This is a genomic window from Sphingomonas folli, assembly GCF_019429525.1.
GTDB classification, from domain to species: Bacteria; Pseudomonadota; Alphaproteobacteria; order Sphingomonadales; family Sphingomonadaceae; genus Sphingomonas; species Sphingomonas folii.
Map to the genome: position 1 here is coordinate 397,690 of NZ_JAHXZL010000001.1, position 56,292 is coordinate 453,981.

Annotated in this window: 50 protein-coding genes and 1 other RNA gene (2 of these 51 cut by a window edge); 27 read left to right on the top strand and 24 right to left on the bottom strand. The window is 72.7% G+C overall.

Features of this window, described 5'->3' with window-relative positions; all coding sequences use genetic code 11:
- Positions 1-1,032, top strand: the 3' portion of a protein-coding gene (locus KZ813_RS01835) for a L,D-transpeptidase family protein (RefSeq protein ID WP_219753261.1). 297 nt of this gene lie to the left of the window's left edge; only the last 1,032 of its 1,329 coding nucleotides appear in the window; its start codon lies off the left edge, out of view; its stop codon occupies positions 1,030-1,032.
- Between the two features lie 23 nt (positions 1,033-1,055).
- Here the strand turns inward: KZ813_RS01835 and KZ813_RS01840 are convergent, their stop codons facing one another.
- From KZ813_RS01840 to gltX, 4 genes are all read right to left on the bottom strand, one after another.
- The gene (locus KZ813_RS01840) at positions 1,056-1,667 is read right to left on the bottom strand and encodes a glutathione S-transferase family protein (protein ID WP_219753262.1); all 612 of its coding nucleotides are present in this window, start codon (positions 1,665-1,667) and stop codon (positions 1,056-1,058) included.
- A gap of 119 nt (positions 1,668-1,786) precedes the next feature.
- Positions 1,787-1,984 (bottom strand): hypothetical protein, encoded by a 198-nt coding sequence (locus KZ813_RS01845; RefSeq protein ID WP_219753419.1) that lies wholly within the window; start codon positions 1,982-1,984, stop codon positions 1,787-1,789.
- 4 nt (positions 1,985-1,988) lie between these two features.
- Positions 1,989-3,272 carry a citrate synthase gene (gene gltA / locus KZ813_RS01850; protein WP_219753263.1) on the bottom strand — a complete coding sequence of 428 codons (1,284 nt, stop codon included), beginning with the start codon at positions 3,270-3,272 and terminating at the stop codon, positions 1,989-1,991.
- A 13-nt stretch (positions 3,273-3,285) separates the two neighbouring features.
- Complete coding sequence (gltX, locus tag KZ813_RS01855) at positions 3,286-4,725, bottom strand: glutamate--tRNA ligase (protein WP_219753264.1); 1,440 nt, start codon at positions 4,723-4,725, stop codon at positions 3,286-3,288.
- Between the two features lie 104 nt (positions 4,726-4,829).
- On the opposite strand from gltX, the gene KZ813_RS01860 reads away from it, so the two are divergent.
- A complete protein-coding gene (locus KZ813_RS01860; RefSeq protein WP_258046307.1) occupies positions 4,830-6,917 on the top strand; it encodes a ComEC/Rec2 family competence protein in 2,088 nt (695 codons plus the stop codon).
- Between the two features lie 93 nt (positions 6,918-7,010).
- Here KZ813_RS01860 and lexA read toward each other — a convergent pair whose 3' ends face one another.
- From lexA to KZ813_RS01890, 6 genes are read right to left on the bottom strand one after another with little or no spacing between them, the layout of a single operon-like run.
- Positions 7,011-7,676, bottom strand: a complete 666-nt coding sequence (lexA, locus tag KZ813_RS01865) for a transcriptional repressor LexA (RefSeq protein WP_219753266.1) — start codon at positions 7,674-7,676, stop codon at positions 7,011-7,013.
- A 56-nt stretch (positions 7,677-7,732) separates the two neighbouring features.
- Positions 7,733-8,917 (bottom strand): molybdopterin molybdotransferase MoeA, encoded by a 1,185-nt coding sequence (locus KZ813_RS01870; protein WP_219753406.1) that lies wholly within the window; start codon positions 8,915-8,917, stop codon positions 7,733-7,735.
- Positions 8,918-8,925: 8 nt separating this feature from the next.
- Positions 8,926-9,393: a cyclic pyranopterin monophosphate synthase MoaC gene (gene moaC / locus KZ813_RS01875; RefSeq protein WP_219753267.1), complete on the bottom strand. Its 468-nt coding sequence runs from the start codon at positions 9,391-9,393 to the stop codon at positions 8,926-8,928.
- Position 9,394: 1 nt separating this feature from the next.
- Entirely contained in the window at positions 9,395-10,180 is a 786-nt protein-coding gene (gene trpC, locus KZ813_RS01880) for an indole-3-glycerol phosphate synthase TrpC (protein WP_219753268.1), read from the bottom strand.
- On the bottom strand, positions 10,177-11,172 hold the full coding sequence (gene trpD, locus KZ813_RS01885) for an anthranilate phosphoribosyltransferase (RefSeq protein ID WP_219753269.1): 996 nt from the start codon (positions 11,170-11,172) through the stop codon (positions 10,177-10,179). Before trpD ends, trpC begins: the two co-directional genes overlap by 4 nt.
- On the bottom strand, positions 11,169-11,759 hold the full coding sequence (locus KZ813_RS01890) for an anthranilate synthase component II (RefSeq protein ID WP_219753270.1): 591 nt from the start codon (positions 11,757-11,759) through the stop codon (positions 11,169-11,171). The genes trpD and KZ813_RS01890 overlap by 4 nt, the downstream gene beginning before the upstream one ends.
- Positions 11,760-11,917: 158 nt before the next feature.
- Between KZ813_RS01890 and KZ813_RS01895 the strand changes: the two genes are divergently transcribed.
- Positions 11,918-12,349, top strand: a complete 432-nt coding sequence (locus KZ813_RS01895) for a hypothetical protein (protein ID WP_219753271.1) — start codon at positions 11,918-11,920, stop codon at positions 12,347-12,349.
- 88 nt (positions 12,350-12,437) lie between these two features.
- On the opposite strand, the gene KZ813_RS01900 is transcribed toward KZ813_RS01895, so the two are convergent.
- Positions 12,438-13,946, bottom strand: coding sequence for an anthranilate synthase component I family protein (locus KZ813_RS01900; protein WP_373369233.1), 1,509 nt, complete (start codon positions 13,944-13,946; stop codon positions 12,438-12,440).
- Positions 13,930-15,861 (bottom strand): peptidylprolyl isomerase, encoded by a 1,932-nt coding sequence (locus KZ813_RS01905; protein ID WP_219753273.1) that lies wholly within the window; start codon positions 15,859-15,861, stop codon positions 13,930-13,932. Before KZ813_RS01905 ends, KZ813_RS01900 begins: the two co-directional genes overlap by 17 nt.
- 109 nt (positions 15,862-15,970) lie before the next feature.
- On the opposite strand from KZ813_RS01905, the gene tpiA reads away from it, so the two are divergent.
- Positions 15,971-16,717 (top strand): triose-phosphate isomerase, encoded by a 747-nt coding sequence (gene tpiA / locus KZ813_RS01910; protein WP_219753274.1) that lies wholly within the window; start codon positions 15,971-15,973, stop codon positions 16,715-16,717.
- A gap of 151 nt (positions 16,718-16,868) precedes the next feature.
- Here tpiA and KZ813_RS01915 read toward each other — a convergent pair whose 3' ends face one another.
- Positions 16,869-18,254 (bottom strand): leucyl aminopeptidase family protein, encoded by a 1,386-nt coding sequence (locus tag KZ813_RS01915; protein ID WP_219753275.1) that lies wholly within the window; start codon positions 18,252-18,254, stop codon positions 16,869-16,871.
- A 77-nt stretch (positions 18,255-18,331) separates the two neighbouring features.
- Between KZ813_RS01915 and trxB the strand changes: the two genes are divergently transcribed.
- Positions 18,332-19,300 carry a thioredoxin-disulfide reductase gene (gene trxB, locus KZ813_RS01920; protein WP_219753276.1) on the top strand — a complete coding sequence of 323 codons (969 nt, stop codon included), beginning with the start codon at positions 18,332-18,334 and terminating at the stop codon, positions 19,298-19,300.
- A 4-nt stretch (positions 19,301-19,304) separates the two neighbouring features.
- Here trxB and KZ813_RS01925 read toward each other — a convergent pair whose 3' ends face one another.
- Complete coding sequence (locus tag KZ813_RS01925; protein WP_219753407.1) at positions 19,305-19,562, bottom strand: acyl carrier protein; 258 nt, start codon at positions 19,560-19,562, stop codon at positions 19,305-19,307.
- A gap of 338 nt (positions 19,563-19,900) precedes the next feature.
- Between KZ813_RS01925 and KZ813_RS01930 the strand changes: the two genes are divergently transcribed.
- Both KZ813_RS01930 and KZ813_RS01935 read left to right on the top strand, forming a co-directional pair.
- The gene (locus KZ813_RS01930) at positions 19,901-21,385 is read left to right on the top strand and encodes an AMP-binding protein (protein ID WP_219753277.1); all 1,485 of its coding nucleotides are present in this window, start codon (positions 19,901-19,903) and stop codon (positions 21,383-21,385) included.
- The gene (locus tag KZ813_RS01935) at positions 21,382-22,605 is read left to right on the top strand and encodes a pyridoxal-dependent decarboxylase, exosortase A system-associated (protein WP_219753278.1); all 1,224 of its coding nucleotides are present in this window, start codon (positions 21,382-21,384) and stop codon (positions 22,603-22,605) included. The genes KZ813_RS01930 and KZ813_RS01935 overlap by 4 nt, the downstream gene beginning before the upstream one ends.
- Before the next feature lie 4 nt (positions 22,606-22,609).
- On the opposite strand, the gene KZ813_RS01940 is transcribed toward KZ813_RS01935, so the two are convergent.
- The 3 genes from KZ813_RS01940 to KZ813_RS01950 all read right to left on the bottom strand — a co-directional run bounded on the left by KZ813_RS01940 (position 22,610) and on the right by KZ813_RS01950 (position 26,294).
- Positions 22,610-23,536 (bottom strand): alpha/beta hydrolase, encoded by a 927-nt coding sequence (locus KZ813_RS01940; RefSeq protein WP_258046308.1) that lies wholly within the window; start codon positions 23,534-23,536, stop codon positions 22,610-22,612.
- Between the two features lie 343 nt (positions 23,537-23,879).
- Complete coding sequence (locus KZ813_RS01945; RefSeq protein WP_219753280.1) at positions 23,880-24,956, bottom strand: 1,9-bis(guanidino)-5-aza-nonane synthase; 1,077 nt, start codon at positions 24,954-24,956, stop codon at positions 23,880-23,882.
- Between the two features lie 105 nt (positions 24,957-25,061).
- Entirely contained in the window at positions 25,062-26,294 is a 1,233-nt protein-coding gene (locus KZ813_RS01950) for a type III PLP-dependent enzyme (protein ID WP_219753281.1), read from the bottom strand.
- 173 nt (positions 26,295-26,467) lie between these two features.
- On the opposite strand from KZ813_RS01950, the gene KZ813_RS01955 reads away from it, so the two are divergent.
- Together KZ813_RS01955 and KZ813_RS01960 are read left to right on the top strand one after the other, a co-directional pair.
- Positions 26,468-27,442 (top strand): threonine ammonia-lyase, encoded by a 975-nt coding sequence (locus KZ813_RS01955; protein ID WP_308461761.1) that lies wholly within the window; start codon positions 26,468-26,470, stop codon positions 27,440-27,442.
- The gene (locus KZ813_RS01960; RefSeq protein WP_219753420.1) at positions 27,439-27,618 is read left to right on the top strand and encodes a hypothetical protein; all 180 of its coding nucleotides are present in this window, start codon (positions 27,439-27,441) and stop codon (positions 27,616-27,618) included. Before KZ813_RS01955 ends, KZ813_RS01960 begins: the two co-directional genes overlap by 4 nt.
- A gap of 306 nt (positions 27,619-27,924) precedes the next feature.
- Here KZ813_RS01960 and KZ813_RS01965 read toward each other — a convergent pair whose 3' ends face one another.
- Positions 27,925-28,581, bottom strand: coding sequence for an alpha/beta hydrolase (locus KZ813_RS01965; protein ID WP_219753283.1), 657 nt, complete (start codon positions 28,579-28,581; stop codon positions 27,925-27,927).
- Positions 28,582-28,662: 81 nt separating this feature from the next.
- Between KZ813_RS01965 and KZ813_RS01970 the strand changes: the two genes are divergently transcribed.
- The 7 genes from KZ813_RS01970 (at position 28,663) to KZ813_RS02000 (ending at position 34,281) form a co-directional block, all read left to right on the top strand.
- Complete coding sequence (locus tag KZ813_RS01970) at positions 28,663-29,748, top strand: cysteine desulfurase family protein (protein ID WP_258046310.1); 1,086 nt, start codon at positions 28,663-28,665, stop codon at positions 29,746-29,748.
- Entirely contained in the window at positions 29,745-30,821 is a 1,077-nt protein-coding gene (locus KZ813_RS01975) for a cysteine desulfurase family protein (RefSeq protein WP_219753284.1), read from the top strand. The genes KZ813_RS01970 and KZ813_RS01975 overlap by 4 nt, the downstream gene beginning before the upstream one ends.
- Positions 30,818-31,129 carry a 2Fe-2S iron-sulfur cluster-binding protein gene (locus tag KZ813_RS01980; RefSeq protein WP_219753285.1) on the top strand — a complete coding sequence of 104 codons (312 nt, stop codon included), beginning with the start codon at positions 30,818-30,820 and terminating at the stop codon, positions 31,127-31,129. The genes KZ813_RS01975 and KZ813_RS01980 overlap by 4 nt, the downstream gene beginning before the upstream one ends.
- Before the next feature lie 55 nt (positions 31,130-31,184).
- Positions 31,185-31,499 carry a hypothetical protein gene (locus KZ813_RS01985; RefSeq protein WP_219753286.1) on the top strand — a complete coding sequence of 105 codons (315 nt, stop codon included), beginning with the start codon at positions 31,185-31,187 and terminating at the stop codon, positions 31,497-31,499.
- Between the two features lie 39 nt (positions 31,500-31,538).
- Positions 31,539-31,636, top strand: an RNA gene (ffs, locus tag KZ813_RS01990) — signal recognition particle sRNA small type.
- Between the two features lie 690 nt (positions 31,637-32,326).
- Entirely contained in the window at positions 32,327-33,961 is a 1,635-nt protein-coding gene (locus tag KZ813_RS01995; RefSeq protein WP_219753287.1) for a DNA polymerase III subunit gamma/tau, read from the top strand.
- A complete protein-coding gene (locus KZ813_RS02000) occupies positions 33,958-34,281 on the top strand; it encodes a YbaB/EbfC family nucleoid-associated protein (protein ID WP_132907833.1) in 324 nt (107 codons plus the stop codon). Before KZ813_RS01995 ends, KZ813_RS02000 begins: the two co-directional genes overlap by 4 nt.
- A gap of 256 nt (positions 34,282-34,537) precedes the next feature.
- On the opposite strand, the gene mtgA is transcribed toward KZ813_RS02000, so the two are convergent.
- The 4 genes from mtgA to KZ813_RS02020 all read right to left on the bottom strand — a co-directional run bounded on the left by mtgA (position 34,538) and on the right by KZ813_RS02020 (position 38,655).
- Positions 34,538-35,212: a monofunctional biosynthetic peptidoglycan transglycosylase gene (gene mtgA, locus KZ813_RS02005; RefSeq protein ID WP_219753288.1), complete on the bottom strand. Its 675-nt coding sequence runs from the start codon at positions 35,210-35,212 to the stop codon at positions 34,538-34,540.
- Positions 35,213-35,512: 300 nt separating this feature from the next.
- Positions 35,513-36,730, bottom strand: a complete 1,218-nt coding sequence (locus KZ813_RS02010; RefSeq protein WP_219753289.1) for a flavin monoamine oxidase family protein — start codon at positions 36,728-36,730, stop codon at positions 35,513-35,515.
- Position 36,731: 1 nt separating this feature from the next.
- A complete protein-coding gene (gene rpoH / locus KZ813_RS02015) occupies positions 36,732-37,634 on the bottom strand; it encodes an RNA polymerase sigma factor RpoH (RefSeq protein ID WP_219753290.1) in 903 nt (300 codons plus the stop codon).
- Positions 37,635-37,707: 73 nt separating this feature from the next.
- Positions 37,708-38,655, bottom strand: coding sequence for an RluA family pseudouridine synthase (locus KZ813_RS02020; protein ID WP_219753291.1), 948 nt, complete (start codon positions 38,653-38,655; stop codon positions 37,708-37,710).
- Positions 38,656-38,677: 22 nt separating this feature from the next.
- On the opposite strand from KZ813_RS02020, the gene KZ813_RS02025 reads away from it, so the two are divergent.
- The 9 genes from KZ813_RS02025 to KZ813_RS02065 all read left to right on the top strand — a co-directional run bounded on the left by KZ813_RS02025 (position 38,678) and on the right by KZ813_RS02065 (position 49,351).
- Positions 38,678-39,127 (top strand): Mov34/MPN/PAD-1 family protein, encoded by a 450-nt coding sequence (locus KZ813_RS02025; protein ID WP_219753292.1) that lies wholly within the window; start codon positions 38,678-38,680, stop codon positions 39,125-39,127.
- Positions 39,128-39,136: 9 nt separating this feature from the next.
- Positions 39,137-39,781 (top strand): histidine phosphotransferase family protein, encoded by a 645-nt coding sequence (locus KZ813_RS02030; RefSeq protein ID WP_219753293.1) that lies wholly within the window; start codon positions 39,137-39,139, stop codon positions 39,779-39,781.
- 183 nt (positions 39,782-39,964) lie between these two features.
- A complete protein-coding gene (locus tag KZ813_RS02035; protein WP_219753294.1) occupies positions 39,965-40,828 on the top strand; it encodes a HupA family protein in 864 nt (287 codons plus the stop codon).
- Between the two features lie 108 nt (positions 40,829-40,936).
- Positions 40,937-43,234: a chemotaxis protein CheA gene (locus KZ813_RS02040; RefSeq protein WP_219753295.1), complete on the top strand. Its 2,298-nt coding sequence runs from the start codon at positions 40,937-40,939 to the stop codon at positions 43,232-43,234.
- Entirely contained in the window at positions 43,231-43,671 is a 441-nt protein-coding gene (locus KZ813_RS02045; protein WP_219753296.1) for a chemotaxis protein CheW, read from the top strand. Before KZ813_RS02040 ends, KZ813_RS02045 begins: the two co-directional genes overlap by 4 nt.
- A gap of 256 nt (positions 43,672-43,927) precedes the next feature.
- Positions 43,928-46,156, top strand: coding sequence for a beta propeller repeat protein (locus tag KZ813_RS02050; RefSeq protein WP_308461762.1), 2,229 nt, complete (start codon positions 43,928-43,930; stop codon positions 46,154-46,156).
- Entirely contained in the window at positions 46,153-47,781 is a 1,629-nt protein-coding gene (locus KZ813_RS02055; RefSeq protein WP_219753297.1) for a DUF5597 domain-containing protein, read from the top strand. Before KZ813_RS02050 ends, KZ813_RS02055 begins: the two co-directional genes overlap by 4 nt.
- Positions 47,782-48,023: 242 nt before the next feature.
- Entirely contained in the window at positions 48,024-48,641 is a 618-nt protein-coding gene (locus KZ813_RS02060; RefSeq protein WP_219753298.1) for a TetR/AcrR family transcriptional regulator, read from the top strand.
- Between the two features lie 284 nt (positions 48,642-48,925).
- Complete coding sequence (locus KZ813_RS02065) at positions 48,926-49,351, top strand: hypothetical protein (protein ID WP_219753299.1); 426 nt, start codon at positions 48,926-48,928, stop codon at positions 49,349-49,351.
- A gap of 198 nt (positions 49,352-49,549) precedes the next feature.
- On the opposite strand, the gene KZ813_RS02070 is transcribed toward KZ813_RS02065, so the two are convergent.
- Together KZ813_RS02070 and KZ813_RS02075 are read right to left on the bottom strand one after the other, a co-directional pair.
- Positions 49,550-51,910: a GH92 family glycosyl hydrolase gene (locus KZ813_RS02070; RefSeq protein WP_219753300.1), complete on the bottom strand. Its 2,361-nt coding sequence runs from the start codon at positions 51,908-51,910 to the stop codon at positions 49,550-49,552.
- Entirely contained in the window at positions 51,907-52,860 is a 954-nt protein-coding gene (locus tag KZ813_RS02075; protein WP_219753301.1) for an ROK family protein, read from the bottom strand. The genes KZ813_RS02070 and KZ813_RS02075 overlap by 4 nt, the downstream gene beginning before the upstream one ends.
- A gap of 168 nt (positions 52,861-53,028) precedes the next feature.
- Here KZ813_RS02075 and KZ813_RS02080 point away from each other — a divergent pair, with 168 nt between their 5' ends.
- The gene (locus KZ813_RS02080; RefSeq protein WP_219753302.1) at positions 53,029-54,249 is read left to right on the top strand and encodes an ROK family transcriptional regulator; all 1,221 of its coding nucleotides are present in this window, start codon (positions 53,029-53,031) and stop codon (positions 54,247-54,249) included.
- Between the two features lie 215 nt (positions 54,250-54,464).
- Positions 54,465-56,292, top strand: partial view of a TonB-dependent receptor gene (locus KZ813_RS02085; RefSeq protein ID WP_219753303.1) — the 5' portion only. Its footprint extends 1,292 nt past the window's final position; the window shows 1,828 of its 3,120 coding nt (coding positions 1-1,828); it begins with the start codon at positions 54,465-54,467; its stop codon lies beyond the right edge, outside the window.

Here is a 56,292-nt window from a genome sequence, read left to right on the forward strand (position 1 = left end):
CGCGAGCTGCGCGAGCAGCTCGGCCAGGCGCGCCAGCGGGGCGACGCGGACAGCGTCGCGCGCGCCGAGCTCGCGCTGTCCAAGGCCTTCACGCGCTACGTCCGCGACCAGCGCCGCCCGCGCGAGGTCGGGATGATCTGGGCCGATCCGGCGCTCAAGCCCAGACGTCCCAGGCCGGAGGCGGTGCTGCGCGCCGCCAGCTTCCCGCGCTCCTTCGAGGATTACGTCGCGGGCATGGAGTGGATGAGCCCGCATTACGTCCGCCTGCGCGGGCTGGTCGCGCGCGCGCGGCGCGACGGCCTCGCGGCCGGCGAGGAACTCAGGCTCCGGCGCAACCTCGAGCGCGCGCGGCTGCTGCCCGGGCCATGGACCCGCCACATCGTCGTCGACGCCTCGTCGGGGCGGCTGTGGTATTATGAGGCGGGTCGGCAGGCCGGCACGATGAAGGTGGTGGTGGGCGCGCGCGAGACGCAGACGCCTCTGCTCGCCGGCGTGGTGCAATGGGCCATCGTCAATCCCTATTGGAACGTGCCCACCTATCTGGCGCGCAAGAGCGTCGCGCCCAAGGTGCTGGCGGGCCGCTCGCTGACCGCGCTGCGGATGGAGGCGCTGAGCGACTGGAGCGCGACGGCGCGGCCGCTGCCCGCCGCCGCGATCGACTGGCATGCGGTCGCCGCGGGCACGCGCGAGATCCGGCTCCGCGAGCTACCCGGGCGCGGCAACTCGATGGGGCGGGTCAAATTCCTCTTCCCCAACGACGAGGGCATCTACCTCCACGACACGCCCGACCGCGAGCTGCTGGATCGCGACGACCGCCACCTCAGCAACGGCTGCATCCGGCTCGAGAAGGCACCGGTGCTCGCGCGCTGGCTGATCGGGCGACCGCTGCCCGCGTCGACGCGCGATCCGGAGCAGGCGGTCGCGCTGCAGGTGCCCGTGCCGGTGTATCTCACCTATCTCACCGCGACCGAGAGCAAGGCGCGCGTGGCGTTCCGCGACGACATCTATGGCCGCGATGCCGCCGGAGGCTGAGGCGCCTTCAGGCCCGGCGTCGCTCAGCCCGGGTAGGCGAGGAAGGCGGGCAGCGCCGCGGCGCGGAGCGACAGCGCCGCCAACGCGGGCGCGCGCTGCAGCGTCACGACGTCGGGCACGGTCGCGCGGGTGAACTGCCACGCGATCGCCGCGGTGATGTCCGCCTGCAGCGGTCGACCCTCGGCGTGCCACTCGTCGATGTCGGCGAAGCTGGCGTCGAGCATGGTATAGGCCGCGATCAGCTGCGCCTGGATCCGCTCGAGCCAGGGCTGGTGCTGCTTCTCGACCGGACGGAGGCGGCGCTCATAGGCGATCTGCATCGTCTTCTCGCACGCGGCCAGCGCCAGGCCGATGATGCGCTGCGCCGCGACATAGTCGCCCGTCGCCGCCGGCATGAGATGACGCGCGGCTGGCACGAGCCGCTCGGCGACCGCCAGGATCAGCGTGGAGTCGACCAGCTGCGTACCGTCGTCGAGCACCAGCGTCGGCGCCTTCACGAGCGGGTTGATCGCGGCGAAAGCGTCGAGGTCGCGGAACACCGACAGGGGTTCTAGCGCGAAGGGCACGTCCATCATCGCCAGCGACACCGCGACGCGGCGGACATAAGGCGAGTCGAGCATTCCGATCAGGCGCATCATCGTCTCCGCCGCGGCTCGCACGGGCGGGCGCGAGCGCGTCGACCCGCGCTAGGTCGGGCGCGATGGCCTGTCACCTCGGGGCTGACCCGTCATGGTCGAGGTCGCGCGCCGCCCGCTCAGCGTAGCCGCCGTGCGAGCAGGACTAGCAGCAGCCCGCCGACCGCGAGCGCGCTGCCGTAATCGGCCCATACCCGCTGGTCGAGCATGAAGCTCGACCGCGGCCAGTGGACATAGCCCAGCCCCTGGCCGATCCAGAGCAAGCCCATCAGCGCCATCGCGACGCCGAGCACGATCAGGACCGGCCGGAGGCGCATCGCGTCAGCGCTGCGCCAGGGGCACGTAGCCGCGCTGGGTCGGCCCGGTGTAGAGTTGGCGCGGGCGGCCGATCTTCTGGTCGGGATCGGTGATCATCTCGTTCCACTGCGCGACCCAGCCGACGGTGCGCGCCAGCGCGAACAGCACGGTGAACATGCTGGTCGGGAAGCCGATCGCCGAGAGGATCACGCCCGAGTAGAAGTCCACGTTGGGGAACAGCTTCTTCTCGACGAAGTAATCGTCGTTGAGCGCCAGTTCCTCGAGACGCAGCGCGGTCTCGAACAGCGGGTCCTGCACGTTGAGCGCCTCGAACACCTCGCGCACGGTCTTCTGCATCACCGTCGCGCGCGGGTCGTAGTTCTTGTAGACGCGGTGGCCGAAGCCCATCAGGCGGAACGGGTCGTTCTTGTCCTTGGCGCGCGCGATGAACTCGGGGATGCGCTCGGGCGTGCCGATCTCGTGCAGCATGTTGAGCGCGGCCTCGTTGGCGCCGCCGTGCGCCGGGCCCCACAGGCAGGCGATGCCCGCGGCGATGCAGGCGAACGGGTTGGCGCCCGACGAGCCGGCGAGCCGCACCGTCGAGGTCGAGGCGTTCTGCTCGTGGTCGGCGTGGAGGATGAAGATCCGGTCCATCGCGCGCTCGACCGCGGGGTTCACCTCATAGGGCTCGGCCGGGACGCCGAACGTCATCCGCAGGAAGTTGCCCGTGTAGCTCAGCGAGTTGTCGGGGTAGAGGAAGGGCTGGCCGACGCTGTACTTATACGCCATCGCCGCGATCGTCGGCATCTTCGCGATCAGCCGGTGCGACGCGATCATGCGCTGCTGCGGGTCGTGGATGTCGGTCGAATCATGGTAGAAGGCGCTGAGCGCGCCGACCACGCCGCACATGATCGCCATCGGGTGCGCGTCGCGGCGGAAACCGCGGAAGAACTGCGCCAGCTGCTCGTGCACCATGGTGTGGCGCGTGATCGTGTGCGTGAAATGGTCGAGCTCGCCCTGGTCGGGCAGCTCGCCGTTGAGCAGCAGGTAGCAGACCTCCATGAAGCTCGACTGCTCGGCCAGCTCGCCGATCGGGTAGCCGCGGTGGAGCAGCACGCCCTCGTCGCCGTCGATATAGGTCAGCTTCGACTGGCACGAGGCGGTCGAGGTGAAGCCCGGGTCGTAGGTGAAGGCGCCGGTCTGCGCGTAGAGCTTGCGGATGTCGACCACGTCGGGGCCGACCGACCCCGACAGCACCGGATACTCGAGCTCCTTGCCCGACAGGGCGAACTGGGCAGCTTCGGTCATGGATGATCTCCTGTCAGGCTTGGTGGTCCGCGATCCGAGCGAGGCTCTCGTCGCGTCCTAGAAGGACGAGTACGTCGAAGATGCCGGGCGAGGTCCTGCGCCCGGTGAGGGCGGCGCGGAGCGGCTGGGCGACCTGGCCCAGCTTGACCCCGGCCTCCTCGGCCACCTGCCGCACCGCGGCTTCGGTCGCCTCCGTATCCCAGTTGTGCACCGCGTCAAGCGCGGCGTGCAGCCGCGCCAGCAGCGCGGGCGCGTCGCCGGCCAGGAGCGGCGCGGCGTCCGGCTCGATCGCGAGCGGACGCGTTGCGAACAGAAACGCGGTACCCTCGGCGAGCTCGTTGATGTTGGCCGCGCGCGGCTTGAGCGCGGGCATCGCCGCGGCGAGCGCGCCGCGGCGCGTGTCGTCATGGTCGAAGCCCAGCTTCTCCGCGACCAGGTCGGCGAGCCGCGAGTCCGCGCTGGCGCGGATATAATGACCGTTGAGATGCTCGAGCTTCTTCAGATCGAACCGGCTCGGCGACTTGCCCACGGCGTCGAGGTCGAACCAGCGGATCGCGTCCTCGCGCGCGATGATCTCGTCGTCGCCGTGGCCCCAGCCGAGCCGCAGCAGGTAATTGTCGAGCGCCTCGGGCAGGATGCCCATCTCGTCGCGATAGGCCTCGATCCCGACCGCGCCGTGACGCTTGGAGAGCTTGGCGCCGTCGCTGCCGTGGATCAGCGGGATGTGCGCATAGACCGGCTCGGGCCAGCCGGCCTCGCCCGCCGCCTTGGCGATCGCGTCCATCGCGCGGTAGATCGGCAACTGGCGAAAGGCGTTGTTGAGATGGTCGTCGCCGCGGATCACGTGCGTGACGCCCATGTCATGGTCGTCGACCACCACCGCGAGCATATAGGTCGGCGTGCCGTCGGAGCGGAGCAGGACGAGGTCGTCGAGCTCCGCGTTCTGGACGGTCACCTCTCCCTGGACTCGGTCGTGGATCGTCGTCGCACCCTCCGTGGGCGCGCGCAGACGGACGACATAGTCCTGGCCGCTGGGCCAGTCGGTGCGGTCGCGCCACGGCGAGCGGATGCGCAGCGGCTGTTTCGCCGCCTGCGCGGCGGCGCGCATCGAGTCGAGCTCCGCGCCGGTGAGATAGCAGCGATAGGCGTGGCCCGCCTCGATCATGCGGTGCGCCACCTCGGCGTGGCGGTCGGCGCGGGCGAACTGATACACCTCCTCGCCGTCCCACTCGAGCCCGAGCCAGCGCATGCCGTTCAGGATGGCCTCGATCGCGGGCTGGGTGGAGCGCGCGCGGTCGGTGTCCTCGATCCGGAGCCGGAAGGTGCCGCCGTGATGGCGCGCGTAGAGGAGATTGAACAGCGCGGTGCGCGCGCCGCCCAGGTGAAGGAACCCGGTCGGTGACGGGGCGAAGCGCGTGACGACGGCGCGCTCGTTGATCTCGGTTGCGCTCAAGCGCGCGTGCTCCCAGGCTGGATGGTCGGATGGCTCGATCGGCCGCGCCCGCCCCTAGCAAAGCCTCTCTCCCGCATCAAATCGCGGCCCAGGTCGGCAACGCTTTGGAACGTTGGCTCGAGGCCGAGCGCGATCAGACATTCCTGTGGTTGCCGGTGGCGTTGGGTGCGGGGGCGGCGGCATGGTTCGTGCTGCCGGAGCGGCACGACTGGCTCGCCCTGATCCTGCTCGCGCTCGGCGTCGCGTCGGCCGCGGGGGCGAGCTGGCGCGGCGGGCGCGTGGCGCCGTTCGCGACGATGCTCGCGCTGGGCGTCGCGGCGGGGACCGGGCTGGCCTGGGCGCGCGCGGGACGGGTGGCCGCGCCCACGCTCGATCGCGCCGCGGTGGTGCGGCTCGCCGGCGCGGTGGAGAAGGTCGAACCGCTGCCCGCGCGCGGGCTGGTACGCGTGACGCTGGGGAGCCTGCGCTGGGAGCGGCCGCCGCGCCGCGCGCCGCTGCGCGTCCGCGTGAACCTGCCGCAGCATGCGGTGCCGGCGACGCTGGGCGGCGGGGCGGGGATGACGCTGCGCGCGCGGCTGATGCCGCCCGCGCCGCCGGCGGTGCCGGGGGCCTATGACGCCGCGCGCGCGGCCTGGTTCGACGGCGTGGGGGCGAGCGGGCGCGGCTTCACGCCCGTCGGCCTGCGCGGCGTGGGGGCGCCCGGCGTGCGTGACCGCCTCACCGCGCATATCATCGCCGCGCTGGCGGGCAGCGCCGGCGGGATCGCGGCGGCGCTGGTGACGGGCGACATGGGCGCGATCGACGACGCCGACTCGCTCGCGATGCGCCGCGCCGGGCTGGCGCATCTGCTCTCGGTCAGCGGGCTGCACATCACCGCGACGGTGGGGATCGTGATGGCGGCGGTGCTGCGGCTGCTGGCGCTGTCGCGACGGCTGGCGCTGACCGGGCTGCTCCCGCTGGTCGCCGCGGGTGCGGGGGCGGGGGCGGCGATCGGCTATACCTGGCTGACCGGCTCGCAGGTGCCGACGATCCGCAGCTGCGTCGCCGCGCTGATGGTGCTCGCCGCGCTCGCGCTCGGACGGGAGGCGCTGACGCTACGCCTGGTGGCGATGGGCGCCCTGGTCGTGCTGCTCGCCTGGCCCGAGGCGGTGGTGGGGCCGAGTTTCCAGCTCTCCTTCGCCGCGGTGGCCTCGATCGTCGCGCTGCACGAGCACCCGCGGGTCCGCGCGGCGCTGCTCGCGCGCGACGAGCCACGGCCGCGCAAGTGGCTGCGCGAGGCGGCGTCGCTGCTGGTGACGGGGGCGGTGGTCGAGCTCGCGCTGATGCCGATCGCGGTGTTCTACTTCCACCAGGCCGGCGCCTATGGGGCGATCGCCAACATCGCCGCGATCCCGCTGACCACCTTCGCGATCATGCCCGCGGTCGCGCTGGCGCTGCTGCTCGACGCGCTCGGCTGGGGCGCGCCGGCCTGGTGGGTGGCCGGACGTGCGATCGCGCTGCTGCTGTGGATCGCCCACACCGTCGCCGCGCTGCCCGGCGCGGTGCGTGCGATCCCGGCGATGCCGCTCGGCGCCTTCGCGACGATGGTGGCCGGCGGGATCTGGCTCACCTTGTGGCGGACCCGGTGGCGCTATCTCGGGGTGGCGCCGCTCCTGGTCGGTGCGGCATGGACGCTGGCGACGCCCGCGCCGGACCTGCTGGTCACGGGCGACGGCCGTCACCTCGCGGTGCGGCAGGCGGACGGTGGGCTGGCGCTGCTGCGCGATCGTGCCGGAGGCTACGTCCGTGACGTGCTCGCGCAGAACGGGGGGCTCGCCGGCGTGCCCGGGCTGCTCAGCGAGTCGCGCGAGGCGCGCTGCAACCGCGACCTGTGCTGGTGGCAGCGCCGTGTCGCCGGGCGCTGGCGCCGCGTCCTGGCGACGCGCAGCGGCTACAATGTGCCCATCGAGCGGCTGGCGGCGCTATGCGCGGCGGCGGACGTGGTGGTGAGCGAGCGACGGCTACCGCGCCGCTGCCGCGCGCGCTGGCTCACGCTCGACCGCGTCGCGCTGGCGCGCACGGGCGGCGTGGCCATCACCTTCGCGGACGAGCGCGTCGTGACGGTCCGGCTGGCGAGAGACGATCACCCCTGGATGGTGGTGCAGGAGATGCCGCAGCACGCTCCCGCGCGCGCAGGATCGCGGGCCCGTTGACACTGGGCGCCACGGCCCCGTCGGCGAAGCGCTCACCGACGCGCGCCGCGGGCGGCCTCTACCGTGCCCGCAGCCCGGGCGCGCCCCCCGGGCTCAATCGTAGCGGCGCAGGATCCCCGCCAGTTTGCCCTGCACGCGCACCTGCGTCGGCGCGTAGCGCTGCGGGTCGTAGGAGCGGTTCGCGGGGTCGAGCCGGATCATCGCGCCCTCGCGGCGAAAATATTTGAGCGTCGCCTCGCTCTCGTCGATCAGCGCCACCACGATCTCGCCGTCGCGTGCCACTTCCTGGCGGCGGATCAGCGCATAGTCGCCGTCGAGGATGGCGGCGTCGACCATCGAGTCCCCCGCCACCTCCAGCGCGAAATGCTCGCCGCTGCCGAGCAGGGCGGCGGGGACGGGCAGGGTGGTCGCGCCCTCGAACGCCTCGATCGGCACGCCGGCGGCGATGCGGCCGTGGAGCGGGATCTCGACGATGTCGTTGGCGGGCACCATCGGCTCGACCGGCGCGCGCTTGGCGGGAACGGCGGCGCGCTTGGGCTCGCCGCGCTCGGGTGCCTTGAGCACCTCCAGCGCGCGCGCGCGATTGGGCAGGCGACGGAGGTAGCCGCGCTCCTCGAGCGCGCTGATCAGCCGGTGGACGCCCGACTTGCTCTTCAGCTCGAGCGCGTCCTTCATCTCCTCGAACGAGGGCGACACGCCGCTCTCGGCGAGCCGGTCCTCGATGAAGCAGATCAGCTCGTGCTGTTTGCGCGTCAGCATGTCCACACTCCTATCGCGAACGGATGCGGAACCTTTATGGAACACCGACGGCCTCGTCAAGCGATAGCGAGGATATCCGCCGAGTCGCCCGCGCGCGCCGCCGCGGCATGCGGCGGGCGCACGATCAGGCAGGTCGAGCGCGCCAGCGTGCGCAGCATCGAACTGTCCTGGATCGTCGAGGCATAGGCGCGGCCCCCGCGCAGCTCGGCGCGCAGATAGTCGCTGCGCTCGCCGTTGGCGGGCAGGTCCTCACCGAGGAGGGCGCTGGTCGTCGTCGGGAAGGGATCCGCCGCGCCGGCGAGATGCGCCACCAGCGGGCGGACGAACAGCAGCGCGGTGACGAAGGCCGAGACGGGGTTGCCGGGCAGTCCGACCACCGCCAGCCCGCCGCGCCGCCCCGCCAGCATCGGCTTGCCCGGGCGCAGCGCGATCCGCCAGAAGTCGAGCGTCACGCCCGCCGCCTCCAGCGCGGGGCGCACTAGGTCGTGGTCGCCGACCGAGGCGCCGCCGGTGGTGACGAGCAGGTCGGCGTCCACCGCGGCGAAGGCCCGGGTGAGCGCGTCGAGCCGGTCGGGCAGGATGCCGAGGTCGACGATCTCGACGCCAGTGTCAGCGAGCAACGCGCGCAGCAGCAGCCGGTTGGACTCGGGCAGTGCCTCACCCTCGGTGCCGGGCTCGACCAGCTCGTCCCCGGTCGCGGCGAGCGCGACGCGCACCGGCCGCGCCACGTCGACCCGGCCGACCCCGCCGGTCGCCGCCACCGCGAGCCGCGCCGGGGTGAAACGCTCGCCGCGCGCCACCAGCACGTCGCCCGCGGTGAAGTCGAGCCCGCGGGGGCGCACGTTGCGCCCGCGTCGCGCCGGTCCCTCGCCGTCGAGCGCGACATGGTCGTCGTCGCGGCGCGCCTCCTCCTGGACCAGCACGGTGTCGCTGCCCGCCGGCATCACCGCGCCGGTGAAGATCCGTGCCGCCTCGCCCGAGGCGATCTCGCCGGCATAGGGCGATCCGGCGGCGCTCTCGCCGACGACGGTCAGCGGCCCGGGCAGGTCGGCGAAGCGTAGGGCATAGCCGTCCATCGCCGAGACGTCCCGCGCCGGCTGGGTGCGTCGCGCCACCACCGGCGCTGTCGCCCAGCGGCCGAGCGCCTCGGCCAGCCCGACCTCGACCGTCTCGACCGGCGTGCCCAGCGCGAGCACGCGTGCCTGTGCCTCCGCGACGGGCAGCAGCCCCGGCCCCGGCATCGGCGCCATCAGGCGCGCCAGTCGCCCGAGCGCCCACCGCTCTTGGCGAGCAGGCGCACCCCGCCGATCACCATGGCGCGGTCGAGCGCCTTGGCCATGTCGTAGACGGTGAGCAGGGCCACCGAGACCGCGGTGAGCGCCTCCATCTCCACGCCGGTCTTCCCGTCGGTCGCGACCGTCGCGGAGGCGGTGACGCCACCCGCGTCGACCGCGAGATCGAGCGCGACGCGGCTGATCGGCAGCGGGTGGCAGAGCGGGACGAGCTCGCTGGTGCGCTTGGCCGCCATGATCCCGGCGACGCGCGCCACCGCGAGCACGTCGCCCTTCGCGATCGCGCCGTCCCTGATCGCGGCGACCGCCTCCGCCGACATGTCGATCCGCCCGGTCGCGATCGCCTCGCGCCGGGTCACCTGCTTGCCGCCGACGTCGACCATGTGCGCCGCGCCGGCCGAGTCGAGATGGGTGAGCCCGGCCATCTCAGCCGACCAGCGCGCGCGTCGCGGCGGCGACGTCGGGCTGGCGCATCAGCGCCTCGCCGATCAGGAAGCAGTGGACACCGTGGTCCGCGAGCGAGTCGAGGTCGGCGCGCGTGCTCAGCCCGCTCTCGGCGACCAGCAGCGTCCCGGCAGGGGCGCGCTCGGCCAGCTCCCAGCTGCGCCCCACGTCGACCTCGAAGCTGCGCAGGTCGCGGTTGTTGACCCCGATCAGCCGCGAGCGCAGCCGCGCCGCGCGCTCCAGCTCGGCGGCGTCGTGCACCTCGACCAGCACGTCGAGCCCCTGCTCGATGGCGGCGGCCTCGCACTCGGCGAGCAGCGCGTCGTCGAGGGCGGCGACGATCAGCAGGATCGCGTCGGCGCCGATGCTGCGCGCCTCCAGCGCCTGCCACGGGTCGACGGTGAAGTCCTTGCGCAGCACGGGGAGGGCGGAGGCGGCGCGCGCGGCGACGAGATAGTCCTCATGTCCCTGGAAATAGGGCGCGTCGGTCAGCACGGAGAGGCAGGCGGCCCCCGCCGCCTCATAGGCGCGCGCGTGCGCCGGCGGATCGAAGTCCGGGCGGATCAGGCCCTTGGACGGGCTGGCTCTCTTGATCTCGGCGATCAGCGCGTGGCGTCCGGCGGCGACGCTGTGCTCCAACGCCGCCCGGAAACCGCGCGGCGCGCTCTGCGCCGCGGCGCGGGCGCGGAGCTCGGCCTCGCTGGTGGCGGCGCGGCGCGCGCGCACCTCGTCGCGCTTGGTGGCACAGATCTCGGCGAGGATGGTCATGCGTAGGCGATCCAGCGGTCGAGCAGCGCGCCCGCGTCGCCGCGGTCGAGCGCCTCGGCGGCGCGCGCGGCGCCATCGGTGAGGGAGGAGTCGCGCCCGGCGAGGACCAGTGCCGCGGCGGCGTTGACGAGCACCGCGTCGCGATAGGCGCCGCGCTCGCCGCCCAGCAGCCGGCGCAGCGCGAGCGCGTTATAGGCCGGGTCGCCACCGCGGATCGCGAGCGTCGGGTGGCGCGCGACGCCGGCGTCCTCCGGGGTGATCCGCGACGGCAGCGCCACCGCGCCGATCGAGACCACCTGGGTGGGCCCGGCGCCCGAGATCTCGTCGAGCCCCTCCTCGCCGGCGACGACCAGCGCCGCCTCGCTGCCGAGCTGCTCGAGCGCCTCGGCGTAGATCGGGGCATAGTCGGGCCGCGCGATGCCGATCAGCTGGCGCGTGACGTGCGCCGGGTTGGCGAGCGGCCCCATGAGGTTGAAGATCGTGCGCCGCCCGACCCGGCGGCGGATCGGCGTGATACGGCGCATCGCGGGGTGGTGGTTGCCCGCGAACAGGAAACAGATGCCGAGGTCGCGCAGCGTCGCCTCGGCCTGCGCGCCGGCGCGCTCCATGTCGAGCCCCAGCGCCTCGAGCGTGTCGGCCGCGCCCGCCTTGGACGAGGCGGCGCGGTTGCCGTGCTTGGCGACCGGCACGCCGCAGGCCGCTACCACGAGGCTCACCGCCGTGGAGACGTTGAGCGTGTGCTGCCCGTCGCCGCCGGTGCCGCACACGTCGATCGCGTCCGCCGGCGCGGCGATCGGGATCAGCCGCTCGCGCAGCGCGCGCGCGGCCTCGGCGATCTCGACGCTGGTCTCGCCGCGCAGCGCGAGGTGGAGCAGGAAGTCGGCGATCGCCTCCTCGCTCGCGCGCGCGTCGAGGATGTCGGCGAACGCCTGCGCCGCGCTCTCGCGCGACAGGGGGGATGTCGGGTCCGGCAGCAACGTGAGCGTCGTCACGCCGCCGCCCGGGCGCGGTGGTCGATGCCGGCGAGCCGGAGGAAATTGGCGATCAGCGCATGGCCGTGCTCGGTGGCGATGCTCTCGGGGTGGAACTGCACCCCGTGGATCGGCAGCTCGCGGTGGCGCAGCCCCATCACCGAGGCGTCCGCGGCGGTGGCGTTGACCGCGAGGCTGTCGGGCACGTCGGTGACGATCAGCGAGTGATAGCGCGTGGCGGTGAAGGGCGAGGGCAGGCCTTCGAACACGCCGCTGCCGTCATGCTCGACCGGGCAGGTCTTGCCGTGCATGAGCCCGCCCCGCACGACGCGCCCGCCGAAATGCTGGCCGATCGCCTGGTGGCCGAGGCACACGCCGAACAGCGGCCGGCGCGCCTCGGCGCAGGCCGAGACGAGCTCGAGGCTGATGCCCGCCTCGTTGGGCGTGCACGGCCCCGGCGAGATCAGGATCGCGCGCGCGCCGCTCGCCAGCGCCTCGGCCGCGGTCAGCTCATCGTTGCGCACCACGCGCACCTCGGCCCCCAGCTCCATCACGTAATGGACCAGGTTCCAGGTGAAGCTGTCGTAATTGTCGACCACCAGGATCATGACCCCGCCATAACCGATGCGGGGCGCATCGCAACACGTCGCCGCGCCGCGCCGGCGAAAGGAATCTTGCGCGTCGGCAAACAATCGACATAGCCGGGCCATCACCGGCGCGGAGCCAGTGCCTGTCGCACGCGTTGTGGTCAGCGAGGAGAAGGTCGATGCTGCGTAGCTTAGTCGTGATGGTCGCCGGTCTCACGCTGCCGCTCGTCGCCGCCGCGCAGACCGAGAGCGCGGGCGATACCGGGCGGACGCCGCAGCGCGTGCGCAGCGTGACGCTCTCTGGCAACGAGCAATGCCCCAAGTCGCAGGGCGACGAGGTGGTGGTGTGCAGCCGCATCAACCCCGAGGAACAGTTCCGCATTCCCAAGGAGCTGCGCAACACCGCCGAGCCGGCGGCGAAGAACCAGGCCTGGACCAACCGCGTCGCGGTCGCCGACCGTGCCAGCCGGGTCAACGGCGGGGTGCCGGACAGCTGCTCACCGGTCGGCGCGGCGGGTCAGTCGGGCTGCGCGCTCGCGATCAACAACGCCTTCGCCGCCGAGAAGCGCGCCGCCGAGAAGAACGACACGATGATCCCCGGCGGGCGGTGAGTCGCGCGGTGGCGGGACGGAGGGTAACGTCGTCCCGCCTTGCTGCGGGATGACGGCGGCCGCTGGAGCCGGGAGCGATCCCAACCCCTCACTGACCGAGGACTGGTCCGCTCGCCTGCCGGATCGCCTCGCGCGCGGCGGCGAGAAGTGCCCCCGACTTGGCCTCGCACTCGCGCTGCTCCGCCGCGGCGTCGCTGTCGGCGACGATGCCCGCGCCCGCCTGGACGTGGATCATGCCATCCTTGACCACCGCGGTGCGCAGCACGATGCACGAGTCCATCGAGCCGTCGGGCGAGAAATAGCCGACCCCGCCGGCATAGGCGCCGCGCTTCTCCGGCTCCAGCTCGGCGATGATCTGGCAGGCGCGCACCTTGGGCGCGCCGCTCACCGTGCCCGCCGGGAACCCCGCGAACAGCGCGTCGATGGCGTCGTGCTTCGGATCGAGCCGGCCCACCACGTTCGAGACGATGTGCATGACGTGGCTGTAGAACTCGATCCCGTAGCTGTCGGTCACCTGGACCGTGCCCGGCGCCGCGACGCGGCCGACGTCGTTGCGCCCGAGATCAAGCAGCATCAGATGCTCGGCGCGCTCCTTCGGGTCGGCGAGGAGGCGGTCGCGGTGGGCGGCGTCCTCCGCCGCGGTGCGGCCGCGCGGGCGCGTCCCCGCGATCGGGCGGATCGTCACCTCGCCGTCGCGCGCGCGCACCAGGATCTCCGGGCTGGAGCCGGTCAGCGCGAAGCCGGGCAGGTCGAGGTGGTAGAGGAACGGCGAGGGGTTGATCCGTCGCAGCGCGCGGTAGAGCTCGAACGCGGGGAGCGGGAAGGGCGCGGTGAAGCGCTGCGCCAGCACCACCTGGAAGATGTCGCCGGCGGCGATATAGTCCTTCGCCGCCGCCACCATCTCGCGGTAGCGCCCGGCCGGCAGCACCGGCGCGAGCGTCGGCTCGGTGGCGTCAGCCCGCGCGGGCGGGGGCAGCGCCGCGTGCGCCAGCCGCGCCTCGACCGAGTCGAGCCGCTCCTCGGCGCGCGCTACCACCGCGTCCGCGTCGTCGGGGCCGGGCCACACCGGGGCGACGAGGAACAAGGCGTCGGCGAGCCTGTCGAACACCAGCACGACGGTGGGGCGGACGAACATCAGGTCGGGAAGCCCGAGCGAGTCGGCCGGCGCGGCCGGCAGTTTCTCGACCAGCCCCACGGTCTCATAGCCGAAATAGCCGACCAGGCAGGCGAGCGTGCCGGGCAGCTCGGCGGGCACGTCCATCCGGATGCTCGCCACCAGCGCGCGCAGCGCCGCCAGCGTCGGCTCGGCGCAGGGCGCGAAGGCGGCGCGATCGTCGAGCCAGGCCCGGTTGATCTCGGCCCGCTCGCCCCGCGCGCGGAGCACCAGGTCGGGGGCGAGCCCGATCAGGCTGTAGCGCCCGCGCACCGCGCCGCCCTCGACCGACTCGAGCAGGAAGTCGCCGCGGCCCGGCTCGATCAGCTTGAGCGCGGCGGCGACCGGCGTCTCGGTGTCGGCGATGCGACGGCGCCACACCAGCGCGGGGCGGCCTCCCGCCAGCGCCGCGCGCGCCGCGTCGGCGCTACTGCGCCCCACCACCGACCAGATCCTGCTTGAGCTGCGCGATCGCGTCGTCGTAGCGCTTGGCACCCTGCAACTTGGCCACCGCGTTGGCGAACTGCTGCGCGTACTCGGGGCCGATGGCGCGGCCGAGATCGACGCGCGTGGCCTGGATCAGCGGCGGCTGCTTCGTCGCATCGCCCGGCACGACCTGGTCGAGCTTCAACACCAGCCACCCCTTGCCGTCGGGCGACGGCACCGCGCGCGCGCTGCCCGGCGCCATGCTGAACAAGGCGGCGAGCACCGGGTTGACCTGGCCGCGCGCGGTGATCTCGCCGCGCGACGCGCTGACCGGCTGCACCGGCGGCGCCTTCACCCCCGACGCCGAGAGCGCCGCGGGCAGTGCGGCGCCGCCGTTGACCTTCGCCACCAGCGCGCTCGCCGCCTGCTGCGCGGCCTTGGCGGCGCGATCGGCGGTGAGGTCGGCGACGACGCGCGCGCGCGCCGCGGCGAGCGGCACGGGGGTCGGCTGCACCACGCGGTCGAGCGCGACCACCGCGAAGCTACCGTCCTCGCCCAGGTTGACCGTGGTGGGCGTGTCGCCCTCCTCGGCGGCGAAGGCGGCGGCCACGATCGGCGCCATGCCGGGGTCGGCCGGGGTCTGCGGCTTGTCCGGGTCGGTGCCGTTCTGCAGCAGCGCCGGCGTGGTCTGCGCGGCGAGCTTCTGGTCGTTCACCACCTCGGTGATGTTGGCGTTATCGGCGAGCGAGTCGTCGACCTTGTCGCGGATCGCGCCGATCGCCGCCTTCGTCTTGCTGGCGCGCAGCTGGGTGACCAGCTCCTCGCGCGCCTGGGCCAGCGTCTTGCCGGGATCGTTCGTGACCTTGTCGACCCGCGCGACGACGAAGCCGATCGCGCCGCGGACCGGGCCGACCACCGCGCCGCTCGCCGCGGCCGCGATCGCCTGCGCCACCGCGGGCGAGGTCTGGGTCGCGAGCGCGCCCTGGTCGACGCCGGTGATCGTGCGCGGCTCCAGCCCGGCGGCGCGCGCCGCGGCGGCGAGCGGCGTCCCCGCCTTCACCCTGGCGGCGAGCGCGGCGGCGGCCTTCTCGTCGAGCACGGTCACCAGCGTGACGTCGCGCAGCGTCTTGGGCGCGTAGGTCGCCTTGGCGGCGTCATAGGCCTTCTGCACCTCGGCGTCGCTCGGCGTGACCTGGCCGGCGACCTGCTGCGGGCCGACCACGGCGTAGCGGATCACGCGCCGCTCGGCCGTGGTGTAGCGCGCGACGTTGCGTCGATACCATTGCTGCACCTCGGCGTCGCTCGGCGCGGCACCGCCCGGCGCGGCGGGCACGAAGGCGACCTGCCCGGTGCGGCGCTCGAGCAGCAGCGAGGCGTAGGTGAGCGCGAGCTGCTGCGGCACCTGGTGCGCGCCGATCGTCGGCTGGGTGAGGAACTGCACCATGATCTGGCGCGCGAACTGCGCCTGCACCTGCGCGTCGGTGAAGCCGCGCTGCGCGATCAGCCGCTCATAGGCCTGCTGGTCGAACTGGCCGGTCGCGCCGGCGAAGGCGGGGATCGCCTTCAGCTCGCTGCCGATCAGCGCGCGGCTGACGCGCATGCCCTGGTCGCGCCCGAACGTCTCCAGCGCGAGCGCGCTGACGTTGCGGTTGATCACCGCGTCGAGCCCGCCGAGCTGGACGAACTGCGCCATGTCGAGCGTCGGCTGCTCCTGCCGCACCTGGGTGAGCTCGTCGCGCGCCTGCTGGCGGATGTCCGCGGCGGTGACGTTCTCGCCGTCGACGCTGGCGATCGGGTGACCGACCAGCCCGGTGCTGCTCGCCAGCCCGGTCACGTCGCCGGCGGCGAAGGCCAGCGCGATGACGATCAGGACGCCGAAGGTGACGATCACGCCGACCTTGGAGTGGATGAGGCCGCGGAAGAAGGTGAGCATAAGCGAGCGGGAACCGGATCAAGGGGAACGCCGCGTCCTAGGGACAAGCCGAGGTGGCATCAAGCCGCGAGGCCGGTTATCGCGGGCCCGAAACGAGAGGGGGGACGGGATGACGCGTCGCAAGCTGGTCGCGGGCAACTGGAAGATGAACGGGAGCCGCGGCTCGCTCGGCGAGCTGGAGGCGATCGCCGCCGCGGCGCTCGCGACGCCGTCGGTGGACGTGATGATGGCGGTGCCCTTCACGCTGATCCAGCCGGCGTCGGAGCGCGTGCCCGCGCTGATGATCGGCGCGGAGGACGTGCACGAGGCCGACAGCGGCGCGCACACCGGCTGCGTCTCGGCGGCGATGGTGAGAGAGGCGGGCGCGCGCTTCAGCATCGTCGGCCATAGCGAGCGCCGCCACGACCAGCACGAGACCAGCCAGGACGCCTGGGCCAAGTCGGCCGCGGCGCACCGCCACGGCCTGCAGGTGATCCTGTGCTGCGGCGAGACGCTGGCGGAGCGCGACGCCGGCCGCGCCGAGCGCGTGGTACAGGCGCAGATCGAGAAGTCGCTGCCCGAGAATGCCGCGGGTGACTGGCTCACGCTCGCCTATGAGCCGCGCTGGGCGATCGGCACCGGTGCGACCCCGACGCTGGAGGACATCGCCGCGATCCACGCGATCGCGCGCGCCAAGATGCGCAAGCTGATCGGCGACGCGGCGAGCGGGGTGCGTATCCTCTACGGCGGCTCGGTGACGGGCGACAACGCGCGCGCGATCCTGGCGACGCCCGACGTCGACGGCGCGCTGGTCGGCGGCGCGAGCCTCACCGCGGCCAAGTTCGTGCCGATCATCGCCGCGGCAGATGGGGTGTAGCGGGGGGCTGGAACGGCGGGGCGGCGTTACCCGCGCGCTGCCCCGAGGGAGGCGCCGCGGTTCGGTCCAAGCGCTCTCTCTACTCCCGTCATCCCGAGCAGGATGAGGAGGGCGCGCGGCGACGGCGACCGTCACCCCCGACCCGCGCGCCTCAGCCGAACCGCGCCTTCAGCAGCGCATAGGCCGCGCGCAGGCCGTAGGCCTCGCCGCCGCGCGGGCGCGCCGGCTTGGCGGTCGGCCGCCAGGCGAAGGTATCGAGATGCGCCCAAGGCAGCGTCGCCGGCACGAAGCGGCGCAGGAACAGCGCCGCGGTGATCGCCCCCGCGAAGCCGCCGTCGGGGGCGTTGACCAGGTCGGCGACGTCGGACTTGAGCATCTCGTCGTAGCCGCCCCACAGCGGCAGCCGCCACAAGGGATCGCGCACCGTCTCCGCCGCGGCGAGCAGGTCGGCGGCGAGCGCCTCGTCCTGGACGAAGGTGGCGGGCAGGTCGGGGCCGAGCGCGACCCGCGCCGCGCCGGTCAGCGTCGCGAAGTCGATCAGCAGGTCGGGCGTGTCCTCGACCGCGCGCGCCAGCGCGTCGCCCAGGATCAGCCGGCCCTCGGCGTCGGTGTTGGTGTTCTCCACCGTCAGCCCGAGCCGGGTCGCCAGCACGTCGCCGGGGCGGAAGGCGCTCCCGGAGATCGCATTCTCCACCGCCGGGATCAGCACGTGGAGCCGCACCTTGAGCCGCGTCTGCATCACCAGCCCGGCCAGCGCGAGCGCGTGCGCGGCGCCGCCCATGTCCTTCTTCATCAGCCGCATGCCCGCGGCGGGCTTGATATCGAGCCCGCCCGAGTCGAAGCACACGCCCTTGCCGACCAGCGCCACGCGCGGGTGCGCCGGGTCGCCCCACAGCAGCTCGATCAGCCGCGGCGCGCGATCGCGGGTGGCCGCCTGGCCGACCGCGTGGATCATCGGATAGCCGGTCGCGAGCGCGTCGCCGCGCGTGACCGTGACGGTCGCGCCGTGCGCCCGCGCCAGCGAGTCCGCCTCGGCCTCCAGCTCGGCGGGGCCGAGATCGCTCGCCCCCGTGTCGACCAGGTCGCGCACGCGCGCGGTCGCGGCGGCGAGCCGCACCGTCTCGTCGATCGCGCCGACATCGTTGGTCAGCAGCACGCGCGGGCGCGCCGGCTCGAGCTTGCGGTAGCGCGCGAAGCGGTGCTGCGCGAGCAGCCAGCCGAGCCCCGCGGCGCCGAGCGTCGCGTCCCCGGCGAGCCGGTAGCTCCCCTCCGGCAGGGTCTCGCCGAGCGAGGCGATCCGCCACGGCGACACGGGCTGCTCGTCGCACACCAGCAGCGCGGCCCAGTCCTCCGCGCCCTCGCCGGGCAGGATCGCGCGGTCGCCGGCCTTGCCCGTCACGCGTGCCGCGGCCGCGGCGGCGCGCGCGCGCGGCGGCTGGACGGCGAGCCAGGCGTCATAGGCCTCGGGCGGGACGACGTGGAGCAGCCGCGCGGGCTGCCCGCGATCGGGCTGGAGGAGCGCGGAGAAGTCGATCATCGCGCGACCAAAGCAGGACTTGGCCGCGCGCGCAACGCGCGGTTCCCTTCGCCGGGCGGGCACCTTACATCGCCGCCATGACCACGCACACGACTCGCATGCTGATCCTCGGCTCGGGCCCGGCCGGGCTCTCGGCGGCCATCTACGGCGCGCGCGCCGGCATGGCGCCGATCGTCGTCCAGGGCATCCAGCCCGGCGGCCAGCTCACCACCACCACCGACGTCGAGAACTATCCCGGCTTCCGCGAGGTGATCCAGGGCCCCTGGCTGATGGAGCAGATGCAGGCGCAGGCCGAGCATGTCGGCACGCGGCTGATGTGGGACACGATCGTCGCGGTCGACCTGACGCGTCGCCCGTTCCGGCTGATCGGCGACGGCGGCGACGTCTACGAGGGCGAGGTGCTGGTGATCGCCACCGGCGCGCAGGCCAAGTGGCTCGGCCTCGACAGCGAGGACGCGATGAAGGGCAAGGGCGTCAGCGCCTGCGCCACCTGCGACGGCTTCTTCTACCGCGGCAAGAAGGTGGCGGTGATCGGCGGCGGCAACACCGCGGTCGAGGAGGCGCTGTACCTCACCAACCATTCCGACGACGTCACGCTGATCCACCGCCGCGACTCGCTACGCGCGGAGCGCATCCTGCAGCAGCGGCTGTTCGCACATCCGAACGTGACGGTGCTGTGGAACAAGGAAGTCCGGCAGTTCGTCGACGGTGGCGGCAACGCCGGCCTCGTCGCGCTGGAGCTCGAGGACACCCGCACCGGCGAGCATTCGCGGCTCGACGTGGACGGCGGCTTCGTCGCGATCGGCCATCATCCCGCGACCGAGCTGTTCCGCGGCCATCTCGCGCTCGACGAGGACGGCTATATCGCGGTGGAGACCGGCTCGACCCGCACCAGCGTGCCCGGCGTGTTCGCGTGCGGGGACGTGATGGACAAGGTGTATCGCCAGGCGGTGACCGCGGCGGGGACCGGCTGCATGGCCGCGCTCGACGCCGAGCGCTACCTCGCCGCCGCCGAGTTCGCCGAGGTCAGCGAGGCGGCGGAGTAGGGGTTCAGACCAGCGCCTTGCCCGCGACGAAGCGGGTCAAGGCGCCGAACGTCTCGAGCATCTCGCCGTCGACCTCATCGTCCTCGATGACGATCCCGAGCCGATCCTCCAGCTCGGTGAGCACGCCCGCGACCGCCATCGAGTCGAGCTCGGGCAGTGCGCCGAACAGCGGCGTGTCGGCGCGGAAGGCCTCGACTCGCTCGGGCGCCAGCGCGAGCACGTCGGCGAGCACCGCGCGCACCGTGGTCTCGACCTCATTCATGCCTTCCGGGACCACGCTGCCTCCTCGCTCGCGCCGCGGCGCGCGGCGATGCGCGCGGCGTTAGGCGGCGGCGCGGCGGAGCGCAACCGGGGGGTCGGCGGGAAGGGTTCGGCGCGAGGCTCCGGGTCCCTACCAGCGCGGCGGCACCGTGACGGCGCCAGGCTCGTCGGGTGCCGCCGCGCTATGAGACGGTCGCGAATGCCCCTCATACCCACCGTCATCCCGGACCTGCCCCGGCATGACGGGGAAGGTCGCGGTGACCCACGCCACCCTGGCCGCGGCGAGGCAGCACCGCGGACGCTACTGTCCGCGCGCGATCCGCTCTAAGGGCTGGCGTCATGGTCCCGCTCGATCCCGTCCCGCTGCCGATCGACCACGTCCTGCGCGGCGCACCCGACGCCGCCGCGCTGGTCGATCGCGCCGGCGTCCTGACCTTCGCCGCGGCGGAGGAGACGGTGGCGCGGCTCGCCGGCTGGCTCGCGGCGCGGCGACTCGACCCGGGGGCGCGCGTCGCCACCTGGCTGCCCAAGACGCGTGCGGCGTGCTGGATGCCGCTCGCCGCGGCGCGCGCCGGCCTGGTCCACGTGCCGATCAACCCTTCGCTCAAGCGCGCCCAGGTCGCGCACATCCTCGCCGACAGCGGCGCCGCGCTGCTGCTCACCCACGCGCCGCGCGCCGCCACGCTGGAGGGTGACGTGCCCGCCGGCTGTGCGCTCCACCTCGACGTAGGGGAAGGCGACGCCCTGCCGCGCTCCGCCGCCGATCCCGACGCGCTCGCCGCCTTGCTCTACACCTCGGGCTCGACCGGGCGCCCCAAGGGCGTGATGCTGAGCCATGCCAACCTCTGGCTCGGCGCGATCAGCGTGGCGGCCTATCTCGCGCTCACCCCCGCGGACCGCGTGCTCGGCGTGCTGCCGCTCAGTTTCGACTATGGCCAGAACCAGTTGCTCTCGACCTGGGCGGCGGGGGCGAGCGTGGCGCCGCTCGACTATCTGACGCCGCGCGACGTGGTGAAGGCGGTCGAGCGCGTCGGCGCCACCACGCTCGCGGGCGTGCCGCCGCTGTGGGTACAGCTGCTCGAGGCCGACTGGCCCGAGGCGACCGCCGCGCGGCTGACTCGGCTGACCAACTCGGGCGGCGCGCTCACCCCGGCGCTGGTGCGGGGGCTGCGCGCGCGCTTCCCCGCGGCGCGGCTCCACGCGATGTACGGGCTGACCGAGGCGTTCCGCTCGACCCAGCTCGACCCGGCGCTGATCGACGACCATCCCGAGTCGATCGGCCGCGCCATCCCGTTCGCCGAGGTGCTGGTGGTCCGCCCCGACGGCACCCGCGCCGCCGCGGACGAGCCGGGCGAGCTGGTCCACGCCGGGCCGCTGGTGGCGCAGGGCTATTGGCGCGATCCCGAGCGCACCGCGGCGCGCTTCCGCCCGGCGCCGGCGTTCGCGCGATCGGGGGGCACCGCGGTCTGGTCGGGCGACACGGTGGTGGAGGGCGCGGACGGGCTGCTCCGCTTCGTCGCGCGCGCCGACGAGATGATCAAGACCGCGGGCAACCGCGTCAGCCCGCAGGAGATGGAGGAAGCGGTGACCGCTGGCGGCGAGACGAGCGAGGCCGTCGCGCTCGGGGTGGCGGACGCGCGGCTGGGGCAGGCGATCCTGGTGGTCGCGCGCGGGGACGGGAGCGTCGAGGCGGCGCTGCGCGAGCGGCTGAAGCGCGAACTGCCCGGCTTCATGCAACCCGCGCGCATCGTCTGGCGGGCCGAGCTGCCGCGCACCGCCAACGGCAAGCTCGATCGCGCCGCGCTGCGGGAGGAACTCGCGTGAAGCCGACCGGCCCGCTGCCGCCCGCCTTCGCGCACCAGCGGGGCGCGCTGACGATCGCGGGCGAGGACGCCGCCGCGCTGGTGGCGGCGCATGGATCGCCGCTGTTCGTCTATGACATGAGGGCGGTCGCCGCGCAGGTGGCGCGCTTCCGCGCGGCGATGCCGGCAGCGGTCGGGCTGCACTATGCGATCAAGGCCAATCCGTTCGCGCCGCTGCTGGCGGTGATCGCACCGCTGGTCGACGGGCTCGACGTCGCCTCCGCCGGCGAGCTCGCCCGCGCGCTCGCGGTGAAGCCCGCCGCCGCGGTCAGCTTCGCCGGGCCGGGCAAGCGCGACGACGAGCTGGCGGCGGCGATCGCCGCGGGGGCGACCCTCAACGTCGAGTCGTTGGGCGAGGCGCGGCGCGCGCTGGCGATCGGGGAGCGGCTCGGCGTGGCACCGCGCGCGGCGGTGCGGGTCAACCCCGACGTCGAGCTGCGCGGCTCGGGGATGAAGATGGGCGGGCGCGCCTCCCCCTTCGGCATCGACGCCGACCACGCCGCCGCGGCGGTCAGGCTGCTGGTCGAGGGCGGCGCGACGTGGCGCGGTCTCCATATCTTCGCGGGCAGCCAGGCGCTCGACGCGGGCGCGGTGATCGAGACCCAGGGGGCGACCCTGGCGCTCGCGGCGCGGCTGGCGGACGAGGTCGGCGCGGCGCCGCCGCTCGTCAATCTCGGCGGCGGCTTCGGCGTGCCCTATTTCGCCGGCGACGCGGCGCTCGACGTCGAGCGGGTGGGCGCGGCGCTGGGCGAGGCGCTCGAGCGGCGCGCGGACGTGCTCGCGGGGAGCGACTTCGCGCTCGAGCTCGGGCGCTGGCTGGTGGCGGAGGCGGGGGTGTATCTCACCCGCGTCGTCGACCGGAAGGTGAGCCGCGGCGAGACCTTCCTCGTGGTCGACGGGGGGCTCCACCACCAGCTCGCCGCCTCGGGCAATTTCGGCACGGTGGTGCGGCGCAACTACCCGATCGCGGTGGCGGGGCGGATGGGCGCGGCGGGCGAGGAAGAGGTGAGCGTGGTCGGCTGCCTCTGCACCCCGCTCGACCGGCTCGGCGACCGCGTGCTGCTGCCGTGCGTCGCGGAGGGCGAGGTCGTGGCGCTGTTCCTCGCGGGGGCCTACGGCCTCACCGCCAGCCCGAGCGCCTTCCTCGGTCACCCCTCGCCGGGGGAGGTGGTGGTCGGCTGAGCCATCACGCCGCGGTCAGCACCCGCCTGGTCCAGGCGTCGAACAGCTGGGGCCAGTGCGATCCCGGCAGCTCGGGCGGGAGATAGGCCGGCCCGAAGCCGTGCCCGCCCTGCTGGAAGAAGTGCGCCTCCACCGGTACCTGCGCCGCCTGGCAGGCGGCGAGCATCGCCATCGGCTCGCTCACCGGCACGGTGGTGTCGTCGAGCGCGTGCGCGATGAAGATCGGCGGCGTGTCGCGGCGCACGCGCCGATCGGTGTCGAACCGCGCCGCCGCGCGCGCGCCGATGCGCATCCGGTCCCCCGTGATCACGGGATAGACCAGCCCGGCGAAAGCGGGGCGCGCCTCGCCCGAGTCGGCGTCGTCGACCGGTTGGTACACCGGGTCCATCGAGGCGGTGGCGAGGCTGGCGGCGAGCAACCCGCCCGCCGAGAAGCCGATCGTCCCCAGCTTGGCGGGATCGATGCCGTAGCGTGTCGCGCCGGCGCGGATCAGCCGCATCGCGCGCTGCGCGTCCTGGAGCGGCACGTCCTCGCTCTCCAGCCAGCCCTCGCCCGGCAGCCGATAGGCCAGCACGAAGACGGTGACGCCGAGCGGGTTGAAGGTGCGCGCGACGTTGATCCCCTCGTTCTCGACCGAGAGGAAACGATAGCCACCGCCGGGCATCGACAGCAGCGCGCGGCCGTCGGGCCGGCGCGCGCGATAGACGCCGACGACCGGCTCGGCCACGCCGCGCAGGTGCAGCTCGCGGCGCGGCGCGGTGCCCTCCATGCGGTTGTCGGGCGTGGGCAGGCGGCGCGGCGCGTTGGGCGGCTGCCGGGGCCACAGGCGGAAGCTCTCGGCGGGCGGCCAGGCGGTGGCCGGCGTCGTGCCCTGCGCGAGCGCGCGCGGCGCCGCGGCGAGCGTCGCCAGCCCCGCGGATGCGCCCATCATCGTGCGCCGATCGATCCGCATCTGCCCGCTCCCATCGCCATCGCGTGTGCGCGCGAGTCTATGGGAGGGCGGAGTGCGTAGGCAAGCGGCCGTCGCGCGCGGGATCGTCGCGCCGGATGGTTCACGCGGAGGCGCGGAGGCGCGGGGGCGCAGAGACGTCATGTTCGAGGGAGGCGACCGGGAGATCTCGACCCGTTCGATGTGGATGGGCGCGTTCGCCGGGAGTCTCCTCTCGGCGTCTCCGCGCCTCCGCGTGAACCATCCGTTCCAAGCGACTCCGACACGAGAAGGCCCCCGCCGGATCGCTCCGACGAGGGCCTTCTCGCGTCAGCCGCTTACCGCCTCAGGCGAACAGCTTCGCCCAGGCGCGCGTCGGGCGGTCCTTCCACAGCCCGCGGTGGTAGGCGTCGGACGCGAGCAGCGGCATCACCGAGCCGGCCTCGGCGAACACCATCTGCTCGATGCCGGTGTTGACCTTGCCCCAGCTCGCCGCCTCCTGCAGCGTCGACGACGAGCAGGCGCCGTCGCGCACGTCCGCGACGGTGATCTGCACCGCATATTTGTGCACCGCGACGTCCTCGTGGCCGAGGATCTCGGCGCACACCACGGTGTCCTGGATGAAGTTCTTCGGCACGCCGCCGCCGATCATCAGCAGGCCGGTGGTGCCCGCCTTGATCTTGATCTCGGTGAGCTCGCGGAAATCCGCCACCGCGTCGATCATCAGATAGGGCTTGCCCGCCTTGGCCGAGTCGACCTGGTGCTTGACCAGCCCGAAGCCCGCCGAGGAGTCGACGAACGCCGGGCAGAAGATCGGCACGTCATGCTCATAGGCGAGCTTGACCAGGCTGTTCTCCTTCTTGCCGTGCTCGACGAGATACTTGCCCATCTCGCGGATGAAGGCGCGACTGGAATAGGCCTTGGGCTCCAGCGACTCCGCGATCTCGAAGATCGTGTGGTCGACGTTCTGGAGCGCCTCCTCGTCGATGTACGTGTCGTAGATCCGGTCGATATAGAGCGATCGCAGCGTGTCGTCGTCGGGGATCTCGAGCGCCTGATAGTGTTTGTGGCCGAGGCCCTCGAAGAAATCCATGTCGACGATGGTCGCGCCGGTGGCGACGATCACGTCGACCATGTTGTTGCGCACCAGCTCGGCGTACAGGTCCATGCAGCCGCCGGCCGAGGTCGAGCCGGCGATCACCAGGCACACCGTGCAGTCCTTATCGGCCAGCATCTGGTTGTAGATCTTGGTGGCGCGGCCGAGATCGCGGCTGGTGAAGCTCATGTCGCTCATCGCGTCGACGATCGGGCGCGCGTCGAAGCTCTTGATGTCGACGTGCTTGACCTGCTTCGACAGCAGCTCCGCCTTGCGCGTGTCGTTGATCTTCGCCTGGTCGTCCGAGGTGGCGAGGGTGTCGGTCATGGGGTGCTCCCACTGTGGTATTGCACGTCGTTCACGGGGACGCGGAAACCCATCTGGCGGCGGCGCGCCGCTGCGCACCGCCGCCAAGGTCCTGAAGTCGTAAGGTTACAGCTTAACGACGTTGCTCGCGACCGCGGGTTCCACCACGGTGTAGAGCGACTCCATCGGCTCGTCGGTCGCGATCACCGTCTCGTCCGAGCCGAAGCCGTTGAACGCGGTGCGCATCGCCGCGCCATAGGCGCCCAGCATGCCGACCTCGACATAGTCGCCGACCGCGATGTCCGCCGGGAGCGGGAAGGGGCCGGGCATATGGTCGAGGTCGTCGCAGGTCGGACCCCAGAAGCTGAACGGATGATCGCGGACGGTCGACTCCGGCTCGCGCAGCAGCGCGACCGGGTAGCGCCAGCCGATGTGCGCCGCGTCGAACAAAGCGCCATAGGCGCCGTCGTTGATGTACAGCTCCTCGCCGCGGCGCCGCTCCACCCGCACCACCACCGAGCTGTACTCGGCGCAGAGCGCGCGACCCGGCTCGGCCCAGAGCTCGGCCGAATAGCTGATCGGCAGGCTCTCGAACGCGCGGTGGATCGTCTCGAAATAGCGCTCCAGCGGCGGCGGGGTCATGCCCGGATAGGCCGAGGGAAAGCCGCCGCCGACGTCGATGACGTCGACCGTCACCGCCGCGCCGACGATCGCCTGGCGCACGCGCTCCATCGCGTTGGCATAGGCGTCGGGCGTCATCGCCTGCGAGCCGACGTGGAAGCAGATGCCGAGCGCGTCCGCCACCTGGCGGGTCGCCAGCAGCAGCTCGCGCGACTCATCCGGCGCCACGCCGAACTTCGACGCGAGGCTGAGCTTGGAATGCTCCGACGAGACGCGCAGCCGCACGCACAGCGTGAGGTCCGCCGCGCCGCGGGTGGCGCGCACGATCTTCGCCAGCTCTTCCATGCTGTCGAGCGAGAAGGTGCGGACGCCGTGCGTGAAATACGCCTCGGCGATGGCCTCCTCGGCCTTCACCGGGTGCATGAAGCACAGCGTCGCCTGCGGCAGCGTGCGCGCGACCAGCCGCACCTCGGCGATCGAGGCGACGTCGTACGTTGTCACGCCGTTGTCATACAGCGTGCGTAGCAGCTCCGGGCTCGGGTTCGCCTTGACCGCATACATGGTCCGGCCCGGGAACTTCTCCGTGAAGAAGCGGGCGGCCCGCGCCGCGGCGTGCGGACGAACGATCGTCACCGGTTGGACCGGGTGACGGGCGGCGATGTCGATGGCCCCGGCGACGGAATCGGCGGGGACGGTCGAGAGGGGCGCTAGCCCCAGCGCGCGATGATGCTGGTGCAACTCAAGGGACCTCCAATTGCCTTGCGGCATACGGTGACAAAAAGCTGCCTTGCGGTTGGAAGTCCCATGGGGCAGCGGAGGCGCGAATTAGGATCGCCGTGTCGCCTTGTAAAGTGGTTCGGTGGACGAAAGGTTCAAATGTGACTCTTTTGCGACAGCCGACCCGGGCGGGGGTGCGAGACGCCGCCGCCAAGATCGCCGCCATCCTCCCGCCCACCCCTATTTTCGTGCGTGAAATCAACGGGATAGATGTGGCGCTGAAGGCGGAGTCACTGCAGCCGATCGGCGCCTTCAAGGTGCGCGGCGCGTGGCATCGACTGACCGCTTTTGACGACGAAGCGAGACGCAGGGGCGTCGTGGCGTTCTCCTCGGGCAATCACGCGCAGGGTATCGCCTGGGCGGCGCGCCGGCTCGGCATCGCCGCGACGATCGTGATGCCCGCGGACGCGCCCCGCGCCAAACGCGAGTCGACGCTCGCGCTCGGCGCCGAGGTGGTCGACTATGACCGCGCCACGCAGAGCCGCGAGGTGATCGCGGCTCGGCTCGCCGAGGCGCGCGGCGCCACCCTGGTGCCCAGCTTCGACGATCCCTGGGTGATCGAGGGGCAGGGCAGCGCGGGGGTCGAGGCGGCGCGTCAGCTCGAGTCGCTCGGCCTGCCCGCGCCGCGGCGCGTGGTGGTGCCGTGCGGCGGCGGCGGGCTGGCGGCGGGGCTCGCGCTGGCGCTGCCCGACGCGGCGATCACCGTGGTCGAGCCCGAGGGATGGGACGACATGCGCCGCAGCCTCGAGGCGAGCTGGATCGAGCCGGTCGGTGCCAACCCGCCGCCCACCGCCTGCGACTCGCTCCAGACCCGGCAGGTGTCGCCGCTGACCTTCGACGTGCTGTCGCGGCGCGACGCCAGCGGGGTGGCGGTGAGCGAGCGCGAGGTGCGCGACGCGCAGCGCTGGGCGGCGGCGCAGCTGCGGCTGGTGATCGAGCCCGGCGGCGCGGTGGCGCTGGCGGCGCTGCTCGCCGGCCGGGTCGCGGCCGAGCCGGGGACGCTCGCGATCCTGTCGGGCGGCAACGTCGACGCCGAGGCCTATGCCGCGGTGCTCGCCGGCGAGCGGGTCGAGGTAGCGGCGCCGCGTGAGTCGGTCGAGCCGGCATGACCCCCGCGTTCGGCAGCATCGCCGCGGCCGCGCCGGCGCTGGCGATGCTGGGTGCGCTCGCGTGCCTGGTCGGCGGGGGCTATCTGATCGCGAGCCGGCGCGACCGCATCAAGGGCGCGCTGATGCTGGTGATGGCCGCGGTGCTGGTCGGCAACGTGCTGATCTGGGTGGCGTGAGCGCGGCGGTGCGGCGCGAACGTCGCGAAGGTTGAGTCGCCGCGCGTCGGAGCGCTGGCCGACGGTTGGCTCGGTCAGGGGTGAGCTGAGACCGGGCCGCATCGGCGCCGCTCACCGCCACCGCGGTGGCGTAGGACAGCGCTGACGCACACCCCAGATCCTCCCCGCTCGCGGGGAGGGGGACCGCCGGCCGCAGGCCGGTGGTGGAGGGGGCTCTCCACGAGCGCAGCACCTGCGGAAGCTCCCCTCCACCATGCCGCGCATGGTCCCCCTACCCGCCAGGCGGGGAGGAGCTTGGCGGCACCCTCACTTGATCGGCGAGTTCGGGTCCAGCCGCATGTCGAGGTAATTGTCGACCGAGCGCATCAGGTCGTCCATCTCGTGCTCGAAGAAATGGTTGGCGCGCGGGATCACGTCGTGGTGGATCGTGATGTGCTTCTGCGTGCGCAGCTTGTCGACCAGCTTCTGCGAGGCGAGCGGCGTCACCACCTCGTCCTCGGCGCCCTGGATGATGATGCCCGACGAGGGGCAGGGCGCCAGGAAGCTGAAGTCGAACATGTTGGCCGGCGGCGCGATCGAGATGAAGCCGCGGATCTCGGGCCGGCGCATCAGCAGCTGCATGCCGATCCACGCGCCGAACCCGAAGCCCGCCACCCAGGTGGTCTGCGCCTCGGCGTGGAAGCTCTGCACCCAGTCGAGCGCGGCGGCCGCGTCGGACAGCTCGCCGACGCCGTTGTCGAACACGCCCTGGCTCTTGCCGACGCCGCGGAAGTTGAAGCGCAGCGTGGCGAAGCCGCGGCGCTGGAAGGTCTTGTAGAGCTCCTGCACGATGCGGTTGTTCATCGTGCCGCCCGCGTTGGGGTGCGGGTGGAGGATCATCGCGACGGGGGCGCGCGGGCGGGGCGCAGGGGCGAAACGGCCCTCGATGCGGCCTTCGGGTCCGGGAAAGATGACTTCGGGCATGGTCACTCGTCTGGAGGCCGGGCGTTGGGCCCGGCGAGAAGCGCGCTATATAGGCCGCGCGCCCGATAATGGAACGATTGGTTGACCGACCCCCTGTCCCCGCCCGACGCGTCTCCCCCGGATGAGCCGGTGTACCTCGATCACGCCGCGACCGCGCCGCTGACCCCCGGCGCACGCGCGGCGACGGTCGAGGGGCTGGCGCGCTGGGCCAACCCGTCCTCGCCGCACGCCGCCGGCCGCGCCGCGCGCGCCGCGCTGGAGCGCGCGCGCGGCGCGGTGGCCGCCGCTCACGGCTGGCGGCACGAGACGTTGTTCACCAGCGGCGCCAGCGAGTCGCTCGCGATCGCGCTGGGCCGCGCGGTGGCGTCGCGACGGGTGGTGAGCGCGGTCGAGCATGACGCGGCGCTGCGCGCGGCGGGCGCGGCCGAGGTGCTGCCGGTCGACTCGCTCGGCCGAGTCGACCCGTCGCGCATCGGCGACGTCGCGGACGCGGTGGTCGCGGTGCAATGGTGCAACAGCGAGACCGGGGTGCGCCAGCCGATCGCCGCGATCGCCGAGGCGGTGCACGCGCGCGGCGGCATCCTGCTGGTCGACGCGGCGCAGATGCCCGCCTCGGACTCGCTCGCGGCGCACGCCGATTTGGTCGCGCTGTCGGCGCACAAGCGCGGCGGCCCGCCGGGGATCGGGGCGCTGCTGGTGCGCGACCTCGCGCTGCTCCACCCGAGCGGCGGGCAGGAGCGCGGCTATCGTCCCGGCACCGAGAATCTGCCTGGCGCGCTCGGCTATGCCGCCGCGCTGGATGAGGTCGAGCCTGACCACGCCGAGCTGCGCGCGCACCTCGACGACCTGATCCGCCGCTCGGGCGGCGAGATCGTCGGCGAGCGCGCCGAGCGGCATCCCGCGATCGGCGCCTATCGCATGCCCGGCGTCGCCGCGGCGGCGCAGCTGATCCGCTTCGACCTCGACCGGATCGCGGTCTCCGCCGGCAGCGCCTGCGCCAGCGGCAGCCTCAAGCCCAGTCACGTGCTGCGCGCCATGGGCTGGGGCGAGGAGGCCGCGCGGGAGGTGGTGCGCGTGAGCTTCGGCCGCACGACGACGGTGGCCGAGGTCGAGCGCTTCGCCGCCGCCTGGCGCGCGGTGGCGCGGACGCGGCGGTTCGCGGCATGATCTATCTCGACTATCAGGCGACCACCCCGCTCGCGCCGGAGGCGCTCGACGCGATGCTGCCGTGGCTGCGCGACCAGCACGCCAACCCGCACTCGCCGCACCGGCCCGGCCGCGCCGCGCGCGCCGCGGTGGAGCTGGCGCGCGACCGCGTCGCGGCGCTGCTGCCCCGGGGCGGGCGGGTCGCCTTCACGGGCGGCGCGACCGAGGCGCTCAACTGGGGGATCAAGGGCGCGCCGCCGGGCCGCGTGGTGACGGTCGCGACCGAGCACGCCGCGGTGCTCGACAGCGTCGCGGCGCGGGGCGACTCGATCGTGCTGCCGGTCGGGCGCGACGGGCTGGTCGACCTCGCCGCGGCCGAGCGCGCGATCGTGCCCGGCGTCGCGCTGGTGGCCGCCATGGTGGTGAACAACGAGATCGGCGTGATCCAGCCGCTGGGCGCCCTGGCGACGTTGGCGAAGCGCGCGGGCGCGCTGCTGCTGTGCGACGCGGTGCAGGGCTATGGCCGAGTCGCGATCCCCGACGCCGCCGATCTGGTCGCGGTCTCGGCGCATAAGGTCCACGGGCCGAAAGGCATCGGCGCTCTGTGGATCCGCGACGGCGTGACGCCCGCGCCGCTGCTCCACGGCGGCGATCAGGAAGGGGGCCGCTCGGGCACGCTCTCGCCCGCCCTGTGCGCCGGCTTCGGCGCCGCGGCGCTGCTGCTCGCCGAGCGGCGCGACGCCGACGCCGCGCATGTCGAGCGGCTGTGGCAGGTGGCACGCGAGCGGCTCTCCGGCTGGACGGTCAACGGCCGCACCGACGCGCGCTACCGCGGCAACCTCAGCGTGCGCCGCGACGGCGTGGACGTGGCGCGGCTGATGAGCGACGTGCGCGACGTCGCTTTCTCGGCGGGCTCGGCCTGCGCGAGCGGGTCGGGTCGGAGCAGCCACGTCCTGCGCGCGCTGGGGCTGAGCGAGGGGGAAGCGCGGGCCACCATCCGGCTCGGCTTCGGCCGCTACACGCGCGCGGAGGAGCTCGTCGACGCGCTCGACCGGCTCGACGCCGCGGCGCGCGCGCAGCGGATCGCCGCGTGAGGGTGCGGTTCGGCGAGGGCGCCGCGCTGCGCGAGGTCGAGGCGCTGCCGGGCGAGCGGCTGCTCGACGTGGCGCGGCGCGATGGCCAGCCGCTGGAGGGGACGTGCAACGGCGAGCTGGCCTGCGCGACCTGCCATGTCATCGTCGCGGCGGAGGATTTCGACCGGCTGCCCCCCGCGAGCGAGGAGGAGGAGGACATGCTCGACCTCGCGCCCGGCGCGCGGCGGACCAGCCGGCTCGCCTGCCAGATCGTGCTGACGCCGGCGCTCGACAAGCTTTCCGTATGCTTACCAGGGGGTTCAGGATAGATGCAGCGCCGCTCCGCGATAGTCCTCGGACAGGGACATGTGAGGAGTGTTGCACATGAAGTGGATGACTCTGGGACTCGCCGGCGTGCTCGCGGCGAGCTCTCTGGCGCCGGCCGCGGCGGAGGCGCAGCGCTGGCGCGACGATCGCGGCTGGCACGATGACGGGCGCCATCGCGGCTGGGATCGCCACGACCGCCGCTGGGACCGCGACCGTCGCTGGCGCGACGACCGCCACTGGCGCGGCGACGGCCGGCGCTACGGCTGGAACGGCTATGGCCGCGACCGCGGCTGGGACCGCGGCCGCACCGTCTGCCGCTGGCAGGACGGCCGCTACGGCCCGGTGAAGCGCTGTTTCCGCGTGCGCGGCTGACCCGGGCTTGATCGCGCCGCCCGGCTCCGCCATATGGCGCGCGGGAGTCGGGCGGACGTGGTCGTCGCCAACCTGGTCAGGTCCTGACGGAAGCAGCCACAACGATTTCGCCGCGGGTCGTTCCGGCTCCCACCGCGCTGCCGCCGAGAGGGTCGCCGCTGGCTGACGGGCGGCGGGCGCGTCCGGCGGCGCCGTGGCGCTTGTTCCCGCGATCACCCCGTCTCCAGCGTCATCCTGAGCTTGTCTCAGGATCCACCGTGCCGCGACAGCTATGGTGCCGTAGAGGCTGATCCATCTGATGTGAACCAGCGGGTGCTCCTGCGGATGCAGGAACCTAGTGTCATGAGACTCTTGCCTGTGGCCCTGGGCTCTGGCGTTCGCCGGAGCACGGATCAATGGAGGTGGATCAGGCACTAGACCGCCGGAGAAGCGGCGTCTTCGAAGACATTGCAGACTTCGTCATCCCGGCCTCGAGCCGGGGTTCAGGCGCCCTAGGAGCCGCGCGCGGCACCATGGATCCCGGGTCAAGCTCGGATGACAAAAACGTGTGAAAGGTCCCGGACGAAGGCGGCGTGGGAAGCGTGTAAAATCGACGGCAGGGCAGGCGCCGCAGTCGTAGGGGCCGCGGTGCCGTGGATCCTGAGACGAGCTCAGGATGACGCCGGCCGGTGAGGGCGACACGCCGGCGGGTGAGGGCGACACCTCGGCCGGTGGCGGGCGACACGCCGTCGGTTGGGGGCGATACCTCGGCGGGCGGGGGCGACGAGTCGCCGCGCCGCACCCGCATCCTTCGACAAGCGCGCGCCCGCGCCCTATATCCTGCGGCGATGGCCGAATCCCTCGATCTCGAGACCCCGCCGCCGCCAGCGGGCGCGCAGCCCTATCGCGTGCTCGCGCGCAAGTACCGGCCGCAGTCGTTCACCGCGCTGATCGGCCAGGACGCGATGGTGCAGACCCTCGCCAACGCGATCAGGCGCGACCGGATCGCGCACGCCTTCCTGCTCACCGGGGTGCGCGGCGTCGGCAAGACCTCGACCGCGCGGCTGATCGCCAAGGCGCTCAACTGCGTCGGCCCGGACGGGCAGGGCGGGCCGACGATCGACCCGTGCGGCGTATGCGAGCCGTGCCGGGCGATCGCCGAGGGCCGCCACATCGACGTGATCGAGATGGACGCCGCCAGTCATACCGGCATCGACGACGTGCGCGAGATCATCGAGGCGTCGCGCTACGCCGCCGTGTCGGCGCGCTACAAGATCTACATCGTCGACGAGGTCCATATGCTGTCGAAGGCGGCCTTCAACGGGCTGCTGAAGACGCTCGAGGAGCCGCCCGCGCACGTGAAGTTCCTGTTCGCCACCACCGAGGTGAACAAGGTGCCGGTAACGGTGCTGTCGCGCTGCCAGCGCTTCGACCTGCGCCGCATCCCCGCCGGTCTGCTCGCCGAGCATTTCGCGCGCGTCGTCGAGGCCGAGGGCGCGCGGGCGGAACCCGAGGCGCTGGCGCTGATCGCGCGTGCCGCGGAGGGCTCGGCGCGCGACGGCCTGTCGATCCTCGACCAAGCGATCGCGCACGCCGATCTCGCCGGCGGCGGGGTGAGCGCCGACGCGGTGCGCGAGATGCTCGGCCTGTCCGACCGCGGCGCGGTGCGCGACCTGCTGGGGATGGTGCTGGCGGGGGACTCGCCAGGGGCGCTCGCCGCGCTGCGTCGCCAATATGATCTCGGGGTCGACCCGCTCGGCGTGATCCGCGCGCTGCTCGAGGCGGTGCACGGCGTCACCCAGGTGAAGGTCGGCGCGCCCGACGACCCGGCGCAGCCCGCCGAGGAGCGCGCCGCCTATCGCGATTGGGCGGACAAGCTCTCCTTCCCGCTGCTCCACCGACTGTGGCAGCTGTTCCTCAAGGGGCACGAGGAGGTGCAGCGCGCCGCGCTGCCGATCGAGACCGCCGAGATGGCGCTGCTGCGCGCGATCCACGCCTCGACGCTGCCCGATCCCGGTGAGCTGGCGCGGCGGCTGGCGGCCGGGACGATGCCGGCGCCCGCCGCCGCGGCCCCGCCTCCGCCGCCCGCGCCGCCGTCCCCGGCGGATCGCGTGCCGAGCGAGTTCGCGGGCGTGCTCGCGCTGCTCGACGAGCTCAACAAGCTCGAGCTGCTCGTCCGGCTGAAGCGCGGTGCCAGTCTGGTCCGCTACGCCCCGCCCGAGATCGTGCTGAGCGGCGCGCGCCCGCTCTCCACCGACACGCTGACCGAGCTCGGCGCGGTGCTGCGCGAGGCGACCGGCATGCCGTGGAAGATCGCGGTCGCCGACGCGCCGGGCGCACCCACGATGTTCGAGGCGGAGCAGGACGCGGTGCAGGCGCGCCACGACGCCGCGCGCGCGCACCCGATCGTCGCGGCCGCGTTCGCCGCCTTCCCCGACGCCGAACTGATCGACCCCAAACCAGCCAAGCGGAGTATCACGTGAAGGATCTCAACGACATCCTGGCGATGGCCCAGAACGTCCAGAACGAGCTGCAGAAGGCGCAGGAGAGCCTCGACACGATCGAGGTGGAGGGAGTCGCCGGCGGCGGTCTGGTCAAGGTCCGCGCCTCGGCCAAGGGGCGGATCATCGGCGTCGCGATTGACGACTCGCTGATCGTGCCGTCGGAGAAGCAGATGCTCGAGGACCTCGTCGCCGCCGCGTTCAACGACGCGCGTACCAAGGCGGACGCGGTCTCCTCGACCGAGATGTCCAAGATGACCAGCGGCCTGCCGCTGCCGCCGGGGTTCAAGCTGCCGTTCTGAGACCCGACAGGAGGCCGTGCCGCCGGCGGTGATCGTCGGCGCAGGCCTCGGCGACACCGCGGGCGAGGCCGGTGAGGCGAGCGGCTCCGCGGCGCTGAGGGACCTCCTCTCGCCGACGTCATCCTGACCTTGTTTCAGGATCCACGGTGCCGCGCACCTAGGTGCGGAGGCACTCGCGCGACGATGAGTGTCGGACCTTGACCGGGGTGACGCCAGTGACGTGGGAGAGGTCGCGCCCGGGCCGCCGCGCGTCGACTCACCGTAGGCAGGCGTCCAGTCCGTCGCGCCGCACCACACCGACGTAGCGCGCCAGCCGGTCGCCGTGGCGGCGGACGAAGCCGCTCGGGTCGATCGCCGCGCGCTTCTTGGGCAGCGGCAGCACCGCGGCGATCCGCCCCGCCTCGACCGGGGTGAGCCGCTCGGCCGAGTGGCGGAAGTAGCGGATCGACCCGGCCTCGACGCCATAGGTGCCGATGCCCGTCTCCGCGACGTTGAGATAGACTTCCATGATCCGGCGCTTGCCCCAGATCGTCTCGATCAGCAGCGTGAACCAGGCCTCCAGCGCCTTGCGGACATAGCCGCCGCCCTGGAACAGGAAGACGTTCTTGGCGGTCTGCTGGCTGATCGTCGAGCCCCCGCGGATGCGCTTGCCCTCGGCATTGTGCATGGCCGCGCCAGCGATGGCGCGCCAGTCGAAGCCGTGATGGGTGCAGAACCGGCTGTCCTCGCCCGCGATCGCGGCACGCGGCATGTCGGGGTCGATCGCGGCGAGCGGGCGCCACGCCTTGGTGACCCCGCGGCCGGCGACGAGGTCACCCGCCATGGTGAGCGTGAAGGGCACCGGCACGGCCGCGTAGAGCAGCACCCAGGCGACCGACACCAGGACGAAGCCGAGGAGGAGCTTGAGCAGGAGCCGAAAGAGGCGGAACATGCGTCGCTTGGTAGCGGGCGCGGGTGGCGGTGAGAAGGCATGGCGGAGGGCGGTGCCCGCCGGTGGCCCGGCGGCCGATGGTCCGGCCGTCATCGGCTTCCGCGTCTCCGGGACGGCGGATGACGCGCCAGGTCAGCGGTGGGGGGAGCTCGTGGCGCTCAGGTCGTCGCACGGCGCGCGTCCGTGCGCCGGCGGACGCCGGAGCCCAGGGCCGCGAGGGTGACGAGCGGGGACCCGGGCTCCTGCTCGCGCGGGAGCGCGGCCTCTTCGGCGCCCGCCGTCATCGCCGACCGCCGAGCCTCACTCCTCCCCCAGGATCGCCTTCGCCGCCGCCAGGCCCGTCGCATAGGCGCCGTGCGCGGTGGAAAAATCGTGCGGCGAGCAGGCCTCGCCGGCGAAGAAGAGCCGCGAATCCACGGGCGCCGCCAGCACCGCGCGCGCGCCGGCCTGGCCGATCGCGGCGTGCGAGTAGCTGCCGCCGATCCACGGCTCGTGGCGCCAGCGCGTCGCGACGACCGGGTGGAGCCGCGCGCGCCACCCGCTCCCGAGCAGCGCGACCAGCTCGTCGACCACGAAGGCGGCGGCGTCCGATTCCTCGAGCGTGTCGGCGGTCGGGCCGCCGAGGAAGCTCTCGATCAGCGGGTAGCCGAAGGGAGAGAGGCGGTGGCTCGCGGTATCGGCCGAAAAAGGGTTGCCCATCAGGTGCGAGTCCGCGGGCCAGTCGGGCCGGTCGACGCGGAGCATCACCTTGTCCGCGACGCCGAGCGGCAGCCCGGCCGCGGCGTCGAGCTTGTCGGGCAGCGGCGGGTCGAAGACGATCGCGCCGCGCGCCAGCACCGGCGTGGGGACGGCGATCACGACCGCCGCGGTCTCGATCGTCCCGCCCGCGCACGCGACTCGGACGCGTGCGCCGCGATGGTCGACCCGGGTCACCGCGCTGCCGAGGCGCACCGGCAGGTCGCGCGCGTGGTCGGCGATCAGCGTGCCATAGCCCTCGCGCACCGCCCAATTATCGTCGGTCGCGGCATCCTCATAGGCGAGCCAGTCGTGGAGCGACACGTCGTCGATCGCGGCACCGTTGGCGAAGCGCGAGATCGCGTCGAGCAGCGGGCGCCAGCGGTCGTCGCGCGGGACCACCGCGCCGAGCGCGCGGTCGGGCGCGTCGGCGAGCGCGCGCGCGGCGTCGGTCATCCGCTCGCGCGCGGCGTTGGCGGCGCGGTGATCGGCGCGCGCGAAGCCGAGGTCGCGCCACTGCTCGCCCCAGCGCGCGGTGTCGGTGGCGACGGAGAAGCCGCGCGCGCGGGCGATCGCCGCCCAGGGATTGCGCCCGGCGGAGTGGAGCCAGCCGCAGCCGAGATCGACGGTGGCGGCATCGATGGTGAGGCTGCGCGCGCGCCCGCCGAGCCGGTCGCCGGCCTCGAGCAGCAGGACGTCGCGCCCGGCGTCGTGCAGGTGGCGTGCCGCGGCGATGCCGGCGGCCCCGCCGCCGACGATCACCGCGTCCGCGCCCGATCCCACGTCAGGCGGTCAGCAGTCGCTTCTCGCCCGCCAGCCGCATCATCGCGCGCTGCAGCTTCTCGAACGCGCGCACCTCGATCTGGCGGACGCGCTCGCGGCTGACGCCATAGACCTGGCTCAGCTCCTCCAGCGTCTTGGGATCGTCGGTCAGGCGCCGCTCGGTGAGGATGTGCTTCTCGCGGTCGTTGAGGTCGGCCATCGCGTTCACCAGCATGTCGTGGCGGACGTCGGCCTCCTGCTGGTCGGCGACGATCTTGTCCTGCAGCGGCGCGTCGTCCTGCAGCCAGTCCTGCCACTGGCCCTCGCCGTCCTCGCGCATCGAGACGTTGAGCGAGGTGTCGCCGCCCATCGCCATGCGCCGGTTCATGCTGACCACGTCGGCCTCGGTCACCCCCAGGTCGGTGGCGATCTTCTGCACGTCCTCGGGGCGCAGGTCGCCGTCCTCGAAGGCGTCGAGCCGCGCCTTCATGCGGCGCAGGTTGAAGAACAATTTCTTCTGCGCCGCGGTGGTGCCCATCTTCACCAGGCTCCACGACCGCAGGATGAATTCCTGGATCGAGGCGCGGATCCACCACATCGCATAGGTGGCGAGGCGGAAGCCGCGGTCGGGCTCGAACTTCTTCACGCCCTGCATCAGGCCGATATTGCCCTCGGAGATCAGCTCGCTGACGGGTAGGCCGTAGCCGCGATAGCCCATCGCGATCTTGGCGACGAGGCGCAGGTGGCTGGTGACCAGCTGCGCCGCCGCCTCGGTGTCGCCGTGCTCCTGGAAGCGCTTGGCGAGCATATATTCCTGCTCGGGCGCCAGGATCGGGAATTTCTTGATCTCGGCGAGATAGCGGTTGAGGCTCTGCTCCCCGCCGAGCGCAGGGATCGTCGCCGGGACGTTGCTGCGTGCTGCCATGATCCTTGATCTCCCTTCCTGGCGGGAAGCGCGGCGGTGACCGGACGAGTGCCGGGCGGTGCGCGCTTCGAGCCTATACGACGAGGTGACTGAACAGTTCCTGCATGTCCCGCGGCATCGCACTGTCGAACGACAGCGTGGCACCGGTGATCGGGTGGATGAACCCGAGGCGGGCGGCGTGCAAGGCCTGGCGACGGAAACCGAGCGTTTCGATCACGCCGCGATGTGCCTGTTTCGTTCTACCATAGACCGGGTCGCCCAGCAAGGCGTGGCCGAGCGACGCCATGTGCACGCGGACCTGATGGGTCCGCCCGGTCTCGAGCCGGCACTCGACCAGCGCGGCCTCGCGCAGCGGCTGGAGCAACGCGTAGTGGGTGACCGCGCGCTTGCCGCCCGCGACGACCGCCACCTTCTTGCGGTTGGCGGCGGAGCGCGCCAGCGGCGCGTCGACGCTGCCCGCCGCCGGCACGGGCCGCCCGTTGACGATCGCGCGGTAGCGCCGGTCGATCGTGTGCGCGGCGAACTGCTTGGCGAGCCCCTCGTGCGCGCGGTCGGTCTTGGCCGCGACCATCAGGCCCGACGTGTCCTTGTCGATGCGATGGACGATCCCCGGCCGCGCCACGCCGCCGATCCCCGACAGCGAGCCGCCGCAATGGTGCAGCAGCGCGTTGACCAGCGTGCCGTCGAGATTGCCCGCGGCGGGGTGGACCACCAGCCCGGCGGGCTTGTCGACGACGATGAGGTGCTCGTCCTCATAGGCGACGACGAGAGGGATGTCCTGCGCCTCGTTGTGCGCCGGGGCGGGCGCGGGGACCGCGACCGCATAGGCCTCACCCGCGCGCGACTTGCGCGACGGGTCGCGCACCGCCGCGCCGTCCTGCGTCACCTGGCCCGCGTTGATCAGCACCTTGAGCCGCTCGCGCGACAGCGTCGGCACCGCCTCGGCGAGCGCGCGATCGAGCCGCCAGCCGTCGGCCGTGGGCGCGATCGTCGCGGTGATAGTGGAAACCCCCCGATCCATCGGTCCATGCTATGTGGCGACGATGATCGAGATTTCAATCCGGCTGCGTGACGAACTCGTGGCCGCCGCGGCCGCCAGCGCGGACGAGGTGTGCGGCCTGCTGCTCGGTCGCGGCGCGCGAGTGGAGCGCGCGCTGCCGTGCCGCAACGTCGCGGCGACGCCGGCGACCCGCTTCGAGCTCGACCCCGCCGCGCTGCTCGCCGCGCACCGCGCGGCGAGGGCGGGCGGGGCGGCGGTGCTCGGTCACTATCACTCGCACCCCAGCGGCGACGCGCGGCCCTCGCCGCGCGACGCCGCCGACGCCGCGCCCGACGACAGCCTGTGGCTGATCGTGGCGGGCGGGGCGGTGACGGCGTGGCGCGCGGTGGCCGACGGCGCGCTCCACGGCCGCTTCGACGCGGTGGCGATGCGCGACGGCGGTTGCGAAGCCGGCGGCGACCCGCCACAAGGCGGCGCCACCCGCGCGGAGTAATCCCCCGACATGACGATCAGCCCGGTCGACTTCGCCTCTCTGCTGTGCTCGCGCCTGTGCCACGACCTGTTGTCGCCGGTCGGGGCGCTCAACAACGGGCTGGAGTTGCTCAACGACGAGACCGATCCCGAGATGCGCGCGCGCTGCCTCGAGCTGCTCAACGAGAGCGCGCGGGTCTCCGCGAACAAGCTCAAGTTCTTCCGGCTGGCGTTCGGCGCCGCGGGCGGGTTCGGCGAGCGCGTCGACGTGCGCGAGGCGCGCCAGGCGGTGGAGGGGCTGCTCGGCGACAACAAGCGGCTCCAGCTGCAGTGGCTGATCGCCGAGCCCGAGCTGCCCAAGGCGGCGGTGAAGGTGCTGCTCAACCTCGCGCTGATCGCGGGCGACACGCTGGTGCGCGGCGGCACGGTGACGATCGGGGTGGAGGAGAGCGCCGAGACCACCGAGATCGTGCTGCGCGCCGAGGGGCCGCGGCTGGTGCTCGACCCCGAGTTGCGCGCGACGCTGACCGACGGCGCGAACGGCGCGGCGATCACCCCGCGCGCCGCGGCGGCGTTCCTGGTCAACACGATCGCGGCCGAGGCCGGCGGCTCGGTGATGGTGAGCGACGCGGTCGACGGGACGTTGCTGTTCGGCGCGGCGCTGCCGAATAGGTAGACGGCGGCCCTGCTGCTCAGACCGGTGAGTTCTGCCACCAAGTCGTTGTGCCGACGAGTGGATCAACTGGCCCGCGACGGCGCTGCCAGAACAACGCGCGAACATTCGTCGCCCTAGAATGATCCTGCATCCGATCGTGCGGATGTGAGATTAATCTGGGGCAAGATCATGGTACGACCGACAATGACGGGCGCCGCGCTGGCGCTGGCGCTAATGCTCAGCGCCTGCGGCGACGACGGCAAGAATGCCAAGGCGTCCTCCGCGGCCAGCAGCAGTAAGTCTGGAACGACGAGCCCGACACCGACGCCGTCGCCCACGCCGCGGACCTACTCGTACGACAAGGCTGCCAACCTCACGATCGATCGGACCTTCACGGGATATGATCGCTTCTCGTCCGCGGCCGTCGATGGCAAGTTCAAGACCGTAGACTTCTCGTCGTCCGACAGCGCCGTCACTTCGTTCGTGAGAAGTGACAGTAAGATCACCTTCGCTGACAGCTCGGATCTTCCCAACGGCGGAGTATTCTCTTTCCCCGGCATCAGTGGCGGTTCAGGGATCCACATCCAGAGCGGCGGGCGGTTGGTGGCGCTCGAACTGCCGGGCGAACTGTCATCGTACCAATATTTTCTGTTCGCCGAGTATGCTGACGCCGGGACCTATCGTCATTTCGTCATCGGCGCGCCGACCAACCCGGCCGAGATCAATGGGACGGGGACGCTTACCTATTCCGCTCTGATCGGCGAAGAATTCAACAAGTCCGGCGTCAAGCCAGCGCCGCTGACCGTCGACCTGGCGAAGAGCATCGTGTCCGGCACCGTGCCGCTCATCCAGGATGGCGGCAAGGCGACGGATGTCACGCTCACCGGCTCGATCGATGCGACGAAACATATCAAGGGCACGCTGCAGAGCAGTGACGGCAAGCTGACGGGCGAGTTCAGGGGCCGGCCGTTCGGGCCGGGTGGCAAGGAGCTGGCGCTCGTCGTCGCGCTGAAGAAGGAGGACGGCACGCTCGCGTCGACCCGCCTCACGGCTACTCTGAAGCAATGACGTGGCGGCGCGGCATCGACGGGCCCGGTGCCGCGCCTCCCTCAGTAAACACCCTTTTAACCGCCGCCGTGTCATGCCGCGCTCGCCGACAGGACGCGACGGGGCCGCATGGACGATCTGCTGCAGGAATTCATCGCCGAGACGCGCGAGACGCTCGAGGCGCTCTCGGGCGAGATCGTCGGCTGGGAGGCCGATCCGAGCGATCGCGCGCGGCTCGACTCGATCTTCCGCTTCGTCCACACGATCAAGGGCAGCTGCGGCTTCCTCGACCTGCCGCGGCTGGCGCGGCTGAGCCACGCCGCCGAGGACGCGCTCGCCGCGGTGCGCGGCGGTGACCGCGTGCCCGACAGCGCGCTCGTCAGCGCCATCCTTGCGATCATCGACCGGATCGGGGACCTGGTCGAGGCGATCGACGCGGGCGAGTCGCTCGACGACGGCGGCGAGGCGCTGCTGATCGCCGCGCTCGACGCCGCGCCCGCCGCCACCGGCGCCGTCGCGCCGAGCACGCCCGCGCTGCCCGACGCCGCCGCGCTCGCCGCCGCCGCGCAGCGCCCCGGTCACAAGCGCTCGGTCCGGCTCTCGGTCGACCTGCTCGACCGCATGATGAGCGGCGTCTCCGACATGGTGCTCGCGCGCAACCAGCTGGCGCGCCACCTGCGCCAGATCGAGGACCCGCGGCTGGAGGCGATGCTGGAGCGGCTCAGCCTCTCGGTGGACGAGCTGCGCGACACCGTCACGCGCACGCGGATGCAGCGGGTCGAGGCGCTGTTCTCGGCGCTGCCGCGGCTGGCGCGCGACTCCGCCGCCTCGCTCGGCAAGTCGGTGACGCTGGTGATCGAGGGCGGCGACGTCGAGCTCGACCGCGAGATGATCGAGCTGCTGCGCGACCCGCTCGTCCATATCGTCCGCAACGCGGTCGACCACGGGCTGGAGGACCGCGCCGACCGCATCCTCGCGGGCAAGCCCGGCACCGGCGAGTTGCGCGTGGTCGCGCGCCAGGCCGGCAACCTCATCATCATCGACATCGTCGACGACGGCCGCGGCGTCGACACCGACCGGCTCGTCGCCAAGATCCTGCGCGACCAGCCGTCGCGCGCCGCCGAGCTGCGCGGGCTCGACGAGGAGGCGCGGCTGCGGCTGATCTTCGAGCCCGGCCTGTCGTCGCGCGACGAGGTCACCGCTCTGTCGGGGCGTGGCGTCGGGATGGACGTGGTCAAGGCCAATGTCGAGCAGGCCGGCGGGCGCATCTCGCTGGTCAACCGGCCGGGGCAGGGGCTCACCGTCTCGCTCGAGGTGCCGCTGACGCTCGCCATCCTCAACGCGGTGCTGGTCGACGCCGCGGGCACGCGCTTCGCGGTGCCGCGCCAGTCGGTCGACGAGATCGTCGCGGTCGACGGCGGCGCGGTGCGGGTCGACCGTGTCGGCACCGGCTCGGTCGTGCTGCTGCGCGGCCAGCGGCTGCCGATGGTCGCGCTCGGCGACCTGCTCGACCGTGCGCCCGCCGAGCCGCCGCGCTATCTCGCGATCGTGTCGCTGCGCGAGGGCCGCTTCGCGCTCGCGCTCGACGGCGTGCGCGACACGCAGGAGCTGGTGGTCAAGCCCGCCGCGCCCGCGGTGATGCGCGCCGGCATCTACGCCGGCCAGATGCTGCCCGACGACGGGCTGCCGATCCTGCTGCTCGACTGCTCCGGCATCGCCGCCAAGGCCGGGCTCACCTTCGAGCAGGCGCAGGTGCAGGTCACCGCCGTCGCCGCGGCCGAGGCGGTACGCGCCCTGCTGTTCCTCGACGTCGACGGCGAGCGCCGCCTGATCGTGTCCGACGCGGTGGACCGGATCGAGAAGGTCGCCGCCGGCGCGGTGCGCGCGCTCGCGGGCGGCACCTGGCTGACGGTCGACGGCCGCTCGGTGCCGGTCTGGGCGGGGCAGGGGGTCGTCGCCGAGACCGTGCGGACCGTGCTGCGGCTCCAGGCCGACGGGCTCGAGCTCGCCTATCCGGTCGAGGAAGCGATCGAGATCGTGCCGCTGCCGAACGACCTCGCCCCCGCCGCCGACCCGCACGGCGTGATCGCCGGGCTCGCGGTGATCGCGGGCGAGCCGCTCGAGCTGGTCGACCCGCTCGCGCTGTTCGGCGCCTTGCCGGTCGCGACCGAGCGTCCGCTATGTCTGCTTCACGGCAGCGAGGGGGCGTGGATGGAGGCTTTCCTCAAGCCGACGATCGAGCAGGCCGGCTACAAGGTCGTCCGCGCGATCGCGCCGGGCCAGCGCGCCGCGGTGGCGCTGGCGATCGACGAGGAGGCGGACAGCGCGCCGACGCCCGCGCTGCGGCTCAGCCGCACGCGCGGCCAGCCACTCTACCGTTACGACCGCGGCGCCCTGATCGCCGCGCTGAAGGAGCATCGCGCATGATCGGATCGCTGCATTTGGTGGCACGGATCGGCGGCTGCGGCGTGCTGTTCGACGCCGAACGGGTCGACTCGGTGGTCGAGGTCGGGGCGGTCGTGCCGGCGCCCGGCGCGTCGGCGGCGGTGATCGGGCTGGCGGCGATGCGCAGCCGCGTCGCCACCGTGCTCGACGTGCGCGCGCTGCTCGGCGTCGCGCGCTGCCCGGAGGAGAAGCGGCGCGAGGGCGGACGCGCGGTGGCGACGATCGTCGACGGTCACCTCTACGCCATCGCGGTCGACTCGCTCGAGGACGTCTCCACCTTCCAGCTGGGTGCCGCGCCGGCGGGGCTCGACACCGCGGGCGACTGGGATTTCGTCACCGGCATCGGCGAGGGCCAGCACGAGACGCTGCTCGCGCTGGACGTCGACCGGCTGGTGGTGCGAGCGAGCGCGCTGGTCTGATCCGCCGCTGGCGGCGACGCGAACCGCGGGCCGACCCGGCTCTGGCCACCATGTGTCGCGTGTAGCACCTCGCGGCGTCACTCTCTCCCGCGCTTTCCCGGGCGACCCGGCGGCGCCGTGACTGTCCGAACTCGGCCGCGCGGCGCCGAGCGGCGGAGCCACGTCGCGTCCGAAAGCATTGTGGTAGCGGTACCTCTCGTGCCATAGCGGCGCCTCGCCCGTACGATCTGATAAATCACGCTAGAGGAGGAGAGGGGTGAGGGGTCGGTCGGCTGCCATGCTGCTCGCGCTCGTCGCGGCGCCCGCGGTGAACGTTCTCGCGGCGCCGTCGGTGCGCTATCACTGGCGCAACGTGACGGTCGGCGGCGGCGGGTTCGCGCCCGGGATCGTCTTCAGCCGCGCCGAGCGCGGGCTCGCCTATCTCCGCACCGATATGGGCGGCGCCTACCGCTGGGACGCCGCCGACCGCCGCTGGGTGCCGCTCCAGGACGACACCGCCGAGCCGAGCTACATGGGCGTCGAGAGCGTCGCGCCCGATCCGATCGACGCGGACCTCGTCTATCTCGCGGTCGGCATGAGCGCGCGCGGTCCCGCCGCCATCCTGCGCTCGAGCGATCGCGGCGCGCACTGGCGCACCACGCCGGTACCGTTCGCGATGGGCGGCAACGAGGACGGGCGCGGCCTGGGCGAGCGGCTCGCGATCGACCCGCACCGGCCTGCGACCCTGCTCTTCGGCTCGCGCCACGACGGGCTATGGCGCAGCGACGATTCCGCCGCGACGTGGCGCAAGGTGGAGAGCTTCCCGCTCGCCGGCCTGGGTCACCCCGACCGACCGCGCACCACCCACGGCGGCCTGTCGTTCGTGCTGTTCGACCCAGCGCGCCGCGGTCGCGTCTATGTCGGCAGCGCCGATCCCGGCGCGCAGCACCTCTACCGCTCGGACGACGGGGGCGTCACGTGGCGCGCGGTTCCCGGCGGCCCGCGCGCCGCGCTGCTCCCGGTCAAAGGGGCGGTCGGCGGCGACGGCGCGGTGACGCTCAGCTACAGCGACGCCATCGGGCCGAACGGCGTTACCGACGGCGCGGTGTGGCGCTACGACCCCGGCGCGGACACGTGGCGGGACGTCACCCCGCCGCGCGCCGCGGGCGAGGTGCCGGGCGGCTTCTTCGGCGTCGCGGTCTCGGCGCAGGACCCGCGCGTGATCGCGGTGAGCACGGTCGATCGCTACCGGCCGGTCGACACGGTGTGGCGCTCGACCGACGCGGGCGCCCGTTGGGACGAGCTGTGGCGCCGCAGCACGCGCGACGTGAGCGCCACCCCCTTCCTCGACTTCGACGGCGCGGCCAATTTCGGCCATTGGATCGCGGGGCTGGCGATCGACCCGTTCGACGCGTCCCACGCCGCCTATGTCACCGGCGCGACCGTCTATGCCACCGACGGCTTCGCGCGGCCGGGGACGATGCGCTGGGCGCCCTGGACCCGCGGGATCGAGCAGACCGCGATCATCACGCTGGTGAGCCCCACCGGCGGCGCGCCGCTGGTGTCGGGCTTCGGCGACCTCGGCGGTTTCCGCCACGCCGACCTGGCGCGCTCGCCCGCGCACGTCCATCGCACGCCCTTCCTCACCAACACGAACGCGCTCGACTATGCCGGCGCGGCGCCGCTGGTGCTGGTGCGCAGCGGCAACACGCACAAGCCGGTGGTGCCCGACACGTCCCTGGCCTGGTCGCGCGACGGCGGCGAGGCGTGGACGCCGCTCCGCCTTCCCACGAGCGAGACGACACCGCGCCCCGACGGCACGCCCGCGCGCGCGCAGACCGGCAGCGCCGCGATCACCGTCTCGGCCGACGGCGCCACCTTCCTCGTCGAGAGCGACCGCCCGCTGCTCACGCGCGACCGCGGCGCGAGCTGGCGCGCGGTCGCCGGGCTGCCGGTCGGCGCCCGCGTCACCGCCGACAAGGCCGACGCGCGGCGCTTCTACGCGGTCGACGGCGAGCGCGGGCGCGTGCTGCGCAGCGACGACGGCGGCGCGACGTTCGCGGCCGCGGCGGGAAGGGGGTTGCCCACCGACCTGTCGGGCGCGCGCGCGATCGGGCGCGAGGCGGCCAACCCGCTGGTGGCGGTGCCGGGGCGCGCCGGCGCGCTGTGGCTGCTGGTCGCCGGCACGCTCTACCATTCGGAGGACGCGGGCGAGCGCTGGGCCCGCGCGACCGGTGCGGCGCAGATCGACCGCTACGGCCTCGGCAAGGCGGCGCCGGGCAGCGACTGGCCCGCGCTCTACGCGGTCGCGACGGTCGACGGCACGCGCGGGATCTATCGCTCGACCGACGGCGGCGCGCGCTGGGTCCAGCTCAACGACGCCGCGCATCGCTGGGGGCTGCGGCTGCGCGTCATCAGCGGCGATCCGCGGCGCTACGGCCGGGTCTATGTCGGCACCGACGGCCGCGGCATCATGTACGGCGATCCGAAGGGGGAGAGCGAATGACGGGACGGTGGGGACGACGGGCGCTGCTCGCCGCGGCGGGCGCGGCGGTGCTGGGCGCCACGGGGGCGAGCGCGCAGGGCGCGGCGCCGCTGCCGCGGCTGGTGAGCCGCGACGGGCATCACGCGCTGCTGGTCGACGGCGCGCCCTTCCTGATGCTCGGCGCGCAGGTCAACAACTCGAGCAACTACGCGTCGGCGCTGCCCGACGTCTGGCCGGTACTCGATCGCATCCACGCCAACACGGTCGAGGTGCCGATCGCCTGGCAGCAGGTCGAGCCGCGCGAGGGCGAGTTCGACCTCTCTTTCCTACAGACCCTGCTCGACCAGGCGCGCGCGCACGACAAGCGCGTGGTGCTGCTGTGGTTCGGCACGTGGAAGAACACCGGCTTCGGCTACACGCCCGACTGGGTCAAGCTCGACAACCGCCGCTTCCCGCGGATGAAGACGCGCGACGGCAAGGATCATAATGTGCTCACCCCGCTGTCGCGGGCGACGCTGGCGGCGGACCGGCGTGCCTTCGTCACGGTGATGGAATATCTACGCGACCACGACCAGCAGCATACCGTGGTGATGGTCCAGCCCGAGAATGAGACCGGCAGCTACCGCAACCCGCGCGACTATGGCGCAGAGGGGGAACGGCTGTTCGCGCAGGCGATCCCGCCCGCGCTGGCCAAGCGCACCGGCAGGCGCGGCACCTGGGCGCAGGCGTTCGGCGCGCAGGCCGACCGCGCCTTCAACACCTGGTACGTGGCGTCCTACGTCAACGCGATCGCCGAGGCGGGGAAGAAGGCCAAGCCGCTGCCGATGTACGTCAACGCCGCGCTCGCCGGCCCGTCGAACGTGCCCGACCCCGACGGCGTCGCGAGCGGCGGCCCGCAGCAGGACGTGCTCGACATCTGGAAGGCAGCGGCACCTGCGATCGATTTCCAGGCGCCCGACATCTACGACCGCAAGAGCGCCAACATCGTCCAGTACCTCGACAGATACGCGCGGCCCGACAATGCGCTGATGGTGCCCGAGATCGGCAACGCGCGCGAGTTCGCGCGCTTCTTCTACGCCGCGCTGGGCCGCGGCGCGATCGGCTACGCGCCGTTCGGCATGGACTCGACCGGCTATTACAATTTCCCGCTGGGCGCCAAGGCGCTCGACGCCGAGACGCTCGACGCGATCGCGCTGCCCTACGCGACGCTGGCGCCGATCGCGCGCGACTGGGCGCGGATCGCGGCGTCGCGCCCGACCTGGGGCGCGGCCAAGCCCGACGACGGCGCGGCGGTGTCGACCGTGATGGGCGCGTGGAAGATCGCGGCGAACTGGGGCGAGTGGCAGTTCGGCATGCGCGAGTGGACCTGGCTCAAGGCCGCCCCCGCGCCCTGGGCGGATCAGCCGGTCGGCGGCGTCGCGGTGGCGCAGCTCTCCGACGACGAGTTCCTGCTGGTGGGCGACCACGCGCGGGTCACCTTCTCCGCGGCGAGCGGCGAGGGGATGATGGTGCGGGTCGAGGAGGGCAGCTTCCGCGACGGCAAATGGGTGATGACGCGCGTGTGGAACGGCGACCAGACCGACTATGGCCTCAACCTGGTCGATCGCCCGCAGGTGCTCAAGGTGACGATGGGACGCTATCGCTGAGGGCGGCGGTGGTGGATGTCACCATCCGCCGCCGCCCCGGTCGTAACCCGGGGCCCGGTTGGGACCCCGTCGTGGGACATACGGCGGTGATCCACCTGGCCCCCGGCGTCCGCCGGGGCGGAGCGATGCTACCCGCCTCGCGCTCCTGTCCCGACCTCCGTCCCGCGCGCGCCTCGCGACGGGACGAGCCGAGCCCCCTCGGCCTAGACGCGACGTTGCAGGCGCATTACATACCGGCCGTTATGGAATCCACTGCCACCGCCTGTTCCGCCGTCAAGGGCCGCCCGCGCGAGTTCTGCACCGAGCAGGCGCTCGCCGCCGCGCTCGGCGTCTTCTGGACCAAGGGCTATGAGGCCGCCTCCATGGCCGATCTCACCTCGGCGATGGGGATCACCAAGCCCAGCCTCTACGCCGCCTTCGGCAACAAGGAGGCGCTGTTCCACAAGGCGCTCGACCTCTACGAGGCGGAGAAACTCGCTTATACGCGCGAGGCGCTGAACCAGCCCACCGCGCGCGGGGTCGCCGAATATTTCATGCGCGGCGCGATCGAGGCGCAGTGCAACAGCGGCGGCCCCAAGGGCTGTCTCGGCGTGATCCACGCCACCGCCTGCGGCGACGAGGGCCAGTCGATCAAGGACGACGTGATCGCGCGTCGCGCCTCGTCCCAGAAGGCGCTGGTCGAGCGGTTCGAGCAGGCGCAGCGCGCCGGCGAGCTGCCCGCGCACATCACGCCCCAGGCGCTCTGCCAATATCTCTACGCCATCCTGCAGGGCATGGCGGTGCAGGCGGGCTCGGGCGCGAGCCGTGCCGAGCTGCAGCAGGTGGTCGACACCAGCCTGGCGCTGTGGCCGACGCAGTGACTCGCTCGTAAGAAAAAACGCTACCGAGCGGTACATAAAGCGTTGACGCCGCCGCCGCGGCTTTCTATACCGCACAGTATAGAAACGGCGGTGACGCTCCGGCGGCACCTTCACCGGAGGGACGCCGCGATGGCACGACCGCTCACCCACGCTCCAGCGACCTGATCGCCGGCGCGGTGGCGCGTCACCCGCGCGGCACCCTCGCTCTAGACCGACACGGCGCTCTCGCCCCGGTTCGCCGGCGGATGGCGTGCGCCCCGCATACTCCGAAGGGGAGAGACGTTATGGCCTTCATCGATTTCACCTCCGCCGTCGGCGGCGCCGCCGCGATCACCGCCGAGCGCCACCTGCGATCGCCCGCCGCCGAGCCGGTCGTCGAGCCCGAGGTCGCCGCCGAGCGCGCCGCGCTGAGCGCGCTCGAGTGGCTGGTGGTGTCGCTGGCGCGGCGCGACCGGCTGTCGTCGCTGCGCCAGCCCGGCCGCATCTCAGTGGCGATGGGCGTGCTGTTCGGCAAGCGCCCCAACCCGCGGCTGGCGGATCCCAAGCTGGAGGCGCTGCGCCGGCTCGCGGTGCATGCCTGGCACCAGGGCTTCGCGGTGCCGGTGAGCGCGGTCAAGGGCTTCCTCGCCGCGGGCTATACCCACGACCATTACGAGCTGCTGCTCGCCAGCATCAGCAGCGCGCGGCTTCGCCGGCCCGAGCGCCGTTAAGCGGGCACGCGGTGGCGACGGCGGGCTGGGGACACCCCACGAGCCATCGCCCTGAGGCGATCAGCATCATCGCTCTCGCACCGTCTTTCCGGCCTTCGTGCCGAGGTCGTCGATGCCGCGTACACGACCGCCTGCCGGCGCGTCCGGCCGGAGGGATCACGGCGGAAGGTTGGGAGGAGAGGGGAGGGAGAGCTCCCCTCAGCGCGTGGTCGAGAACGGCCGCGCCGCGCGGCCCGCGCCCCAGGCCTTGTTCGGCCGCGCGCGCATCGTGAAGCGCAGCTCGCCGCCGGCGCGGAGCTCCTCGTCCCCGATCCAGCTGCGCGTCAGCGGTTTCCCGTTGAGCGCCACCGCGCCGACATAGCGGTTCCTGTCCGACAGCCCCTCCGCCACCACCGCGAAGCTCTTGCCGTCGGGCAGCCGCAGCGTCGCGCGCGACACGAATGGGCGGCCGATCACATATTGGTTGCTCCCCGGCGCGACGGGGTAGAAGCCGAGCGCGGTGAAGACCAGCCAGGCCGACATCTGGCCGAGGTCGTCGTTGCCGCTCAGCCCCTCGGCCGTGGCGTGATATTGCGTGTCGACGATCTGCTTGAGCCGCTCCTGCGTGCGCCACGGCGCGCCCGCGTAGTTGTAGAGATAGGCGACGTGGTGGCTCGGCTCGTTGCCGTGGATATACTGGCCGATCAGCCCCGCGATGTCCTCGGCATGGCTGTAGTCGAGCTTCGAATTGTCATAGTCGAACATCGCGTCGAGCTTGGCGATCGTCTTGCGGTCGCCTCCGAGCAGCCGAAACAGCCCGGCCTGGTCCTGCGGCATGAACCAGCTGTACTGCCAGGCATTGCCCTCGGTATAGTCGGAGCCGTAGTTGATCGCGGTCGGGTCGAACGGGGTGCGATAGCTGCCGTCGCTCTTGCGCGCGCGCAGCCAGCCGGTCCTGACGTCGAAGCTGTTGCGCCAGTTGGTCGCGCGCCGCTCGAAGCGCTGCGCCACGTCGGTGCGCCCCATCGCGCGCGCCATCCGCGCGATGGCCCAGTCGTCATAGGCATATTCGACCGTCTTCGACGCCGCCTCGGGCTCGCGGTCGATCGGGACATAGCCGAGCTTCATATAGTCGCCGAGCCCGCCATAGGGGGCGTAATCGGCGCTCGCGACCATGGCGTCGAGCGCGGCGTTCGCGTCGAAGCCGCGGAAGCCCTTGAGATAGGCGTCGGCGATCACCGGGACGGCGTGGTAGCCGATCATCGTCCAGGTCTCCCGCCCGGCGAACTGCCAGACCGGCAGGATGCCGTGCGGGCTGTGGCGCTGGCTGTCGACCAGCGAGCGCACCACGTCGTTCGTCGTCTGCGCCGGCTGCACCAGCGTCAGCAGCGGGTGCTCGGCGCGGAACGTGTCCCACAGCGAGAAGGTCGAGCGGAAGGTATAGCCTTCCGCGCGATGGACCTGGTCGTCGGGGCCGCGGTAGCGCCCGTCGGCGTCGCTCCACACGCTCGGCGCGATCAGGCTGTGGTACAATGCGGTGGCGACGATCGTGCGGGTCGGCGCGGGCGCCTCGAGCTCGACCGCGCCGAGCGCCGCGTCCCAGGCGGCGCGTGTGCGCGCCAGCGTCGCGTCGAAATCGCCCGGCTCGGCGTCGAGATTGGCGACCGCGCCCGCCTCGTCCACCCCCGAGAGCGCGACGCGGACCTCGAGCGGGCGGTCGAGCGCGCCGAAGTCGAGCCGCGCCTCGAGCTGCTTGCCGAGCTTCTCGGCGAGCGCGTCGCTATCGCGACCGGGCGCCTGGAAGCCCTTGTAGGCGACGTCGGCGTCGCGATCGACCAGCGAGTGGCCGGTGAGCGGCGCGGAGAAGCGCATCGCGAAGAACAGCTTGCGCCCGGGTGCCCAGCCGCGCGTCTCGCGGAAGCCGGTCAGCGTGCCGTCCGCGCGCAGGTGCAGCCCCGACCACAGGACCTTCCCGGGATAATCGTAGAGCGAGCGGCGCAGGTCGAGCACGAGATGCGCCGCCTCGCCCGCGGGGAAGGTGTAGCGGTGCACCCCGACGCGCGTGCCCGCGGTCATCTCCGCGCGCACCCGCGGCGACTCGAGCGTCACCGCGTAATAGCCCGGCCGCGCCACCTCGCTGGCGTGACGGAAGCGCGAGCGATAGCCCGGCGCCGCGGGCGTGCCCGGGTCCATCGCCACCGCGTCGCCGCTCACCGGCATCACCAGCACGTCGCCGAGATCGGAATGGCCCGCGCCCGAGAAATGCGTGTGGCTGAAACCCTCGATCGTCGGGTCGTCGTGGCGATAGCCGGCGGCGTGCGCGTAGCAGTCCCGGATCACGCAGCTCGTGTCGGTGTCGGGCGACAGCTGCACCATGCCGAAGGGCGCCACCGCGCCGGGGAAGGTATGGCCCTCGCCGCCGGTGCCGATGAACGGGTCGACCGCGTCGATCGTGCGCGTGCCGGCGGGTGCCGGCCGCGGTGTCGCGCGCGCGGGATCCTGCTGCGCCAGCGCGGGCGCGGCGAGCAGCGCGAGCGCGGCGCTGCCCGCGGCGAGACGGCGGAGGAGCGTGCGGCTCACAGCATCGCCTCCGCCTCGATCCGCGCCGCGACGTCCGCGGCCTCGTCCAGCGCGTCGGCCGCGAGCGCGATCGCGCCGAGCGGCCCGGCGCGGTCGCCGAGCGCGGGCGCCACGATATAATCGTCGCGCGGCAGCTCCATATAGCCCGCCAGGCTGGCCTCGAGCCGCGCCGCGATGCGCGGCAGCAGGTGCGGCTGCTTCACCGGCATGCCGCCGCCGATCGCGATCCGCAGCGGACCCGTGCTCCCCACCAGCGCGTGGCACATCGCCGCGAGCACGTCGACGATCGGCTCCCAGACGGGATCGTCGGGGCCGACCGTCGCGACGTCGCGGTCGCCGAGCCGCAGCCGCAGCGCGCTGCCCGAGGCGAGCCCCTCGACGCAGTCGTCGTGGTAGCGGCAGGCGCTCGGCGCGTCGTCGCCGCGCGCGCGCGGCACGCGGATATGGCCGATCTCGCTGTGGCCGAGCCCGCGCGTCGGCCGGCCGTGTACCACCAGCCCGACGCCCACGCCCGTGCCGACCGTGACATAGGCGAAATCGTCGAGGCCGCGGCCCGCGCCCCAGCGCATCTCGGCGAGCGCGGCGCCGTTGACGTCGGTATCGAAACCGGTCGGCAGCCCGAGCGGCGCCGCGACCGTGCCGAGCACGTCGGCGTCGCGCCAGCCGGGCTTGTTCGTGGCGAGGACGTGGCCGTAGCGCGGTGAGGCGCGATCGAGGCACACGGGGCCGAAGGAGGCGATGCCGACCGCGGCGAGGCCGTGCCGCTCGCGCCAGCCCGCCAGCACCGCGGCGAGCGCGGGGAGCGTCTCGTCGGGGGCGAGCGTCGGCAGCGTCACCTGGTCGATCACCGCCTCCGGCGAGTGCGCCAGCGTGGCCACGCATTTGGTGCCGCCCAGCTCCACGCCCGCGAGCGGTGCGCGCGCCGCCGGCCCGTCCGCCTCATGTCGCATCGCCCTCTCCCCCGTCCCTGCCACGTCGCGCGTGATGGCCGCGCGTTGATCCTGAACCGAGGTGTTTAGAACACCAAATTGCATAATTCAAATTCGTCGTGGCGGTCGTTCGTGCTTGCGATGCGGCGCGAAAGGCGCTGTGAACGGGAGCGATACCAGAGACAGGGGATGAACAGGGATGCGACGATCGGCGACGGGGCGGGCGGCGTGAGCGGCGCACCGCCGCGGCTCTCGGGCACCAACCTCGAGCGTGCCGCCGATCACAACCAGCGCGTGACGCTCCACGCGATCCGAGTCGGCGGCTCGCTGACGCGGGTCGAACTGGCGCAGATCACCGGGCTGACCGGCCCCGCGATCGCCAACATCACGCGGCGGCTGCTCCAGGACGGGGTGATCCAGGAGGCGGGGCAGCGCCGCGGCGGGCGGGGCCAGCCGCCGACCAAGCTCGAGATCAAGCGCGATGCCTGCTACTCGATCGGGGTCAACGTCGACCGCGACCATATCACCCTGGTGCTGGTCGACTTCGCCGGCGAGACGCTGGCGCGCCGCTCGGAAGAGGTCGACTTCGCGCTGCCCGACGATGTCCGCGCCTTCTATCGCCGCTCGATCAAGCCGATGCTGCGCGGCGCCGGGGTCGAGGCGGACAAGCTGGTCGGGCTCGGCGTGGCGGTGCCCGACGACCTCGGCTCGGTCGACCTGCCCGGGCGGCCCGCCGCCTATGACGCGTGGGAGCGAGTCGACATGGCGGCGCTGTTCGCCGAGCCGCTCGCGCTGCCCGTCTTCGTCGAGAATGACGCCGCGGCGGCGGCGACCGGCGAGATGCAGCTCGGGCGCGGGCAGCGGCTGAGCAATTTCTTCTACATCCTGATCTCCTCGGGGCTGGGCGGCGGCGTGGTGAGCGACGGCGTCTACGCGCGCGGCGCGCACGGGCGCAGCGGCGAGCTCGGCTTCATGCTCGCGCCCGGCGAGGACGGCGCGCGCGAGCAGGTGCAGAAACTCGTGTCGCGCTCGGGGCTGCAGGAGCATCTCGCGCGCGACGGGCTCGCCATCGCCGCGGCGCTCGCCGCCGACGCGAGCGCGGCGGCGCGCGCCAGCGTCGACGCCTGGCTCGACCGCGCGGCGAGCCGGCTATGCACCCCGCTCGACGCGATCAGCTGCCTGATCGATCCCGCCGCGGTGCTGATCGGTGGGCGGCTCCCCGCCGCGCTGGTCGAGTCGCTCGCCGATCGGGTCAACACGCTGCTGGGCGAGGTCACCAACGCGCCGGCGGTGGCGCGAGTCGAGCGGGCCGCGCTGTCCGAGGACGCGCCCGCGGTCGGGGCCGCGATCCTGCCGTTCAGCCACTTCCTGCTGCCCAAGCCGGGCGCGCTGTGGAAGGCGGCGGACTGAGGGCGTCCCACGACGCGACACGAAGCCTCGCCTTCGCAAAGGTTTGCGCGAACGTTCACAATCCTTCCATTTGACAATTTGCTTTTGCTATTGTCAGATAAAGTCGGGACCGCCGCTCGGCATGAGGGGTGCGACGCGCGAGGGCGCGCGGGTGGCGGTCGGTCGAGGGTAGTGGCGGGGCAACGTATCCCGCCGCGATGAGGAGGGATGGACACATGCGAGGTTACATTGGTCACGCCCCGTCGCGCGGGTCGTCGCGCCGCCGGATGCCGCTGCTGCTGGCGGGGGTGAGTCTGGCCGCAGGGATCGTCGGCAGCGCGCAGGCGCAGCAGACGAGCCCTTCCACCGCGGCGGGCGCGCAGGCCGAGCAGGCCGACAGGGCGCCCGACCAGACGGTCGTGCCAGCGCCGTCGAGCAACACCGGCGAGGTCTCCGCGCCCGCCGCCAACAGCACGCTCGACAGCCCCGGCCAGCTCCAGGCCGACGCGGCCGATTCGGCCGCTGACTCGGGCGCGAGTGGGGACGACATCGTCGTCACCGGCTATCGCCGCTCGATCGAGCAGAGCCTCAACCGCAAGCGCGAGGCGAACGCCTTCGTCGACGTGATCACCGCCGAGGACGTCGGCAAGTTCCCCGACAAGAACGTCGCCGACTCGCTTCAGCGCGTCCCCGGCGTGATCATCGACCGCGACGGTGGCGAGGGCAGCCGGGTCAGCATCCGCGGTCTGAGCTCCGACCTGACGCTGACCGAGCTCAACGGCAATTTCATCGCCTCGGCGGACAGCGGCGAGCCCTCGCGCTCGTTCAACTATCTGCTGCTGCCGTCGACGCTGATCGGCAGCGTCGAGGTGTTCAAGTCGCCCGAGGCGCGGCTCGACGAGGGTGGCGTCGGCGGCGTGATCATCAACCACACGCGCGTCCCGTTCGACCTCGAGCCCTGGTCGGGCACGATCTCGGCCGAGGGCACCTATGCCGACGTCAGCGACAAGGTCGAGCCCAACGTGTCGGGCCTGCTGTCGTGGCACAATGAGGAGAAGACGCTCGGCTTCCTCGTCGGCGCGACGTACCAGGTGCGCACCAACCGCTCGCTGAGCGCCTCGGGCGACAGCTGGCAGTGGTGGACCGACGACAAGGGCACCAACCCCGCGACCGACGTCAACGGCAACACCTTCGCCAACGACTCCGCGATCAACTATTGGAACGACGGCGACAACGGCGGCACCACGACGCGCGACGGCCGGCATTACAGCGGCTATTGGGCCCCCCAGTCGGTCAGCGAGACGATCCTCAACCAGAAGCGCAAGCGGCTCGGCATCCAGGCGACGATGCAGGCCAAGCCGTTCGACAATCTCGAGATCACGGCGAACTATTTCCGCTTCCAGCTCGACGGCAACTACACCAGCAGCACGATCAAGATCCCCGAGTGGGGCTACGGCAACTTCTTCACCGACGCGACCTTCGACAAGAGTGGCACGGTGCTGACCGGCGCGACCTTCCAGGTGCCGCCGGAGGGGACGCTGTGCCGCGCCCGGGCCAACCCGTGCACGATGGAGACGCCGGCGCCGCAGGACACGCTCGCGCGCGAGAAGAGCGTCTCCAACACCTATGACGTCCACGCCAAATGGAACGTCGACCACCTCAGCGTCGACGTCGTGTTCGGCAAGACGCGGGCGACCGGCGGCCCCTCGTTCCAATTCTTCGCCCAGGCCAAGCCGCGCAACGGCTCGGTCAACGGCAACATGCTGAGCGCGTGGAACTTCACCGATCAGTCGATCGCGATGAACTTCTCGCCCGACGTGATCCAGAACATGCTCAACGGCGTGGCGCAGATCGACCTGGGCTCGACCGGATCGGGCTTCAACAACAGCTCGATCTCGCAGCGTTACGCCCAGGTCGACGTGACGCGCAGCTTCGACTCGCCGTTCCTCGCCTCGATCCAGGTCGGCGCCAAGTGGCGCGACGGCCGCATCCACCGCGAGACGGGTCGGTTCGAATGGTATTCGGACGCGGCCAACACGCTGCGCTTCCAGGACACCGCCGGCG

What these genes read in the sequence shown, in the direction of transcription:
- KZ813_RS01965 (WP_219753283.1), bottom strand. Translation starts at nt 28,581, where the DNA reads ATGCCCGAAGTCATCTTTCCCGGACCCGAAGGCCGCATCGAGGGCCGT.
- KZ813_RS02020 (WP_219753291.1), bottom strand. Translation starts at nt 38,655, where the DNA reads ATGGATCGGGGGGTTTCCACTATCACCGCGACGATCGCGCCCACGGCC.
- trpC (WP_219753268.1), bottom strand. Translation starts at nt 10,180, where the DNA reads ATGACCATCCTCGCCGAGATCTGTGCCACCAAGCGCGACGAGGTGCGC.
- KZ813_RS01985 (WP_219753286.1), top strand. Translation starts at nt 31,185, where the DNA reads ATGAAGTGGATGACTCTGGGACTCGCCGGCGTGCTCGCGGCGAGCTCT.
- KZ813_RS02040 (WP_219753295.1), top strand. Translation starts at nt 40,937, where the DNA reads ATGGACGATCTGCTGCAGGAATTCATCGCCGAGACGCGCGAGACGCTC.
- KZ813_RS02035 (WP_219753294.1), top strand. Translation starts at nt 39,965, where the DNA reads ATGACGGGCGCCGCGCTGGCGCTGGCGCTAATGCTCAGCGCCTGCGGC.
- KZ813_RS01945 (WP_219753280.1), bottom strand. Translation starts at nt 24,956, where the DNA reads ATGACCGACACCCTCGCCACCTCGGACGACCAGGCGAAGATCAACGAC.
- trxB (WP_219753276.1), top strand. Translation starts at nt 18,332, where the DNA reads ATGACCACGCACACGACTCGCATGCTGATCCTCGGCTCGGGCCCGGCC.
- lexA (WP_219753266.1), bottom strand. Translation starts at nt 7,676, where the DNA reads ATGCTGACGCGCAAACAGCACGAGCTGATCTGCTTCATCGAGGACCGG.
- KZ813_RS01975 (WP_219753284.1), top strand. Translation starts at nt 29,745, where the DNA reads ATGATCTATCTCGACTATCAGGCGACCACCCCGCTCGCGCCGGAGGCG.
- tpiA (WP_219753274.1), top strand. Translation starts at nt 15,971, where the DNA reads ATGACGCGTCGCAAGCTGGTCGCGGGCAACTGGAAGATGAACGGGAGC.
- KZ813_RS01940 (WP_258046308.1), bottom strand. Translation starts at nt 23,536, where the DNA reads ATGATGGGCGCATCCGCGGGGCTGGCGACGCTCGCCGCGGCGCCGCGC.
- KZ813_RS02030 (WP_219753293.1), top strand. Translation starts at nt 39,137, where the DNA reads ATGACGATCAGCCCGGTCGACTTCGCCTCTCTGCTGTGCTCGCGCCTG.
- KZ813_RS02060 (WP_219753298.1), top strand. Translation starts at nt 48,024, where the DNA reads ATGGAATCCACTGCCACCGCCTGTTCCGCCGTCAAGGGCCGCCCGCGC.
- KZ813_RS02065 (WP_219753299.1), top strand. Translation starts at nt 48,926, where the DNA reads ATGGCCTTCATCGATTTCACCTCCGCCGTCGGCGGCGCCGCCGCGATC.
- KZ813_RS02075 (WP_219753301.1), bottom strand. Translation starts at nt 52,860, where the DNA reads ATGCGACATGAGGCGGACGGGCCGGCGGCGCGCGCACCGCTCGCGGGC.
- KZ813_RS01925 (WP_219753407.1), bottom strand. Translation starts at nt 19,562, where the DNA reads ATGAATGAGGTCGAGACCACGGTGCGCGCGGTGCTCGCCGACGTGCTC.
- KZ813_RS01915 (WP_219753275.1), bottom strand. Translation starts at nt 18,254, where the DNA reads ATGATCGACTTCTCCGCGCTCCTCCAGCCCGATCGCGGGCAGCCCGCG.
- KZ813_RS01930 (WP_219753277.1), top strand. Translation starts at nt 19,901, where the DNA reads ATGGTCCCGCTCGATCCCGTCCCGCTGCCGATCGACCACGTCCTGCGC.
- gltA (WP_219753263.1), bottom strand. Translation starts at nt 3,272, where the DNA reads ATGACCGAAGCTGCCCAGTTCGCCCTGTCGGGCAAGGAGCTCGAGTAT.
- KZ813_RS01895 (WP_219753271.1), top strand. Translation starts at nt 11,918, where the DNA reads ATGCTGCGTAGCTTAGTCGTGATGGTCGCCGGTCTCACGCTGCCGCTC.
- rpoH (WP_219753290.1), bottom strand. Translation starts at nt 37,634, where the DNA reads ATGGCAGCACGCAGCAACGTCCCGGCGACGATCCCTGCGCTCGGCGGG.
- KZ813_RS01845 (WP_219753419.1), bottom strand. Translation starts at nt 1,984, where the DNA reads ATGCGCCTCCGGCCGGTCCTGATCGTGCTCGGCGTCGCGATGGCGCTG.
- KZ813_RS02025 (WP_219753292.1), top strand. Translation starts at nt 38,678, where the DNA reads ATGATCGAGATTTCAATCCGGCTGCGTGACGAACTCGTGGCCGCCGCG.
- KZ813_RS01840 (WP_219753262.1), bottom strand. Translation starts at nt 1,667, where the DNA reads ATGCGCCTGATCGGAATGCTCGACTCGCCTTATGTCCGCCGCGTCGCG.
- moaC (WP_219753267.1), bottom strand. Translation starts at nt 9,393, where the DNA reads ATGGCCGGGCTCACCCATCTCGACTCGGCCGGCGCGGCGCACATGGTC.
- KZ813_RS01870 (WP_219753406.1), bottom strand. Translation starts at nt 8,917, where the DNA reads ATGCCGGGGCCGGGGCTGCTGCCCGTCGCGGAGGCACAGGCACGCGTG.
- KZ813_RS02080 (WP_219753302.1), top strand. Translation starts at nt 53,029, where the DNA reads ATGAACAGGGATGCGACGATCGGCGACGGGGCGGGCGGCGTGAGCGGC.
- KZ813_RS01905 (WP_219753273.1), bottom strand. Translation starts at nt 15,861, where the DNA reads ATGCTCACCTTCTTCCGCGGCCTCATCCACTCCAAGGTCGGCGTGATC.
- KZ813_RS01960 (WP_219753420.1), top strand. Translation starts at nt 27,439, where the DNA reads ATGACCCCCGCGTTCGGCAGCATCGCCGCGGCCGCGCCGGCGCTGGCG.
- KZ813_RS01890 (WP_219753270.1), bottom strand. Translation starts at nt 11,759, where the DNA reads ATGATCCTGGTGGTCGACAATTACGACAGCTTCACCTGGAACCTGGTC.
- KZ813_RS02045 (WP_219753296.1), top strand. Translation starts at nt 43,231, where the DNA reads ATGATCGGATCGCTGCATTTGGTGGCACGGATCGGCGGCTGCGGCGTG.
- mtgA (WP_219753288.1), bottom strand. Translation starts at nt 35,212, where the DNA reads ATGTTCCGCCTCTTTCGGCTCCTGCTCAAGCTCCTCCTCGGCTTCGTC.
- KZ813_RS01995 (WP_219753287.1), top strand. Translation starts at nt 32,327, where the DNA reads ATGGCCGAATCCCTCGATCTCGAGACCCCGCCGCCGCCAGCGGGCGCG.
- KZ813_RS02055 (WP_219753297.1), top strand. Translation starts at nt 46,153, where the DNA reads ATGACGGGACGGTGGGGACGACGGGCGCTGCTCGCCGCGGCGGGCGCG.